Source organism: Syntrophomonas curvata (assembly GCF_052976825.1).
In genome coordinates this window covers 230,687-288,357 of sequence record NZ_CM129641.1, presented here as the reverse complement: position 1 = coordinate 288,357, position 57,671 = coordinate 230,687, and the positions used below count along the sequence as shown (strand labels likewise).

Annotated in this window: 44 protein-coding genes and 3 pseudogenes (2 of these 47 running past the window's edge); 1 reads left to right on the top strand and 46 read right to left on the bottom strand. The window is 46.3% G+C overall.

Annotated features, from left to right (window positions below):
* From ACU70B_RS01400 to ACU70B_RS01365, 8 genes and pseudogenes are all read right to left on the bottom strand, one after another.
* Window positions 1-647: the 5' portion of an N-acetyl sugar amidotransferase gene (locus tag ACU70B_RS01400; protein ID WP_447184581.1), read on the bottom strand. It extends 484 nt beyond the left edge of the window; only the first 647 of its 1,131 coding nucleotides appear in the window; the start codon lies at window positions 645-647; its stop codon lies beyond the left edge, outside the window.
* Between the two features lie 52 nt (window positions 648-699).
* Window positions 700-1,326 carry a pseudaminic acid biosynthesis-associated methylase gene (locus tag ACU70B_RS01395; protein ID WP_447184580.1) on the bottom strand — a complete coding sequence of 209 codons (627 nt, stop codon included), beginning with the start codon at window positions 1,324-1,326 and terminating at the stop codon, window positions 700-702.
* 16 nt (window positions 1,327-1,342) lie between these two features.
* Window positions 1,343-2,074 (bottom strand): cytidylyltransferase domain-containing protein, encoded by a 732-nt coding sequence (locus ACU70B_RS01390; protein WP_447184579.1) that lies wholly within the window; start codon window positions 2,072-2,074, stop codon window positions 1,343-1,345.
* Between the two features lie 61 nt (window positions 2,075-2,135).
* Window positions 2,136-3,290, bottom strand: a complete 1,155-nt coding sequence (locus tag ACU70B_RS01385; RefSeq protein WP_447184578.1) for a DUF2920 family protein — start codon at window positions 3,288-3,290, stop codon at window positions 2,136-2,138.
* Window positions 3,291-3,331: 41 nt separating this feature from the next.
* Complete coding sequence (locus tag ACU70B_RS01380) at window positions 3,332-5,278, bottom strand: motility associated factor glycosyltransferase family protein (RefSeq protein ID WP_447184577.1); 1,947 nt, start codon at window positions 5,276-5,278, stop codon at window positions 3,332-3,334.
* Entirely contained in the window at window positions 5,275-5,544 is a 270-nt protein-coding gene (locus tag ACU70B_RS01375; RefSeq protein ID WP_447184576.1) for a DUF8042 domain-containing protein, read from the bottom strand. The genes ACU70B_RS01380 and ACU70B_RS01375 overlap by 4 nt, the downstream gene beginning before the upstream one ends.
* A gap of 95 nt (window positions 5,545-5,639) precedes the next feature.
* A pseudogene (locus ACU70B_RS01370) lies at window positions 5,640-5,930 on the bottom strand (flagellin); the annotation flags it as partial.
* Window positions 5,931-7,297: 1,367 nt separating this feature from the next.
* A pseudogene (locus ACU70B_RS01365) lies at window positions 7,298-7,715 on the bottom strand (flagellin N-terminal helical domain-containing protein); the annotation flags it as partial.
* A 587-nt stretch (window positions 7,716-8,302) separates the two neighbouring features.
* Between ACU70B_RS01365 and ACU70B_RS01360 the strand changes: the two are divergent.
* On the top strand, window positions 8,303-12,649 hold the full coding sequence (locus tag ACU70B_RS01360) for an RCC1 domain-containing protein (RefSeq protein ID WP_447184575.1): 4,347 nt from the start codon (window positions 8,303-8,305) through the stop codon (window positions 12,647-12,649).
* Window positions 12,650-13,205: 556 nt separating this feature from the next.
* Here ACU70B_RS01360 and fliD read toward each other — a convergent pair.
* The 38 genes and pseudogenes from fliD to ACU70B_RS01170 form a co-directional block, all read right to left on the bottom strand.
* Window positions 13,206-15,149: a flagellar filament capping protein FliD gene (gene fliD, locus ACU70B_RS01355; protein ID WP_447184574.1), complete on the bottom strand. Its 1,944-nt coding sequence runs from the start codon at window positions 15,147-15,149 to the stop codon at window positions 13,206-13,208.
* Window positions 15,150-15,163: 14 nt separating this feature from the next.
* Window positions 15,164-15,406, bottom strand: coding sequence for a carbon storage regulator CsrA (gene csrA / locus ACU70B_RS01350; RefSeq protein ID WP_447184573.1), 243 nt, complete (start codon window positions 15,404-15,406; stop codon window positions 15,164-15,166).
* A 2-nt stretch (window positions 15,407-15,408) separates the two neighbouring features.
* A complete protein-coding gene (gene fliW, locus ACU70B_RS01345; RefSeq protein ID WP_447184572.1) occupies window positions 15,409-15,873 on the bottom strand; it encodes a flagellar assembly protein FliW in 465 nt (154 codons plus the stop codon).
* 78 nt (window positions 15,874-15,951) lie between these two features.
* Window positions 15,952-16,509 carry a DUF6470 family protein gene (locus tag ACU70B_RS01340; protein ID WP_447184571.1) on the bottom strand — a complete coding sequence of 186 codons (558 nt, stop codon included), beginning with the start codon at window positions 16,507-16,509 and terminating at the stop codon, window positions 15,952-15,954.
* Window positions 16,510-16,549: 40 nt separating this feature from the next.
* A complete protein-coding gene (gene flgL, locus ACU70B_RS01335; protein WP_447184570.1) occupies window positions 16,550-18,556 on the bottom strand; it encodes a flagellar hook-associated protein FlgL in 2,007 nt (668 codons plus the stop codon).
* Window positions 18,557-18,572: 16 nt separating this feature from the next.
* Entirely contained in the window at window positions 18,573-21,110 is a 2,538-nt protein-coding gene (gene flgK, locus ACU70B_RS01330) for a flagellar hook-associated protein FlgK (RefSeq protein WP_447184569.1), read from the bottom strand.
* A gap of 97 nt (window positions 21,111-21,207) precedes the next feature.
* Entirely contained in the window at window positions 21,208-21,717 is a 510-nt protein-coding gene (locus tag ACU70B_RS01325; RefSeq protein WP_447184568.1) for a flagellar protein FlgN, read from the bottom strand.
* A 15-nt stretch (window positions 21,718-21,732) separates the two neighbouring features.
* Window positions 21,733-22,029: a flagellar biosynthesis anti-sigma factor FlgM gene (flgM, locus tag ACU70B_RS01320; protein WP_447184567.1), complete on the bottom strand. Its 297-nt coding sequence runs from the start codon at window positions 22,027-22,029 to the stop codon at window positions 21,733-21,735.
* Between the two features lie 223 nt (window positions 22,030-22,252).
* Window positions 22,253-22,669, bottom strand: coding sequence for a TIGR03826 family flagellar region protein (locus ACU70B_RS01315; protein WP_447184566.1), 417 nt, complete (start codon window positions 22,667-22,669; stop codon window positions 22,253-22,255).
* Between the two features lie 30 nt (window positions 22,670-22,699).
* Window positions 22,700-23,419, bottom strand: a complete 720-nt coding sequence (locus tag ACU70B_RS01310; protein WP_447184565.1) for a ComFC family protein — start codon at window positions 23,417-23,419, stop codon at window positions 22,700-22,702.
* 232 nt (window positions 23,420-23,651) lie between these two features.
* Complete coding sequence (locus ACU70B_RS01305; protein ID WP_447184564.1) at window positions 23,652-23,951, bottom strand: hypothetical protein; 300 nt, start codon at window positions 23,949-23,951, stop codon at window positions 23,652-23,654.
* Window positions 23,952-24,038: 87 nt separating this feature from the next.
* Window positions 24,039-24,683, bottom strand: a complete 645-nt coding sequence (locus ACU70B_RS01300; protein ID WP_447184563.1) for a response regulator — start codon at window positions 24,681-24,683, stop codon at window positions 24,039-24,041.
* Window positions 24,676-25,851 (bottom strand): sensor histidine kinase, encoded by a 1,176-nt coding sequence (locus ACU70B_RS01295; RefSeq protein ID WP_447184562.1) that lies wholly within the window; start codon window positions 25,849-25,851, stop codon window positions 24,676-24,678. The genes ACU70B_RS01300 and ACU70B_RS01295 overlap by 8 nt, the downstream gene beginning before the upstream one ends.
* Window positions 25,852-25,873: 22 nt before the next feature.
* Window positions 25,874-27,301 carry a phosphoglucomutase/phosphomannomutase family protein gene (locus tag ACU70B_RS01290; RefSeq protein WP_447184561.1) on the bottom strand — a complete coding sequence of 476 codons (1,428 nt, stop codon included), beginning with the start codon at window positions 27,299-27,301 and terminating at the stop codon, window positions 25,874-25,876.
* A 177-nt stretch (window positions 27,302-27,478) separates the two neighbouring features.
* Window positions 27,479-28,597 carry a non-hydrolyzing UDP-N-acetylglucosamine 2-epimerase gene (wecB, locus tag ACU70B_RS01285; protein WP_447185679.1) on the bottom strand — a complete coding sequence of 373 codons (1,119 nt, stop codon included), beginning with the start codon at window positions 28,595-28,597 and terminating at the stop codon, window positions 27,479-27,481.
* A gap of 140 nt (window positions 28,598-28,737) precedes the next feature.
* A complete protein-coding gene (locus ACU70B_RS01280; protein WP_447184560.1) occupies window positions 28,738-29,148 on the bottom strand; it encodes a hypothetical protein in 411 nt (136 codons plus the stop codon).
* A 141-nt stretch (window positions 29,149-29,289) separates the two neighbouring features.
* The gene (locus ACU70B_RS01275) at window positions 29,290-32,484 is read right to left on the bottom strand and encodes a S8 family serine peptidase (RefSeq protein WP_447184559.1); all 3,195 of its coding nucleotides are present in this window, start codon (window positions 32,482-32,484) and stop codon (window positions 29,290-29,292) included.
* Between the two features lie 43 nt (window positions 32,485-32,527).
* Window positions 32,528-33,118 (bottom strand): TetR/AcrR family transcriptional regulator, encoded by a 591-nt coding sequence (locus ACU70B_RS01270; protein ID WP_447184558.1) that lies wholly within the window; start codon window positions 33,116-33,118, stop codon window positions 32,528-32,530.
* 53 nt (window positions 33,119-33,171) lie between these two features.
* The gene (locus ACU70B_RS01265) at window positions 33,172-36,309 is read right to left on the bottom strand and encodes an efflux RND transporter permease subunit (RefSeq protein ID WP_447184557.1); all 3,138 of its coding nucleotides are present in this window, start codon (window positions 36,307-36,309) and stop codon (window positions 33,172-33,174) included.
* Window positions 36,309-37,439, bottom strand: a complete 1,131-nt coding sequence (locus ACU70B_RS01260) for an efflux RND transporter periplasmic adaptor subunit (RefSeq protein ID WP_447184556.1) — start codon at window positions 37,437-37,439, stop codon at window positions 36,309-36,311. Before ACU70B_RS01260 ends, ACU70B_RS01265 begins: the two co-directional genes overlap by 1 nt.
* Window positions 37,440-37,591: 152 nt before the next feature.
* Window positions 37,592-39,184, bottom strand: coding sequence for a S41 family peptidase (locus ACU70B_RS01255; protein WP_447184555.1), 1,593 nt, complete (start codon window positions 39,182-39,184; stop codon window positions 37,592-37,594).
* 239 nt (window positions 39,185-39,423) lie between these two features.
* Window positions 39,424-40,560 carry a TolC family protein gene (locus ACU70B_RS01250; protein WP_447184554.1) on the bottom strand — a complete coding sequence of 379 codons (1,137 nt, stop codon included), beginning with the start codon at window positions 40,558-40,560 and terminating at the stop codon, window positions 39,424-39,426.
* A gap of 140 nt (window positions 40,561-40,700) precedes the next feature.
* On the bottom strand, window positions 40,701-41,258 hold the full coding sequence (locus tag ACU70B_RS01245) for a copper amine oxidase N-terminal domain-containing protein (RefSeq protein WP_447184553.1): 558 nt from the start codon (window positions 41,256-41,258) through the stop codon (window positions 40,701-40,703).
* A gap of 114 nt (window positions 41,259-41,372) precedes the next feature.
* Window positions 41,373-43,778, bottom strand: coding sequence for a copper amine oxidase N-terminal domain-containing protein (locus ACU70B_RS01240; RefSeq protein ID WP_447184552.1), 2,406 nt, complete (start codon window positions 43,776-43,778; stop codon window positions 41,373-41,375).
* A gap of 304 nt (window positions 43,779-44,082) precedes the next feature.
* Window positions 44,083-45,555: an S-layer homology domain-containing protein gene (locus ACU70B_RS01235; RefSeq protein WP_447184551.1), complete on the bottom strand. Its 1,473-nt coding sequence runs from the start codon at window positions 45,553-45,555 to the stop codon at window positions 44,083-44,085.
* A gap of 572 nt (window positions 45,556-46,127) precedes the next feature.
* Window positions 46,128-46,748 (bottom strand): hypothetical protein, encoded by a 621-nt coding sequence (locus tag ACU70B_RS01230; RefSeq protein ID WP_447184550.1) that lies wholly within the window; start codon window positions 46,746-46,748, stop codon window positions 46,128-46,130.
* Between the two features lie 45 nt (window positions 46,749-46,793).
* Window positions 46,794-47,342, bottom strand: coding sequence for a hypothetical protein (locus tag ACU70B_RS01225; protein ID WP_447184549.1), 549 nt, complete (start codon window positions 47,340-47,342; stop codon window positions 46,794-46,796).
* A 358-nt stretch (window positions 47,343-47,700) separates the two neighbouring features.
* The gene (locus ACU70B_RS01220) at window positions 47,701-48,210 is read right to left on the bottom strand and encodes a hypothetical protein (protein ID WP_447184548.1); all 510 of its coding nucleotides are present in this window, start codon (window positions 48,208-48,210) and stop codon (window positions 47,701-47,703) included.
* A 306-nt stretch (window positions 48,211-48,516) separates the two neighbouring features.
* Window positions 48,517-48,672, bottom strand: coding sequence for a hypothetical protein (locus ACU70B_RS01215; protein WP_447184547.1), 156 nt, complete (start codon window positions 48,670-48,672; stop codon window positions 48,517-48,519).
* A 231-nt stretch (window positions 48,673-48,903) separates the two neighbouring features.
* Complete coding sequence (locus tag ACU70B_RS01210) at window positions 48,904-49,347, bottom strand: FAD-dependent oxidoreductase (protein WP_447185678.1); 444 nt, start codon at window positions 49,345-49,347, stop codon at window positions 48,904-48,906.
* A 42-nt stretch (window positions 49,348-49,389) separates the two neighbouring features.
* Window positions 49,390-50,489, bottom strand: a pseudogene (locus ACU70B_RS01205) (IS3 family transposase).
* A gap of 105 nt (window positions 50,490-50,594) precedes the next feature.
* A complete protein-coding gene (locus tag ACU70B_RS01200; protein ID WP_447184546.1) occupies window positions 50,595-51,749 on the bottom strand; it encodes a DegT/DnrJ/EryC1/StrS family aminotransferase in 1,155 nt (384 codons plus the stop codon).
* Window positions 51,750-51,757: 8 nt separating this feature from the next.
* Window positions 51,758-52,420, bottom strand: a complete 663-nt coding sequence (locus ACU70B_RS01195; RefSeq protein WP_447184545.1) for an acetyltransferase — start codon at window positions 52,418-52,420, stop codon at window positions 51,758-51,760.
* Between the two features lie 83 nt (window positions 52,421-52,503).
* Window positions 52,504-53,175 carry a sugar transferase gene (locus ACU70B_RS01190; RefSeq protein ID WP_447184544.1) on the bottom strand — a complete coding sequence of 224 codons (672 nt, stop codon included), beginning with the start codon at window positions 53,173-53,175 and terminating at the stop codon, window positions 52,504-52,506.
* Window positions 53,160-54,308, bottom strand: coding sequence for a glycosyltransferase (locus tag ACU70B_RS01185; RefSeq protein WP_447185677.1), 1,149 nt, complete (start codon window positions 54,306-54,308; stop codon window positions 53,160-53,162). Before ACU70B_RS01185 ends, ACU70B_RS01190 begins: the two co-directional genes overlap by 16 nt.
* 95 nt (window positions 54,309-54,403) lie before the next feature.
* Window positions 54,404-55,306, bottom strand: a complete 903-nt coding sequence (locus tag ACU70B_RS01180; protein ID WP_447184543.1) for an NAD-dependent epimerase/dehydratase family protein — start codon at window positions 55,304-55,306, stop codon at window positions 54,404-54,406.
* Between the two features lie 58 nt (window positions 55,307-55,364).
* Window positions 55,365-56,663 (bottom strand): hypothetical protein, encoded by a 1,299-nt coding sequence (locus tag ACU70B_RS01175; protein WP_447184542.1) that lies wholly within the window; start codon window positions 56,661-56,663, stop codon window positions 55,365-55,367.
* Window positions 56,664-56,680: 17 nt separating this feature from the next.
* On the bottom strand, window positions 56,681-57,671 hold the 3' portion of the coding sequence (locus ACU70B_RS01170) for a glycosyltransferase (protein WP_447184541.1). It continues 155 nt past the right edge of the window; only the last 991 of its 1,146 coding nucleotides appear in the window; the start codon falls outside the window, past its right edge; the stop codon is at window positions 56,681-56,683.

Here is a 57,671-nt window from a genome sequence, read left to right as displayed (position 1 = left end):
AATTGATACATAAATACATCTTCCGGTTTTATGTCGTCGTCAAGCCAATCACTGGCGTTGCCTCCCGCCAATGTATTGCCTTCATTTACATTTAAAGCGTTACCGTCTGCTCCCAGGCCATTTACCACTCCAAGCGTAAGGGCCGCGTTTTCGCCCTGGATAATAAGAGGAATATCGAATTTATCCGCAATTATATAAGCTGACGCATACAATGGATACTCGGACGGCTTAATAGGGTTTCCGAATTCATAAAAAGCGCGCCTGGTAAGTTTTTTCATTATTCTGGGATCAGGCCTCAGGCTAATCATATCAAAACCCCATTGGACAAGGTTTTCAAGATTGTTACGCCCTACCTCGGTAATATTGTCGGGTGCACAGTTGACCAATAAGGGGTTTAAGCCTAACTTCTCTTTGGCATAAATAGCTTGAAACGTACTATCCTTGCCCCCGCTTACCCCTACAACGCAGTCGTATGTCTTGGCATTAGCTTTAGCCCAGGCGGCAATTGCATGCAGATCCTTTTCTCTTTTTTCCCAATCAATCTGTTTCTTGAAATCTTCATATAAACATGCATTGCAAATACCGTCTTCATTAAATTTAATATCGGGTCTTGTATCAGGTTGTAGACATCTTCTGCAGTATTTCACCTAAACCCTCCCCTTTGTAATAGCATTTAGACCCCGGTTGATTTTTCCTTATTTATTGATTTTGTTTTTTCAATAAAAACCAATTCAAGTCGTCCTGCGGAAAGTTTATATCCCTGCGGTAGATAAATCCATAATCCACCAATTCCAGATCCGGATAACCATCCAGCATTTCACCAGCAAAATCCCGCTTATATAATTTTCCTTTATTCCCCCGATAATCAACTTCAACCGGTTGGGGATTATAATATTCAGCCAGACAAATATAACGGCTGCTGCTTGCATGCAAAACCCTATAGGCCTGAGGCAGCATTTCCGGAGCAATATGTATCAGCAAGCCCTTGGACAATACCAGTTCCCGTTGATAGTCTACCGAAAAATCCAGCATGGATTGCCGGTATATTTTAAGGTTCTCAATAGTCTCCAATTCCTTTACCGCTTTTGGGTTAATCTCTACCGCCGACAATTCAACCGCAGGCAGCAGATTTCTTAACGCCAGCAGATTTAAGCCCCGGTTGGCGCCAAATTCCAAAATGCTTTTCACCTTATGGGTTCTGGCCATAACCGATGCAAATAGAGCTGTGTTGCCGGCAATAAGCTGAGAACCTCTATTTCTTTCGGTATAATCGTCACCGAATTGACCTGCCCAGAACTCCTCCTGTTCAGTTTTATATCCGCTCATTTCTACACCTCGCCATTTATACTTCTTTTTGATGTACCGCAGCATTGATCTCTGCCCATTCCGGATGTTCATTCAAAAGATTAAGAACGTCCAACCAGGTAAACCTGCTGTTAACCGGATAAAGTTCCTGCAGGATAAGCTCAATAAGCTCGAAATCCTCCTTGGTGTCCACCGTCCACCGGTGTTGGCTGTAATCTTCGGCACTACCGGAATTCGCCAAGCAAAACCTTTCTGGATGCCTGTACATATAAAGAGTAACATGCTCTCTTTCCGGCCGTTCTTTAGCCTCTTTATATGCCTTTTCCAGGGCTGACCATGAAAAAACCTCGGTATCCAGTCCCCGCGGATAAGTTCGTTTCAGAGTATTGGATACATAATCATATCTTTTGAAGTTGCTTAAATATAACGAAATTACTTCATCCATTACCTCAGGATCGATGAGCGGACAGTCTGAGGTAATACGGACTATATTGTCTGCTTTGCTCTCTTGCGCGGCAAAATAATACCTTGCTAAAACATCCTCTTCCGGCCCTCTAAAACAGTTTATTTTCAGCCTTTCACACAATTGGACAACGGGCAGGTCACTGTCGTTTGCAGTCGTTGCAATAACAATATCATCTGCCTGCCTGACCTGACCCAGCCTTTCTATCTGATATTCCAGCAGGGGCCTGTTCAGTACCTCATATAGTATCTTGCCGGGTAAACGGGTGGAGGTCATACGCGCCTGTACAATGATGACGGTCTTCATCTGTAAAATTCTCCTAATCATAATCTAAGAACTATACCGATGTTCTTATAATGTAATAATTTTAAATACACCTGACCTGAATATTGCCCCCGCTGTCAAATCTAAATTCATAGCTTTTGGCGCCACAGTCAAACATGTAATTACTGCCCCGGCTGAAATCAGTATCGGCGCTGTTCTTTTGCATATTCCCCCCATGATTTGTAAGCATCCGGTCAAACAACTCGATATCCGTTTGCGATGCCTCCTTGTCTCCTGCTGCCATACGATTATAGAACACGGTATTGTACTGCTGTAATATCTCCACACAACGGTCTTTATCATATATGGATGCAACCCCGTTGTCCTCGGAATGGAAAATATGATAGCAGCTCTCTGAATGGACCCGGTGTTTTTCACATAAAAGGCTGCGAATCATGCGGTGGCTGTCGGAAAAATATTGCGGTGATGATTCATTTTCAATAGTCCAGGGGTTGTTGCAGGCAGAAGCAATATAAAATTTCATATCGTTATTCAGGTCGAAGCTAAACAGGTAGTCAGGTTCCATAATCTCTCCGCTTACCACATGTTTCAGTTCAACCCGCGAATAAGCTTCCCGGTCTATGATGGCTGAAAAAGTATGGGGGGCATATTTGCCCATTAGCAAGGCTATGTAAGCCCCGTAGCGTTTGCCGAAGGCTAATATCTTCCGCGTATTAAGCTTATACCGCTGCAGCACCTCGCCTAAAACCTGAAGGCAGTCAATGGCCGGTAAGAATCCCCATGATTGATACTCGTCCTTACCGGTTATTAAATGGGGTTGACATCTAATATCCAGGCTGGTGATCCCCTTGGAGATAACCGCTTCAGCAATTATTCTATATAGGTCAACCGCGCTTTGAACTCCGGTGAAGCTTTCCAGAGTTAAGTTCATATTATATATTCGATTGATATTGTGGAGGAAACTGGGCCGAAGTTGGATTTGACTGTTGCGATAAACCCCAAAATAATTGACTCCAACCGCAATGCAGTTCAGCTTGTCGGCTAGATAAGGTCTAAGTTCGTTTTGCTGATAATCACTGTCAGCCAGTTCACCCAGTTCATTTATAACCATAATCACACCCGTATCAGAATTTATCCCGGTATCCGGCAGAGTGAAAAATGCCTCTATTTCTTCCCGTTCCATACCCAGCTCTATATCGGGATGTGGGTTTAGCTTGATTATCGTATTCCCGGTCATCAAAGAATCCTCCATTTATAAATTCCTGTTTTTGTTTCCATTTAGCTAAAAGGTATCGTCAAAATGCCCTCTTGCTCCTGATCAAGCTTTGGCGACTTAACGGACGCGGCTGCTTTCCCGGCCAATCCCTGGCTATTGACGGCAACCGTGAAATTTGCTCCCTCGAATTGTTTTTCTCCGCTATTGCCCCTGAGTTCCCGCTCGGTTATATTTTTGATTATCTTTAAGTACCGACTGCTAAGGTTGTATAAATTAGTCTCATAAAAGAACCCTGCTTCCGGATCCTCTATTTTACCATCGAAATTATAGAATATACCAACCTGATAAAATATTAAAAAGCGATTCAACATAGGTATGACAACCTGTTGATAAAAAGCATTCTCCTGCAACTGCCGGTTAATTTCCTGAACAGCAAGCATATTGTCCTGCAGACGGGCATCTTTGGCATCTGTTTCTAATAACCGGTGCAAATGGTTGAGCTGGTCACGCTTATTGTCGTTAATATTCTCCAGCTTATCTATCTCATCCAGAACATGCTGGTAAAAAGCATTGATATCAACGTCTCCGTAAATATCCTCTTTACTGCCTTGGTTAAGGGCCTCTTCAATTATCTTTTGAACATTACAATCTGCGGTTGCAATATAGCGGTCAATCACATCTCTAAAATCGCGGTTTTCTATTCCGGGCATACCCAGGCCAGCTTGAGTGGCATTAATAATGGTATGGCTATTCCGGTACTTCAGGTTCAAAAGCTCCATGTCCCGCCTTACGGCTAAGTAACCGGGAATAGTATATACCCTTTCCCCATTGATGTCAGTAGCCTCCTGCAGTATTTTACGGGTTGATTCAGGCAAAGAGTCCTTTTGTTTTCCCGCATGTGACTTATTATCGTAATAGCATAAGTCCTGACCGACCAGAATAATGGGATTGCAGCCCAATCTAACAGCAAAATCCACTGCTGTTGAAGATACGGAAGCATGGTCGCTTACGGTATCCACCGGTAAATTAAGATAATGCTGATAGTACTGGGCAATAAAATCGTTGCTGATCGTCACTCTGAGCAAACGGTTGGGGAATACTCTATCCACTTCGGGATGCAGGCGGTATGAACCCACCAGCGTTTCTACAGAACTATCCCTGAATATGTCAGCCTCCGCCTTTTGGGAATCCATAGCTATTGCAACATGAGCTTTTATCCCTTTCTGTTTGCATATACGAGCCCCAGTCCCCGGAGCTATGATCAGGGCTTTATCCTGTATTTCTTTTAGCTCGTCAATTCTGTTTTCCAAAGACGGGCCCGCCGATACGATAACAGCCGGTATGTTTTCAAATTTATTATTTAAAACAGCAGCATCAGGCTGCTTTTTAGCTATGGACATCAACTGGTTTTCCGTCCATTCATTTAAAAAATAATTGATGGTATTGGTGCTGGACAGGAATGCCATTTTCTCATCGCTGAATATCCGGCTTATCTCCTGATAGACCTCGCTGTATATACTGCGGTAGGACATATGATAGACAAACTTTACCTTACGCGAGGTCATTACCTGCCCCATTATCTGGGGCATAATCTGCCGGACATCGTTAAATATGCTGAGAGATACAGCCCTCTTCTTTAAGAGCAGTTCCAGATCACGCCATTTCAGCATTTCTCTGAATATATTATTAAAAGGCTCCAGTACTAGGACCTTACGATATCGAATTTTCTGCTTCTGTATATAATCCAGGCAATACCCCATGCCCAGGCCAAATATAATGAGAATCTGTTCCGGATCGTCCGCCTCCCGGAACAGCTCCTGCATTTCCCGGTCCACATTATAAGTGCTGTGTAAAAAACAACTGCATGACGGTGACTGTAAAAAAAATTTCTCATCGTTTAAACTGGAAATCTTCAGGCTACTGTAGGTATAATCTACGTAAACAGCTTTTTTGTAGAAATCGGGGAAATGCCTTTTTAATAATTCGGAGTTTTTAATCCACATTTTCATGTATTATCTTCCTTGTCAGACAAATCCAGCAATTGTTCGAGTTCATATTCCATAATATCAGCCACCAGTAAATAATCCTGCTTCTGCAAAGCTTGCAGACTGGCCTGCATAATTTGATTAAACCTTTGCACCCTGCTGACATCATTCAGGTCAAAAGCCGGCGTCTCAATAATGGTTGTCAGTAATTCACTGAGCTTTGCAGGAACTACCGCTATATTATAATCAAAAATATCTTTTTGTAATTGCCGGATTTTTTCCTGCAGCAAATTAATTACCTTCTTTACTTATCCCATCAGGACTTACTTTATAAAAAACTGTAGCGGAAAATAGCATTCCGCTACAGTTAAATAGATTAAAATAACTATCTGAGTAATTGCAGCACGGTCTGCGGCATCTGATTGGCCTGGGCCAGCATGGCAGTCGCTGCTTGCTGCAGGATGTTGTACTTGGTGAAGTTCATCATCTCTTTAGCCATGTCGACGTCGCGGATACGGGATTCGGACGCGCTCAGATTTTCTGAAGTTACCGACAGGTTGTTGATGGTGTGCTCCAACCTGTTCTGCAAGGCGCCAAGCTTGGCTCTCTCTGAGGATACCCGGTTGATAGCCAGGTCAAGCTTACCAATAGCTATATTGGCCTGCTCGTTGCTGGTCACCAGGATGTTATTCACACCCAGCGCCCGGGTACTCATGTCCCCGATACCTACACCGATGTCCTGCTTCTGATTGGCCCCGATATGGAAAACGGTAGTATTGTCGGAGATATGGATAAACGTGGATTCCTGGTTGGCAGCTCCTCCGGTCATTATGAACTTTTTATTGGTGTCATCCCAGGTTACCTTTACCCCGGCATTGGATGAGAACTGTACGTCCACATCCCTGTGAACTACACCAATAAGGTTATTACCGGATATATTTACGCCTTTGGCCAGAACCGTTTGGGAATGGGCTTCTTTGACATCAACCGAGAACTGAGTCTCAGTGGCTTTCTGAATACTCTGCAGGCTCAGAGCTCTTAGTATCGGGTCGTCGCCGATAAAGGTAATCTTACCGTCGTTACCAGATATCGCTGACCGGATAATATAAGTGCCCGGAACCACCTGCAACCCTTCGGTTCCAACTCCCCAGGGGTCATAGCTGACAAAAGCATCACGCCCGACCGAAGAATCAACTACATACTTCTGCCCCAAGCCATTATAAATGGCTTCGTTCAGTTTATCCTTGACATCCTTAATGGTATCGGTATCGAAAAGGGTGACATAGGACTTCTGCCCATCGCCCTGTACCAACTGGAGAGTCTGGGGATTGGCCAGGATAAAGTTACCGGAACTGTCCCAGAATTCCTGGATATCATATAGCTTGGTGCTCTCCAGGGCAATTTCTCCTACCCGCTCAATCTTGGTAGCCTGGAAAGAAGCCCGAGCAACGCTCAGGTTTGCACCTGATGCTGTACCTGCGAGACTTTGAGATGCATTCTCAATCCTCATATCCAGGAAGTAGCTGACATTTACTCCGGTCATACTGCTTCCGGCTGACCCCAATTTCAATGCCATCACCGCATCATAGACATCCTGAACCGTAGTATGCATGGCGCCTGAATCGGCTTGACCTGTTTTCCCAATCTCCAGGGTTATATTGATTACAGCAGTTCCACCGCTCATATGACCGGCTACTGCAAATGATTCACCATTTAGCCCGGATGCATAAGCGATGTTAAATGCTACACCAGTCAACAGTACTCCGTTGGGTCCAGTGAAGTCCTGCAGTACAGCTACGGATAATCCTGCAGCATTACTCGATAGCTTGGAATAAGCACCTACGCCACCACTGACGGTCACCGTCTCATGTTTAATCCTCATGATATCGGTCTTCATTACCTCGGCCTGTCCGGGTGTTGCGGTAATCTTGAGTTCATAGTTGCCGCCGCCGGGAGCCTTCTGTCCAAACTGATCCAACTGACGCAGGCCGTCGCGCATAAATACACGGGTGCTGATCTTGTCGGTAGAAGTCAGCGCGGAACTGGTGCCATCCAGCAGGTTCTTGGTGTTGAACTGGGTGGTACCGGCAATGCGGTCGATTTCAGAAGTCAACTGGTCGATTTCCTTCTGAATCTGGGTGCGATCCTGGGAAGTGTAGGTGCCATTGGCAGATTGTACCGCCAGTTCCCGCATCCTCTGCAGGATGGCGTGGGTTTCGTTCAGGGCGCCTTCAGCCGTCTGGATAAAAGAGATGCCGTCCTGGGCGTTGCGGCTGGCCTGGTCCAGACCTCTGATCTGGGAGCGCATTTTTTCGGAAATGGCCAGTCCGGCGGCATCGTCAGCAGCGCGGTTGATGCGCAGGCCGGAGGACAATTTTTCCAGAGCTTTGGACATTCCCTGATTGTTGAGTACCAGCTTGTTATAGGTGTTCAGCGCCGGTATATTGTGGTTAATAATCATTTGTTCTTACCTCCTTGTAATTCAAGCTCCCACTTCCCTGTGGGGCTATTTAACAGCTACGCCGGGGCGACCGAGTCGTTTAGTATCGACCTTTAAACCAAACACCTCCTCCCCACTATTCAAGAACAAGGCTTCTTTTTTCATTCTTCAAATGCGACGAGAGCCCACTTGGGTAGCTATTATTTTATATCGTTATTTGACTCCAGAAGTTTAATCTTTTCTGTAAATGAATTACGGGGATTTTATAGCGATTCTCTCTTGTTTTAAGCAATTACAAATAGATTTTTATTAATCAATTTAAAAAGTTTTTAAAAGGCAACTACTAAACATTAAAAACAACCAAAGCTTGCTTTTAGGTTTAAGCGGGTTTTGGCATTTTCAAAAAATAAGTTGTCTAGAAATATTTCTTCAATGAATTTGAAATATGTAATAAATAGTACATTAATTAAAAATTATAACCATTAAAGTAAAATAATGATATATTGTATTAATAGTACCCTATTGTACAGTAGGGGGTGATAGAAGGCGAACAATAAATACTAAGGTAGATTCTATCTTGAACAATACAGTTTGGGAGGATAAAAACTATGAGGAGAAATACATCAATACTTTTAGCTATTATTCTAGTATTAACGATATTGGCCCCTATAGGGGTATTCCCGACAAGTAGTATGAAAGCAACGTTTAGCACAAAACCAATGATAGCTGCTGGCAGTTACCACAGCCTGGCCCTAGCTAATAATGGCAAGATCTTAGGATGGGGATATAATAGCGATGGCCGGTTAGGCAACGGAACAACCACCCAAAAAAATACTTTACCAGTACATGCCTCCAGCTTATCCGAAGTGACTGCTATAGCCGCCGGCGATATCCACGGCATGGCAATAACCAGCGATGCCAAGGTTTGGAGTTGGGGCCTTAATACCAATGGGCAATTAGGCAACGGCACAACTACCAACAGTACTACACCGCTACAGGTATCCAACCTATCAGGAGTTATTGCTATAGCCGCCGGCTATAGTCATAGTATCGCCCTGTGCAGCGATGGCAAAGTTTGGAGTTGGGGAAAGAATACCAACGGTCAATTAGGCAACGGCACAACCACTCAAAGTACTGTAGCTGGACAGGTATACAACAGTTTATCGGCAGTTACAGCTATAACCAGCGGAGATTACCACAGCCTAGCCTTAACTAGTGATGGCAGTGTATGGAGTTGGGGAAAGAATACCAATGGTCAATTAGGAAACGGCACAACCACTGACAGTGCTATACCGGTACAGGTATCCAATCTATCAGGAGTTATTGCTATAGCCGGTGGAGACGCCCACAGTATGGCTCTAACCAGTGACGGCAATGTATGGTGTTGGGGGAAAAATACCAATGGTCAATTAGGAAACGGGACAAGTACTGACAGTACTGTACCAGTACAAGTATCGAACTTATCAGGCGTAATCGCAATAGCTGCTGGCAACGCCCACAACCTGGCATTAACCAGTGATGGCAAAGTGTGGGGCTGGGGATATAATGGATATGGCGTACTAGGAAACGGAACAACCACAGCTAGTTCTGTACCGGTACAGGTATCCAACTTATCAGGAGTTGCTGCTATATCTACGGGTAAATACCACAGCATGGCAGTGACTAATAATGGCGATGTCTGGTGTTGGGGTAATGGTGTTAGTGGTGAATTAGGCAACGGGGCAACCACCAGCAGCAATGTACCAGTGCGGACCAGAAATAGTACGGATACGGGATACCTTACTTTAGGAGCGGTAATACCACAAGTTCATGTAACCTCCGTAGAATTAGATAAAAGTACTATAACTTTGGCCGTTGAAGCAACCGATACCTTAACGGCCACGATATTGCCGGAAAATGCTCCTGTCCGAGCGGTTACTTGGTCTTCCAGTGATGAAGCTGTAGCCACGGTAGATACTACTGGCACAATAACCGCCATAGGCCCAGGTTTGGCTATCATTACGGTAACAACCGTAGATGGCAATAAAACGGCTACTTGTAATGTAACAGTTATAGGGTTTAGCACAAAACCGATGATAGCTGCTGGCAGTTACCACAGCCTGGCCCTAGCTAATAATGGCAAGATCTTAGGATGGGGATATAATAGCGATGGCCGGTTAGGCAACGGAACAACCACCCAAAACAATACTTTACCAGTACATGCCTCCAGCTTATCCGAAGTGACTGCTATAGCCGCCGGCGATATCCACGGCATGGCAATAACCAGCGATGCCAAGGTTTGGAGTTGGGGCCTTAATACCAATGGGCAATTAGGCAACGGCACAACTACCAACAGTACTACACCGCTACAGGTATCCAACCTATCAGGAGTTATTGCTATAGCCGCCGGCTATAGTCATAGTATCGCCCTGTGCAGCGATGGCAAAGTTTGGAGTTGGGGCCTTAATACCAATGGGCAATTAGGCAACGGCACAACCACTCAAAGCACTGTAGCTGGACAGGTATACAACAGTTTATCGGCAGTTACAGCTATAACCAGCGGAGATTACCACAGCCTAGCCTTAACTAGTGATGGCAGTGTATGGAGTTGGGGAAAGAATACCAATGGTCAATTAGGAAACGGCACAACCACTGACAGTGCTATACCGGTACAGGTATCCAATCTATCAGGAGTTATTGCTATAGCCGGTGGAGACGCCCACAGTATGGCTCTAACCAGTGACGGCAATGTATGGTGTTGGGGGAAAAATACCAATGGTCAATTAGGAAACGGGACAAGTACTGACAGTACTGTACCAGTACAAGTATCGAACTTATCAGGCGTAATCGCAATAGCTGCTGGCAACGCCCACAACCTGGCATTAACCAGTGATGGCAAAGTGTGGGGCTGGGGATATAATGGATATGGCGTACTAGGAAACGGAACAACCACAGCTAGTTCTGTACCGGTACAGGTATCCAACTTATCAGGAGTTGCTGCTATATCTACGGGTAAATACCACAGCATGGCAGTGACTAATAATGGCGATGTCTGGTGTTGGGGTAATGGTGTTAGTGGTGAATTAGGCAACGGGGCAACCACCAGCAGCAATGTACCAGTGCGGACCAGAAATAGTACGGATACGGGATACCTTACTTTAGGAGCGGTAATACCACAAGTTCATGTAACCTCCGTAGAATTAGATAAAAGTACTATAACTTTGGCCGTTGAAGCAACCGATACCTTAACGGCCACGATATTGCCGGAAAATGCTCCTGTCCGAGCGGTTACTTGGTCTTCCAGTGATGAAGCTGTAGCCACGGTAGATACTACTGGCACAATAACCGCCATAGGCCCAGGTTTGGCTATCATTACGGTAACAACCGTAGATGGCAATAAAACGGCTACTTGTAATGTAACAGTTATAGGGTTTAGCACAAAACCGATGATAGCTGCTGGCAGTTACCACAGCCTGGCCCTAGCTAATAATGGCAAGATCTTAGGATGGGGATATAATAGCGATGGCCGGTTAGGCAACGGAACAACCACCCAAAACAATACTTTACCAGTACATGCCTCCAGCTTATCCGAAGTGACTGCTATAGCCGCCGGCGATATCCACGGCATGGCAATAACCAGCGATGCCAAGGTTTGGAGTTGGGGCCTTAATACCAATGGGCAATTAGGCAACGGGACAAGTACTGACAGTACTGTACCAGTACAAGTATCGAACTTATCAGGCGTAATCGCAATAGCTGCTGGCAACGCCCACAACCTGGCATTAACCAGTGATGGCAAAGTGTGGGGCTGGGGATATAATGGCCATGGTGAACTAGGAAACGGAACAACCACAGCTAGTTCTGTACCGGTACAGGTATCCAACTTATCAGGAGTTGCTGCTATATCTACGGGTAAATACCACAGCATGGCAGTGACTAATAATGGCGATGTCTGGTGTTGGGGTAATGGTGTTAGTGGTGAATTAGGCAACGGGGCAACCACCAGCAGCAATGTACCAGTGCGGACCAGAAATAGTACGGATACGGGATACCTTACTTTAGGAGCGGTAATACCACAAGTTCATGTAACCTCCGTAGAATTAGATAAAAGTACTATAACTTTGGCCGTTGAAGCAACCGATACCTTAACGGCCACGATATTGCCGGAAAATGCTCCTGTCCGAGCGGTTACTTGGTCTTCCAGTGATGAAGCTGTAGCCACGGTAGATACTACTGGCACAATAACCGCCATAGGCCCAGGTTCGGCTATCATTACGGTAACAACCGTAGATGGTAATAAAACGGCTACTTGTAATGTAACAGTTACAAAGTTTAACATAAAACCGATGATAGCTGCTGGCAGTTACCACAGCCTGGCCTTAGCTAATACTGGCAAGGTCTGGGGATGGGGATATAATAGCGACGGCCGGTTAGGCAACGGAACAACCACCCAGGACGTTACTTTACCAGCACATGCCTCCAGCTTATCCGAAGTTATTGCTATAGCCGCCGGCAATACTCACGGTATGGCAATAACCAGCGATGGTAAGGTTTGGAGTTGGGGAAAGAACGACCATGGACAACTAGGCATAGGAACGACCACCAATAGTTTTGTACCGGTACAAGTACAAAACTTACCTGAAATTACTGCTGTCGCTACCAGCGAGGATTTCTGTTTAGCCCTAACCAAAGATGGTAAGGTATGGAGCTGGGGAAATAACGATTATGGTCAACTAGGTATCGGAACAACCACCAATAGTTCTGTACCAGTTCAGGTTCCTAATTTATCAGATGTTACTGCTATTGATGTTGGTGCCATGCACAGCATAGCCTTAACCAAAGATGGTAAGGTGTGGAGTTGGGGATTTAATAATTCTGGTCAACTTGGCAATGGAACAATCATCAACAGCAATGTACCAGTACAAGTCAATGACAGTGCTGGTACAGGATATATTAACTTAGGTGCAACGCAATAGCCTAATATTGCTATAGGTTAAATACGAGTTCAAATAATACTTCTGTATAACAATAGATACTACCGAAAAAGTAACCGTTGTAATACTGAGGGACTAAAAACTATTGAGATCATCTCTTCTGGTGAGCCGGGATGTAACCCTCTGTCCGGCCTGCAAAAGATGTAAATTAGAGGGTTAAAACTAAATAGATTTCTAACAAGCCCCTGATTTGGGAGAGGGGAGGGATGCTCAAAATGAGGTATTTTAAAGCCCATTATGTAAGGTAAGGGCGAAGCTATATGCTTTTTACCTTTAAAGGGAGGAACGAAAAGATTAAAAGATCCCATAGTCTTCCACACACGATTTCCTTCTTCTAGGGCAATCGGAAATTTTGCGCGGGTTACACTTACAACTGTTAGCTAACGTTTGAGCCTTATTTACGCGCAAAACTTCCGATTGAACCCTTTGAGAACCGTCCCCATTCGCACATTCAGAGAATCTGCGGCTTCATTCAGGATTGAAGATATAGGGAAACACCAACTAAAAATCAACATTAATAATTCTAATACCTTATCTTTTAAGAGGTTTGCTGTGAATCCAGGCCGAGTTTCTGCATCAGCCACTGACCCTGCATATTGGCCCTCTGCACGGCTTTTTCCAGGGCGGTAAACTGCCGCCAGTAGCGCTCCTCCAGCTTTTCCATTCTTTCTTCCAGGATATCGATACGTTCATCTATACGGGTAATATCTTTGGTGAGAAAACTGTTGTCATATACGGCGTCACTGGCGCCGGCCTTGGAGTTTATGCTGGTTACCGCATTGCTCAGGGTATTAAAAAGCTTCGAAGCGATGCCCACGTCATAAGTCTTGTACTTCCCGTCTTCCTCCAGTACGGTCTGGGTGCGATTAAACAGATTCATGACTTCGACCGGATTATCCTGCAGCGCCTGGCGCAATTTGTCTTCGTCTTCAATAGTCAATTTTCCGTTATCCTTACTGCCGGTAACGTAGGCCGAGCTGCTTATGCCTATGGCGCTCAGGCTCTGATACTTCAGATACCTGACATCCTGGGTAGGGCTGATAAGATTGGATTTGGGGGTGTAGGTACCGGTACCAATACCTAATCTCAGCGTATCTTTCAGGAACAGGTTTCCATCGGCAACCACTTGTAAAGATGCAGCCGGACCTTTATCAACCGTAGCCAGAGTAAACCGGTTATCGGAGTAGCCGGCCACGATTCCGGTTGCGGCAGTATCGGCATTTATCCCATTCAATACATCCTTCATATCATCCGTACTGCTGTCGAAACTGTAGGTATGATCTACACCGTCCTTGCCCTTCAGGGTAAAAGAAACTGTTCCGGTAATCCCAAACTGTTCGGCTAAAGTAGGGGCATAGGAATTTATATCCGATTTACTGGCCAGGGTAACCCCGGGTTCCAGAATTTTGACTGCTTCACAGTTTGTCAGCATGCCGTTGGCGGTCATTCTGATATCGGATGCTATCGAGCCCAACAGGGATTCACGGTTCATGATGCCCTTTTTGGCCATCTCTTCCCATTTTTTTATCTGGTCTTCGCTCATCTCTTTTTTCTGGTCATCGGTTAAGGGCAGGTATTTGAAACTATGGCTGGCCTTATCATATTCACGCCGTTCATTGAGCTTTAGGTTAATATTCTCCATTATCGCGTTGTAAGCTTCGACAAAAGCTTTAATCTTTTCTACGGCCGTGTCAATATCCTGGCTGACAGTCACGGTAACTGTTTCTCCGGCTTTTTTAAGGTCAAAGTTAATGTCGTTAAGGGTAAACTGGTTGGATTTGAATTCGATTCCGGCGGCTCCATCATAATCAATTGAAGCATTTGTCCCCCGGTATTCGCCCACATCCAGGCCCAGTTTCAACGTAGTTTTCAAAAAAGCGCCAGCATCGGCTTCGACTTGTATGACCTCATCCGCCCCCTTATCAACCGTAGCCAGTACAAATCGGTTGCCCGCAGCAGAATATCCGGCGCTGATTCCGCTGGTGGAGGCATTGGCATTGATGGCATTAACCACGTCATTTATGTTTTTGGTAGCGGTGTCGAAGCTGTATTCATGAGATACGCCATCTTTACCCTTCAGGGTAAAACTAATTGTGCCGGTAAGCCCAAATTGTTCACCCAGATTATCCTTATACTCCGCAATTTCAGAGGTGCTGATGCGGGTAACCCCGGCCATCAGGCTGTTGACCTTGATAACATGGGTACCGCTCAGAGCGTTGGCAGTGGCAGTGGCGGTGAGCACGGAATCGTTACTGCTTTCAACCTTCTTGCCGGTAAAGGTTGAGGGCAGCTTCAAGTCAGCTAGACTATTACGGAAAGACAAAAGTTTGAGATTGGTCTCCCGATAGCTGTCCCGCCGCCATTCCAGAATCTGTTTCTGCTGCTTCTGGCGGTCGATCTTGCTTGCTTCAGCTTTGAGCATATCCTTGATTATGCTTTCGGTGTCCATTCCGCTCAATAATCCGCCTATACGTATACTCACGGAAAACTCCCTCCCTATTCGGTATTCTTTTTATATTCCTTAAGCATTAGCAACTGGTCTTTCATTTTCTCCAGATTTTCTATGGCTTTGCGGTTCTCCGCCTGTATCTCTTCGTAAATCTCCTTGCGGTATATGCTTACCTCCCGCGGCGCGTTGATCCCTATCCTTACTGCATCACCCTGTATATCAATTACACTTATCTCAATGTTGTCAGCAATTACTATGGTTTCGCCTTTTTTCCTGCTCAATACCAGCATAGCTAACGACCTTCCGCCGCACTGGCCGCCTGGACCGGCTGTTCCTGCGGGAAAATACGGTGACGGGTGGTGTATTTGGTGCTGACAGCAATATACTGCATAGCTTTCCTGTTTTCAGGATTGATGATAATCGGCGCCAGGAGATTGGCAGTAGTTAATTTAAAATCATCCGGTACGGTAAGAACAACGTAGACCAGCATGGAATTATCGTGGTCAATTCCCAGTTTGCGCAGTTCCTCATCTGCAACTTCGATTTCATAACGCGGAAAAAACACAAACGGTTCCGCCAAAAGGAGGCACAGGTCCCGGCTGCAGACAGATTGCAAATAATAAAACGGTCCTTTTTCCTCCATGGGTATTAGCACAAACTGCTTTTCTTCTTCAAAAGCCGGGATACCCTCGGTAAAATCGAGTATATAGTTTTCATCAATTTCCAGCTCCCCCAGTAAAGCTGTCTGAATCTTCATTTTAATCTCCCTTCCGCTGGTTTCTTAGAGGTTGGGTTACAAAGTTTCGTAGTTAGGGAATAGGATTTCCTATTATATTTAGGCCACCGTGTTATAATTCTCACCGGCATATCTGATTTCTACATAGTTTTTTTGTCTGAGGTAAACCTCAACCTTACCCCGTTCCAGATTGGACTCTACCCTGCCCTGACGAAGCCTGACATCTGCATCAGCAGGCTGGTAGTCGATTTTTACCGGATAAATATCGAATCGGATATCAGGCCGCTGCTGGGGTATAGCCTTGGCATCGAAGACGTAATTGGTATCCAAGCAAGTAGCGGCAATATCCGCTATGGATGTTCCGGTGATTTGCGCCAGGGCATCTCCCTCGGAAACAACCTCGCCTACTCCTTCCATAAAGTCGGATAAAGCCTGGGAGGCTATATAATCCCTTAGAATCTCGGGAGATCTCAGCCCGGCATCGGCAAAGCATTTGCTCTGGTCGATATGCAAATCCGGCCTTGGCGATTCCATCGTAAGCTGTCCCGGTCTGGTCTTCATCTCCAGGCGAGGATGTGATGTATGCAGACGAATAGCCGGATCTTTAATGTTCAGACCTATCCGGGCATACTGCTGGTGGATCTGTAAATGTACCATCAGAGATTTCACCCCCCGTTATTTAGTGGGGCATTGGGGACTAGCGCAGGAAGTCCACCAGGGTAGGTGTTATTATTCTGGCTCCGGCAGCAAGTGCGGCTCGATATATGTTCTCCTGCATTTTCAGCTCCATAATAACCTGCGCCATATCGGCATCCTCATTCTGGGATAGTAAGTCGGTCAAAGACTCCTGGGTTGATGTCAGCCGGCTCTCCTGCAGCTCCAGACGGTTGATGCGGGCTCCAAGCGTGGAACGGTGGTACAGAAGCTCCTGCATCCTGGTATCTGCTCCGGCCAACTGGTCACCTACCTGGGGGAGTATGCCTGCCTGTATTTTGTTAACCAGGTCGTCCATGTAGCCCAATATGCCTGCCTGGTAGTTAAATTCCGCTGCTGCGGCAGCAGTACCCAGGGTATTGGCCTGCAGGCTGAAGCTTCCATCCTGAATCAGACCGGTTTCCTGATCCATGGTAAAAAATCTGAGATCGCTTATTCTATTATCCAGGGTAAGCGGGTTAAAAGCAAAGCTATGCGAACCATGCCCGTTCTGCTGACCGTCCAGGTTCTTAAAGCTATATTCGGCGGTTACCTTTTGCGCATCCGGACCTGCGGCTGCAGCTGAAAAAGATATTATCGTCTTGTCCCCGGCTACCAGTTGCGGGTTGCGGGCATCTGTCCCCCCCAGGGCGCCGGTACCGGCGTTCCATATGACCAGGTCATCGGGAAAGCCTATATCAGCAGCATTAATTGTAAAGATTGCATCGCCAGCTCCTGCCTCCATATTAAGCTCTATATCGTTCAGGCTGATCTCCTTATGCTGTCCGTCCAGGGTATATATATGTCCCTTGATATCTGCAGTTATCTTTGATACTCCGTGGTACTCCCATTCTCCGCTGGTCCCGTTAAAGGTCGCCTGGGCGGGAATATATTCATTACCCTGGGCGTCATAGAGCCTGCCCAGACCATTATCCAGGATAAGGGTGTCTCCGCCTGCCGCAGGGGAACTGCCGGTATTGATAGTAATACTTGTTCCACCGGTTGAACTGCAGTTATAGGTAACGGAGTCTATGGCTCCGGTTCCGGTATAAGTGAAGTTCCCCGTAAGGTCGTCACCATCACTCAGGGGTATCAGATTGCCAGCGGCATCTTTACGATACAAGGGCTGATCCACCGTAAAGGTCAGGCCGTTCTGGTCACTGCCGGGACGTACAAAAAAGTGGGGGGCATGGTCAACCTGTTTTACTTCAACCGCGAGTGAACCGCTATAGCTGGCATCGGTGGCGCCAGCCGCACTCCCCGCCCCTAACGCGGCAGCGGTTTGGGCGTTTTCATAGAAAAAACTTCGGTTCTTGGCCACAGCATGCAGATAGCTCTGTGATTCAATAGCGGAGGAGTTGAGGAAAGTACCTATTTCCGTGCCCAGCTTGTACTGCCCTTCTCTCAGATTATAAGCCGTGAGCTTGCTGATGCCTGAAGCGGCAGCTATCCCTTTGTTGAATTCCATACGCCCCATGAAAAATTCTTCCATCTGCGGTATATTAATGGCGGTTTTTACGCCAATGCCTACCTCCACCTCCAGGAAGTCCTGGTTTCCGCGCCAGCGGCCATTGTAGAAAGGGGCTTCCGTTACATTGGTGCCGGCAAAAATATGCTTGCTGCCATAAGTAGTATTGGCAATAATTTTCAGCTGCTCGTTTAACTCTTTGAGCTCTTTGGCTACGGCGCTATGGGCATCAGGGTCATTGGTTCCGGTTGCGGCCTTTACTACCAGTTCCCTGGCTTTCTGCATAATCTGATTCACATTATAAAGGGCGGCATCGGTAGTCTCCAGGAAGCTTACCGCTTCGTTAATATTGGACAGGTATTGCTCGCCCTCATTCAAGGTGGTGCGTAAGCGCAGGGCCTTCACCAGCCCGGCCGGGTTGTCCGAAGGGCGGTTCAATTTTTTTCCCGTTGATAATTGGCGCTCGAATTCATCCAGCCGCATCATATTGGTATTAAGATTTCTTCTCAATTCATTGGTGAGCATCTTATTGGTTATACGCATTTTTCAGCCCTCCGTATTACCGCCCCACTACACCCATGCGGTTGACAATTACATCAATAGCCTCGTCTATGCTGGTTATATAGCGGGCGGCAGCGTTATAAGCATGTTGGAACTTTATCATGTTAGTCATTTCCTCATCCAGCGAAACACCGGATATCGACTCTTTTTTATTCTCCAATTCACTTAAGAGCAGTACCTGATTTCTAACCATTCGCTGTGCTTCCTGACTTAATACGCCGGTGTCGGCAGCTACCGAACGCCAGAAATCATCAGTGGTGACGTGCTGAACCATAAAGGTCTCAATATCCTGAGTTTGACCGGCGTAAGGGTAATACGATGAAAGGAAAACTGCCGGTGATTTGGCGCCCAGCGCTCCCGAAGCGCTTATGCCTATGGTGCCGTTATAACTATCACCATAATTCTGGCTCAGGGAATTAGTGTTCAATGTATAAAACTTAATATCAATATCGACCCCGTCCAGTACATTTTCATTGAATACGAAACGGTGGCTGCAGTCCCCGGGTTCGTTATAGTTATAGTTGTAAGAAATATCCAATCCCTGGTAAGATATGCCGCTGTTAGCGGCAGTTACGTTAAACACTGCTTTATCCCCTACGGTAAGCTCACCGGTATTTAGCTTGATCAAATCCAGGTTGTCGGTGCTGAAGGTTACCGAACCTATAGTGAAGCTGGTGTCGTTTCCCCCGTAGGTAAGAGTAAAGCTTCCCGGTATCACCGCCGTATAATTGCCATCCCGATCATATTCGTGGGAATAATATTTATAAGTAACCTGACGGGTAATAGTGTTGACACTGGTAACCTCCAGCATTATGGAGGCATTGACCGGGCAGCTGGTATCCACGTTTACAGAAGCGCCATCAAATATATTCCTTGCGCTGCCCTGCAGGTATTGCTGCATTAGCCGTACCATGCCGTCATCAACTCCGGGATTCCCAGCCTCGGTATTAACAGCATACTCTCCCTGCTGGAGTCCTTCCGACCTTACGTCACTGATACCGGTATCCGGGAAAATTACCTCCAGGGAGCGGGAGCTGTTGGAACAAAAGACCAGTTCATTACCGCTGCCATTTTTGCCTTCGCAGCGAACCGTGATCGGCAATCCCGCATTATCCAATTTGGCCTGCAAATCATCCACCAGGCCTTTCATATCTCGATAGTTGGCGGGCGGCTCCAGAGTTATATCTACGGGCAGCCCGCCTGCGCCTATACGCAAGGTAAGCGGCTGATGGTACGAAGGATTGCTTTCATCGAAGATGATATTCAGCCCTTCGGTACGTACTGCATAATTGTAACTATTCAGATTATGCTTCAGCTCCGCCATCTTTAAGGCATTGGAGCCGTCGCCAAAATTCACCTTTTTATCCTGTCCTTCGCTGTCCTTATCCCAGGTCCGGTGGGTGGCAGCGGCTATATTTTTTACGTCATTCTGAATGTCTTGATTTACGTTCATAAATTCAGCCCAGTTTTTGAAGGTCAGCGGGTCTTGGTCGGGCATATCGAAAAAGTCTCTGCCGTCTGGTACTGCGGTCTTGTTGTTCAGACTGAATCCTCCCCGGTGGATTTCATTGATCTTAACCACCAGGGTTTTGGCCAGCGCATTCAAATCAGCGATCATATTGGGAATAACTTCACGGTATTCGGAAGGGTCGGCTTCTTGAGGATTGTTGGTCCGGCCCCGGGCGTCAAGCAATCCCCGCAGTTCACCGCCGGAAATTTTGGCTCTGGTTCCGGTATCGCTCCATACCACCATGTGCATGCCTTCATTATCTTTAACCGTACTCAGGGTATTATACTGTACCCCCTCTACCAGGATGCGGTCGCCCAGCTGTACAGCTACCATGTTATTCTTATCATCATATATTTTTACATCGGCCATTTGACTCAGCTCATCCAGCAGCAGATCCCTCTTGTCCAGCAGGTCGTTAGGCTGCTTTCCGGCTACACTGATGGCAAGTATTTGCTGGTTGAGGTCGGCTATGTTAACTGCAATATCATTGATTTCTTTAACCTTTATGGCTACAGACGCATTAACGTCCTGCCTCAGCTCTACCAGTTGGCGATAGGTATGGCGAAAGGCTTCGGCCATAGCCATGCCCCTTTGAACCACAACCGAACGTACCGCCTGACTCTCAGGGTTTACCGATAAGTCCTGCCAGGCTTCCCAGAACACATCCATAACCGATCTTAAGCCGTCTTTGGAAGGTTCATTTAATATGACTTCAAGTTTTGCCATGGTTGACTGCATTTCAGTCCAATAGCCTGCTGTTTTGAATTCGTTCCTGATTTGAGTATCCAAAAAGGCGTCTCGTATCCTCTGGATACTCTGAATATCCACTCCCGTCCCCAGTTGCCCCGCCTTGCCCGATTGTACCAGAGCCGGCGCGTGCCAGGGGCTGGTGGTGACAATATCCGGCACCTGCCGGGTATAGCCGGGCGTATTGGCATTGGCCATATTATGCCCGGTAATGCTTAATGCCATCTGATGCATCAGCACGGAACGCTTGCCGATTTCCAAATTGAAAAAATTTGACATCTCAGTTACCCCTTTTTTGACGCGAAAACCGCGGATTTTTTAGGGAATTTGCTTATCAAAGGTAAACTATCTCTGGGGATAGCAGTTTTTCGTCACTTTAAATTTTTTTATCCAGCAGATTCTTGATAACATAGTTGGCTTCGCTGGCTTGGATGCCTTCGCTGGAATAGGTTCCGGCTACATCGCCGCCAAGCACTGCTTCTATTACCTTTATATAATCAAGGGATTGCTCAATCAGTTCATTATTATGGACATTTATCGCCCGGAGGCGGGCCAGATTATATTCCAGACGGTTAATAGCCTCTTCCAGTCCAGGGTAACAGGAGGGATAGCTTTCCTTGACCTTTTGCAGAATTTCCCGGGCGGATAGCTTATCTGCATTGACTCCCCAGCCCTGGCCAATTTGCTCCTGCAATTTAAAGCGGGCACCTTCGACTCTTTCCAGATTGGATGTAATGATGCCCTCTTGATGAATCAGACTATCCAGTTCCTTCACTTTGCCCGCAATTATCAGTTGTTGTTTCTCCTGCCCCAGTTCAGCCAGTTGGTCCAGTACCTGGTTCATAGCTGCAACCGCGCGGGTAAAATCCAATAGCAGGGATTCCATCAACATCACCGCTTTCTATACCAGCCGGTCAACTATGGCTCTGGCAATCATCTTTTCCGCCACTTCGTCATCAGCCACCGTATAGGTCCCGCTCGATATCTCTTCCTGCAACTGGCTCACCTTCTCCGGACGGATATCTTCGGCCTGCTTTACGGCCTGCATGGCCCGCTGCTTGATACGGCTTTCGCTGGAAATCGCCAGTTCATCATTTTTCCCGGCTACCTTGCTGAACTGCTTTTTATCCACTTTATTGGCATTATCATTACCATAGATTTTCAGCAGATTCTGTACCTGAGTTCTGGAAATAATCATTAGACTTCCCACCTTACTAGTCCTCATTCTATGAAGTATTGTCGCAGAAAAAACGAAGGGGCTTAATGCCCCTGATAGCTAATTATATTTAAAATACTAAGTTTTCCTTCACCTGGCTTACGTATTCGCTATAGTTTACTTGATATTGTCCGGTCAATCAAACTACTATCCTGCTTAGCTTATAACCGCTCATCCCCACCAGTTGTTTTGAAACAACCGCCTTTTAAAAATCTTCATCCTTGATATGCATCCTCTCTTTCACCTTGCCCCGGGGTTTTACTTCCTCCTGCACCTGACGGCTGGAGGGGATGATACCCTTGATCTCCGCCCCCAACTGTTTCAAGCAGGTTTCACAGAATTTACCGCTGGAAATGGTTTTACCGCAGCGCTCACACATGGTAGTATAGGATAGCCCTTTGGTAATCAATCTACCATCACGGAGAAACTGCAGGATCTTATCTTCATCTATCCCTGTCGCCTCGGCCACTTCGGACACACTGGCACCGGGATGGTCGCGGACATAGCGACGGACAACAGCGTAATCGTCGTCTTCTTTTTCCAGGCATTTATTGCAAATATCCCTTCCCTGATGAGCAAAAACTCTCCCGCAGATGGGGCAATTCCTGAGATTAGGTCCCATGTTATCAACCTCCCTGCTTAGAACAGATAATTAAAAGCCAATACCGGTAGCCCATGTGATTACGCACACCCGGGCAGCTTCTGCATCCAGCAGAGTGCGAGTACACTCTTTACTTGTGGAACCGGTAGTATATACATCATCTACCAGTAATACATTCTTTCTATATATTTTACCATTATCCTGTATCTTGAAGGCATAAAGTAAATTTTTCTCCCGCTCCTCTTTGCTCAATTCCCTTTGGGAGGGGGTTTCTTTTACCCTTTTCAAAATACCGGTATCCATTTTTAGCCGAAGCTCCTTGCCAATCCGGCGTCCCAGCTCCTCGGTCTGGTTAAACCCCCTCTGTTTCAGGTGGGCATATGAAGCAGGCACCGGTACTATCAGGTCAATAGGCCAGAAACGCGGCTCCTCTCTTATCACCTGAGCCATCATATGCCCCATCCTGACCGCCAGATGGCGCCGCCCCATAAACTTAAGCACCTTAATCGCGATACGATAAGGTTCGTCATAAGGCCCTACCGCTCTGGCGATATCAAACATCGGCGGTGTGCTGCGGCACTCTGCACATAATCCCACGCCTGCTTCGAGATACTTGCCGCACTTGTCGCAAATCGGCAGGCTTTCCCGCATCAACCGCAGATTACCTTCACATTTCTCGCACCAGGGGTACCTGGTGCTGTATTTGCCCGGCTCCCTGCAAATGCAGCAGGCCTGCTGAGGAAAAATAATATCCATGATCAAATTCTGCATATGAGCACCTCTGATTAAAGTATAAATTGCCTTTAAACATGGTAGTTTATTATAATTAACAATTTGCAAGCAAATAAAAATAATCGTATGAACGCTTTGGCATCATCATCCATACGACTAATCAGTGGCAGTGTTTCTGTAAATAATAATAACATAAGTTTTCAAAATTTACATAAAATTCGGCTAACCCACCTGCTTTTTGTAGCAGGTGAATAAACGTGCGCTCGAATCTTCAAGCAAAATTGCGTCCCAGATTATAATATATTATGGAAGGGTTTTTTCGGATCAGGCTTTTCATAAAGACCCAATGCAGCTGCTCATTATTGGGAGCAATATCATGGATGATCAACCTGTCCCGGGAATGAATATGGCTTAATATCTTCCGTATGGTCATTTCAATATCATCTTCATCCCTCAGGTAAATATTAACATCGGTGTAATTGGAGGTACTCCCGTACCTGCTGGCCGCTATCATGACCAGCATAATACCCGCCCATATGGCAAAACTCAAAACCTTAAGTAAAATGACCACAAAAAAACCTCCTTTTAGCCGCTTAATGTATAATATGCAGGCCGGAGGTCACTTGAGTACTGTTTAAGGTTGTCAGGCACAATACGTTTATGGTTCATCACCGACGATATTGTTCTTTAAGGAATATACTGCCGCCTGGGTGCGGTCTTTTACTCCCAGTTTGCGAAAAATGCTGGTCAGGTGGTTTTTAACGGTTTTTTCGCTGATAAACATGGCTTCCGCCATCTCTTTATTAGTATGACCCTTGACCAATAACACCAGCACGTCTCTCTCTCTCTTGGTCAGGCGTACATCGTTCTTCTTCTTGTCATTGCGAGCCAATTCCCGTACCAGGCGATTGGCCACCCGGGGATGGATGACTACTTCACCCTGCATCACCCGGTTTATGGTGTCTATTAGCTCGCTGCCGGCGACATCCTTAAGCACATAAGCGGAAACCCCGGCTCTAACCATGTCCACCACTTCTTCATCCTCGTAAATGGTCAGGGCAATCACATGGATCGCAGGGAATTCCTTTTTTATTACCCGGGTAGCCACAATTCCATCTGTACCGGGCATGTTGACATCCATCAAAATAACGTCCGGTTTTTCCTTGCGGGCGATATTAATGGCGCCCTGCCCGTCACCTACTTCTGTAACTATTTCTATATTCTCGCTTAATTCCAGCAGTTTTCTTAAACCTTCTCTAACCAGTACATGGTCATCAGCTATTAAGACCCTTATTTTATCCATTTTCGGCCTCCCCTTCCAACGGCACCATTATAATTACCTGGGTACCTGCTCCCGGTGTTGATATAATATCAAGCTTTCCTCTGAAAAGACTCACCCTTTCCTTCATGCCCAGAATCCCATAACTCTCCTTGTTTTTGCAGGTATTCAGGTCAAAACCGCTTCCTTCATCCCTGATTACCAAGGTAAGTACCTTGCCATTATCTTCGAGTTTAACCATGGCGCTCTTAACCCCCGCATGTTTGCGGATGTTAGTTATAGCTTCCTGCACCAGCCTGAATAACGCAATCTCCAGGGATAGCTCGTACTGCCGTTCCTGGCCCATTTGCAGAAATTCGATGGTAAAATTATACTTGGCCTCATAATCATTGAAATAATCCACTAAGGTCGTGCTAAAACTGTTTTGATGCAGCAAAGACGGCTTCAGGTCAAACATAATGCGCCGTAAATCGGCCAGAGTTTCCTTCCCCATATCCTTGACATTGTCGATTTCCGTATAAATACCCTTAACATCCAGGTTCCATAACCTTTTCATCAGATCCAGCCGGATTAACATACTGGCCATACTCTGAGCCGGGCCATCATGCAGCTCCCGGGCTATTTTTCTGCGCTCGGCTTCCTGGGATTCGATTATCCAGGTAACCATCTGCTGCTGCCGATATGACTCCTCAATGGTATCATTTATTCTTTCGACATTTCCACGTAAAATCTTTAGTGCCATACCGGTGGTTTGCAAAAAATTATTAGCCTTCAGGCCTATTTCTTTAAACTTCTTAATCTGGCGATTTAATTCATCGCGGCGGCGGCGTAAATAAACCTCCTGTTGCCTGAGGTCGATTAATTTTATCTGCAGTTCCCGGGCTTTTTCATATGCTTCCTGTATATGCTCCTGGGAATAAGAAAGGAAATCGCGGCTTACATCCATAAGCCGCAAGCGGGCATAGCGTTCCAATTTTTCATACTGATCCACTTCCATGATAACCTGTCGGGTTTGCATCTCAACTTCCTCCAGGTCTAGTTGGAGAGAGATATAAATATCATTACATTCCTCGGCGATATCAAAAATATCATCCCGACCGTGCTCCAGGGTTTCCATCACTTGCGATAAAATCTTATCCAGTTGCGCAAACTGCTCCGGCTGGACTTCCTCGTTTACGTACCTATCATCCATACCCATACAATCTCTTCCCCAATCAGTCCGCAAGCCCCAGGTTCCGGCTGACTTCTTCCTGAATAGCCTCCATCACGCCCTTGTCGCCGGCTTCCACATAGACCCTGAAAAGAGGTTCGGTCCCCGAAGGGCGAACCAGCACCCAGCTGCCGTCTTCCAATATTATCTTGCTGCCCTCCGCCCGGCTCAGGGAGTCAACCTTAAGCCCGGCTACCGCCTTGGGACAATAATGGGCTATTTTTTCCAGTATCAAATCCTTATCTTCGCTGCGAACTTCTATATCTGTACGGCGGCTCTGCACCATACCATATTCACCGGTTAAATCACCGCTTAATTCCTCCAGGCTTTTGCCGTTATAAGCTACCATCTCAGCCGCCAGCAGACAGGCCAAAATACCGTCCTTTTCAGGAATATGCCCAAAGATACTGAGTCCGCCGCTTTCCTCCCCCCCCAGCATACAGGCCTTATCCCGCAAAGCCTCACCGATATACTTAAAACCTACCGGGGTTTCTATGACGCTCAGGCTGTTTTTCCTGGCAATCCGGTCCAGCATATGGGTGGTTGCCAGGCTTCTGCATACCGGTCCGCGGAAGTTGCGGGTCTTTATCAGGTGATCCAGCAATAGGCTCATAAAACGGTTGGCGTTAATAAATTCTCCATTCTTGTCAATTATGCCGAAACGATCCGCATCGCCGTCCAGGGCCAAACCCAGATCGGCTTCGTAAGCCAGTACGACCCGGCGTAGATCGCTAAGATTACTCTCGGTGGGCTCGGGCAAATTACCGCCAAAAAAAGCATCCCGGTAATTGTTGATAGCCCTTACTTCACATCCCAGATCGGCAAGAACTTGATCAAGCCAGCCAATTCCGGCGCCGAACATGGGGTTTACCACCACTTTTAAAGGCTTTCGGCTGAAAAACTCACCCTTTATCACCTTCAGCAGATGGCTGCGATACTCGCGCTCCATCTCGCATTCCTCGTATAAACCCAGTTTAGCCGCTTCGGACAGGTCAAGCTCATAGATTTTACCGTCGCTTAAAACCCGGTTGACTTCCTTTTCAATAACATCCGTGATATCGGGCAGGGCAGGGCCGGCGTATTCGGGTATAAACTTGATTCCCGAATAATAATGAGGATTATGACTGGCCGTTATCATTATGGCCCCGCCCGTCTCTTTTTCCCAAACGGCAAAGGCTGTGACCGGAGTCGGACTAGCCTTTTTAAGCAGAATTACCTTGATTCCGTTTCCCGCCATTACCCGGGCACACTCCCGCGCAAATTCCTCGGACATAAAACGGTTGTCGAAACCTATTACGATACCCTTTTTCCCTAAATTACTGCAGTTTATATAACTGGCGATTCCCTGTGTTACCGCCCGGCAATTGGCAAAAGTAAAATCCCTGGCAATAATTGCCCGCCAACCATCAGTTCCAAACTTTATGGGCGCCATCAAGATCCTCCTTAAAGAACTGTATTAAGGTTCTGCACTTGCTACCGTCACAATCATAATAAGTTATCCCGTTAATACTTGTCAAAGCATGTTACAGACTGATACAGGGCAAACATGGGGCCTTCTTTTTGTCTGCAAATAATTGCAGACAAAAAGAACGTCTCCATATTTTGCATATCAATTCAACTGGGCTCCTATACGTACATAGAGGAAATCAGTGACCACTCTCGCTATCCTGCGGGCGGCCTTGCCATCTCCGTAAGGGTTTATAGCCCGGGCCATTTTTTCATATTCGGCCGGGTCGCTGAGAAGGGTATGGGCAGTCTCATAAATACGCTGCCGGTTGGTTCCGGTCAGTTTTACCGTGCCTGCTTTTACCGCTTCCGGCCTTTCCGTAGTATCCCTTAAAACCAGCACCGGTTTACCCAGTGACGGCGCCTCTTCCTGCAAGCCGCCGGAATCGGTCAACACCAGATAGCAGCGATCCATCAGATTGGCAAAGGGCTCATAGTCCAGTGGTTCTACGAGGTGGAAGCGTTCCCGCCCGCCCAGCATCTCCATCGCTACGTCCCTGACCACCGGGTTTTTGTGCACCGGAAACACCACTTCCACGTCCGGAAATTCATTGACCAGGTCAATTAAGGCCTGGTAGATTTGCCGCATAGGTTCGCCCCAGTTTTCCCGCCGGTGGGTAGTAACCAGGAGGATTCGCTTATTTAAATCAATCTCTGCCAGTTCCGGCGCGAATCTATAATCTTTTCGAACCGTATCCAGCAAAGCATCGATTACCGTATTACCTGTTACCCATATTTTAAACTGGGCGGTGGATTCGGCCAGCAAATTCTCCCGTGCGGTATCGGTAGGTGCAAAGTGCAACTCCGCCAGTCTTCCGGTCAAAGTACGATTGAGTTCTTCCGGGAAAGGCGAATACTTATTGCGGGTACGCAGCCCGGCTTCCACGTGACCTACCGGTATCCGCAAATAAAAAGCCGCCAGGGCAGCAGCAAAGGTAGTGGTGGTATCACCGTGAACCAGTACCAGATCAGGCTGCTCCTTTTTCAGTATGGTTTGCATCCCTTCCAGAACCCCTGCGGTTATAGTGAAAAGATCCTGCTCCTCCTTCATCAGGTCCATATCATAATCCGGTTTTATCTTGAACAGGGTTAATACCTGATCCAGCATTTCCCGGTGCTGAGCGGTTACACAGACTATAGTATTGACGTCCTCTACCTTTTTTAATTCTTTGATAACCGGAGCCATCTTAATCGCCTCCGGCCTGGTTCCGAATACTACCATCACTTTTCCCAGATGCACAATATTACCTCCGTTTTGTTCGATTCCCGGCTGCAGACCATATTCCCCTGGTTATCGGATAATATCCCTGCTAGGAGCAGGTAGCTCAAGAGAGCGCCCTTCTCCCCTTGCTGCCGCCTGTATTATTCTTTCTTTAGCATGGATACCGGCAGGATATCAGTTATTCTAAATACCAGGCAGTTTTTTAAGGGAAAAGCGGCATAACGGGTATCTTCCAGGCGTTTTCTGATCCGTTCATAATATTCGCCTTCCGCCTGGTCTTCCTTAAGTTCCACATACACCCTTATGCCGTCCTTGGTCTTTTCATTATCAGTCAGCAGAACCATAAATACACCCTTACCGGTCTCCTTCAGATTGGCATAAGTCCGATCCGCCCCGAAGCGGGCGCAGATTATGGTTTCATCATCAATCATCTCCAGTACGGAAATCACAGCAATATTAACATTGTATCCTTTATCCGCCGTACTCAGGGTGGTAGATATGTAATTGGCATTTAATAAAGTCCGGGCCTTTTCCCGCAGCAATCCGTCCATCCCAATATCCCTCCTGAATGATCACATCTTGAGCCCATAGTAATATATCAGATTAGTTAAGTCAAAAATATCAGGGGGACGGGGTCTATTACCGCTTCCTTCAAAGTCGTCAAACCCCGTCCCCCCTGAATAGGCAAATACCTACCATGCTACGTTTATATTTAATCGTTCCTGCTGGGGCTCCACTTCCAGCCTGACCATGCCTTTTTTAATTTCATAGAGCCGGTCATTGATGGTTACCAGCCCTTCGGCGGGTAATTTACTGCCCGCGTACCAGAAATAAAGGGTAATAAAGGTTTTTTCTCCTGGCGTAAATTCAGGCGGTACTGCAGTAATCAGATATTTATTATCAGACGGTCTATTGGGAATCTTGCCTTTTAAATCAGTTGCAACCTGCAGGGTATATTGTGAGGTCTTTAAGTCATAGTCGCTAAGGGTGGCCGAACTGTAAACCACTATTTCCCATATACCCGGTACCGGCTGCTCATAAGGCATATTGACCGAGGCCGTCACCTGGGAATCACCCACCCCGGCATCTTGGCTTATTTCCTGCTCACCCCGGGGAGATACAACATACATCCGTACCCGTCCTTTATCTCCTGCCAGGAGCTTGAAGCTTATACTGCTCATCCCCTCCGGAATCCGGAAAAAGTAGCGTTTAAACTGCCCGGCAGGAAGCTCATTTTTCTCCTCAAAATCCTTTTCCCCGGTCTTCCCCAGCTCGTAGGGCAGAATCACCGTCTGCAGCATCGCCACGTCCCATTCCGGGGTATTATATTTATCGGCCAGCAGGAAAGTACTATGGAGACCCGGTTCCTGCAGTTCATCATATCTTATATCAACCGACCTTTCACTATGGGCCGGAACCTGCAGCATATACTGCTGCGGTTTTATCCACGCGGCCAGCCCTCCGACGGAAACTTGTTCGTTCGCATCACCGTTATTGGTTATTTTCAAGCTCAACTCTCCCGGATTAATGCCGCGCGAGTAAAAACCACGGCTCTCTCCCAGACCCGGACTATACTGCCGTCCGGATAAATTGCCGGCTTTCTCCTTCATACCCTGCAGTTCATCCCAGGCGCGCAGGAGATTCACCGCACCAAAACCCTGTTCCACCGCCTGATAACCAGCCAGGGGCTGAGCTCCGGCAAGCAGAGCCCGGCCAATGGAGCGCCCGTCATGGATATACAGCTTGTGGGTACTGGCATCCAGCAATAGCGCTGCCGCCCCGGCTAAATGGGGAGCAGCGATACTGCTCCCTTCATCCAGGCGATAAGGCTGCCCCGTCCACAGGGGATAGGCTGACACGGCATTCCCGGGAGCAAGCAAGAGCGGCGCCGCCGAACCATCAGCAGCAGGGCCGATGGAGCTAAAATACCATAGAGTGGGGCTTTCCACCCACCAGCCATAATCTGTATTCCACATCTCGGGAGTGGCATAAGCGCCCACACTGATAATATTATCCATAGAAGCCGTTCCGGTTACCGTCCCCAAACCCGGACCGCTATTGCCTGCCGCCATGCATATCAGCATACCGGAGACCTTCCGCAGATTGGACAGCAGTATCTCAAAAGACTCCATTTCCGATTTTTTAACCTGATATTGCCCCATACTTACCACGGCAACCTTGGCTCCCCGCTCAGCTGCCAGGCTTAGAGCACTCTCAATCTTTTTCAAACTGGTAGTGCCGCTGCGATCCATTACCTTAATAGGCAGAAGCTGGGCATCAGGAGCCAAGCCCTGAATCTTTCCCCGGGCTGCAACTATACCCGCCACTTCCGTACCATGTCCCAACAGGTCAAAGCCCAGTTTAACATAATCCCCGTGAGGGGGAATCTCCGCCAGCAGCAGGCTAAACACCCGTTTGTCCTCACCGCTTACTGCAGCTGCCTGCCCCTGCCTGCCGTACTCCTCCAACCTGACTTCATCGCTTATTTGGCCATCAGAATCAGTATCCAGATAAACGGCATCGAAAACGTTACGGTTCTTGCTGGAAGCTGCTACTATAAGCAGCTGTTGTTCTCTTAAACCAAAGTTGCTCGGAAGAAAGTCAAGGTTTAAATAGCCGTACTTATATATATCCGAAACATTCCTGATATTGCTGACATCAATTTTCTTGTCGCCTATGCTCAAATATCCGTTAACGGCCTGAGCAGCAGTCAGCTTAACCAGTCCCTCATCGGAGAGGTCGATAAAATCAACTATCTTGCGGTAACCTTCACCGGTAGTCTGCAAATCCGGGTGCCCAGGATCAATCCCACTGTCAATAATGGCCACCAGTTGGCCTCGCCCGCTGGCGCCCGTTTTGGCTTTAAACTGCGGTACCCGCATAGCCTCGCCGGTAGTATTCAGGCTGATTTCCGGTCGGTTTAAAACTGCATTTGATTTCTTCTCCTCCGCTTCCATAGATAAATTAACGATATTGCCTTCTCCAACCGGAATAATTTCCGAATCAGGCAGAGCCCGGGTGTGCAGATTCAGTTTTTCTTCATGAGATTCACCGCTAATATAGAGGTAAGCCAGCTTACCTTCCCCATTAAGACTAAAATAGGCATCGGTCGGCAGGTCGATCTGGTTGAAGGGCTGGTTCTGGCCTTCCTTGTAGCCTACCACATTAGCGGACAATTCAAATACTTCCTTGCGGTTATCAATCGATACCGTAGCTCTTTTAAGGGGCAGATCAATCTGTTCCAGGGTGCCATAGAAATGAAATTTCTGGCCCTGCAGGGCCAGAAATTGCTCCAGCATAACCGCCACCTCGGACCGGGTCAAATACTGATCCGGCTTAAAGCTGTTATCCGGGTAACCGTGTACCAGCCCCTTGTAGACGGCGTAGTCTATAGATTTTTGGGCCCAGGACGATATGTCTGTGCTGTCGCTGAAATCTGCCGGGGGAACATCGTTTGGCGCTGCCCCCAAACCTAAACTGCTGATCAGCATAACAACCGCTTCTTCGCGGCTGACCGGGATCAGCGGATTAAAATACCCCCTGCCATCTCCGTGAGCAATGTTGAGTTCCCGTGCTATTTCGATATAGCCCATAGCCCAGTGACCCGAGACGTCAGTAAAGCGGGACTGGCCCTTCAATAATTGCTTAGCCTCTTCGCTTTTGTTCAGAGCGTTAATAACCAGGGTGACGAACTCAGCTCGGCTTATATTTTTATTCGGACCATAGGTGTCATCCGGGTAGCCATTAATTAAGCCCCGATTCTGCAGGTGGTCAATCTGAGGACGCGCCCAGTGCTGGCGGGTATCAGAAAAAGCATACGCCGCCGACGGGTTGCATATTATAAAGAATACGATTAACAACCCGGCAAGATATGTATTTTTTCTCATATAAATCCTGCCTTTTATGTATTTGACGCGGAGCTCGCACCCGCTATTTTTTTATCCCGCTCATTATAATGTCCGTAAGCTGGGCAGCCAGGACTGACGGGCTTATATCCCAGTCTTCCAGGGTTATCGGTACCCAAAGGGAGCCCAGGCAGCCAATTATTAAGAGCGTCAATAATTTGGCATGCACATCGCGAATCTCACCGCGTTTTATGCTATCACGAATAATAGCAGTTAATTTCTCTTCTTTTTCATTACGTAAATTAAAGGTCCAGTCTTTCAGTTCCTCATCCCAAATTTCGGTATCCCAAAAAATGATACGGGTCAATTCCTTATGCTCCCGGCAAAATGTTATGTGCGCCTCGAATAGAACCGACATCCTTTCAATAAAGGTAAGGGTTTCCATCCTGGGCATGTCCATACGCATATAATAAGCCTGCAGGCTGCTTTCCATCATAGCCTGGAATAGCTGCAGCTTGCTGTCGAAATACTCGTATATGGTACCTTTGCCTATACCGGCAACCATGGCGATTTCTTCCATGCGGGTATTATGGTAACCCTTGCCGGAGAAGACCTGCGCGGCGGCATCCAGTATGATTTCCCGCTTATTCTGCCCCCGCTTGCCGGATTCCTTCATAATCAGCCCCCCTATTCAGCAAGTGTAAGTTTAAATCACAGATTACATGTTTTTCAAGCTTCGATGATTTCCTTGGCAACAGCTTCCTTGCGGGAACCCCGGCGGCTGAGCTTCCGGCCCCAGTCATCGAAAATGCTGTAGACTACCGGTACCAGTACCAGGGTAACCAGGGTGGATACCAGGAGCCCGCCGATAATCACTACAGCCAGAGGGGCATCCATTTCACCGCCTTCACCGATCCCCAGGGCCAGGGGAATCATAGCCAGAATGGTGGCCAGGGCAGTCATAAGAATAGGTCTCAGCCTTACCCGGCCGGCTTCCACTATAGCCGCGTTGCGCTCCATTCCCCGCTCCCGCAGTTGCTTAAGATAGTCCACCAGCACGATGGCATTGGCAACTACGATGCCGACCAGCATGATTACCCCGACAAAGGCTACCACGCTGAAATGCTTCCCGGTAATCAGGAGCGAAACGACAATACCGATAATCGCGGTCGGAACCGAGAACATGATGACAAAGGGGTTAAAGAAGGATTCATACTGCACCGCCATTACCGCATAGACCAAAATTATGGCCAGCAGCAGAGCAATGGCCAGAGTGCCGAAGCTCTCCATCATTTCTTTATTCTCCCCGCCGTATTCAATAGCATAACCAGCGGGAAGTTTAATCTTGTTCACTTCGGTTTGGATATCTTTCGTAACCGCGTTCAGATCCCGGTTTAACAGGTAACCGTTAATCTCCGCCTTACGCACCCGATCCACCCGGGTAATCTGTATGGGGCCCGGAGCCATTTCAAAGCTTGCTATCTGTGACAACTTAACTACTGCTCCAGTCTGGGTCAGAATATTCAAATTCTGCAGATAAGATAGTTCATCATAGCCCTGGGGCGAGTAGCGCACCCTTACGTCAACCTCGTCACCCTCGACTTTGTAGCGGGTAGCTACGCTGCCCTGGCGGGCATTCTTGATTTCCGCCGCTACCTGGCCCGGGGTGAGGCCAAAACTGGCAGCTCGCTGACGGTCAATCCGGACCTGTACCTCCGGATTGCCATCACTCAAGGAATTGGTTACCTCTCGGGTACCCGGTACTTTGCGAACGATATCGGCTACCTGGTCAGATATTTCACGCAAAACCTTCAGGTCGTCACCCCGGACCTGAACATTTATCGGCCCGCCGGTTGAACCCATGCCCGACGACATATCCATAACGCTGACCTTAATCTTGGCCCCGGCAATATCACTTATACGCTGGCGGATTTCCTCACTGACTATATCCACACCCCGTTTACGGTCTGCCCGGGGTATCAGTTTTACATAAAGCGTGGCTTTATCTCCCTGCACGCCGCTGTCCATAAACATGTTGGAGGAACTGCCAACACTGCTGAATATGGTTTCTACTTCCGGGATTTCATGCAGCTCACTCTCCACTCTTTTGACAATATCATCGGTATCCTGAAGCGGACTGCCTTTGTCCCCGTCAATGCTTATGGAAACTTCACCGGAGTCCATAGCCGGCATAAATTCCGCCCCCACCAGGGGGATTAAGGCCAGAGATCCCACCATCAAGACCGTTACCGTTAAAATAACCCGGCGGCGGTGAGACAGGGCCCATTCCAGCAAAGCCTTGTACCGATCCCCCAGGCTATCTATCCAGCGTCCGAAGCCCGAAGTTACGCGAGTCAGCCGACCAGTCCCGGTCAGGCGGCCTTCCATGGATTTATCGGTTAACATGCGCGATGCCATTAACGGCACTATGGTCAGAGCTACCATCAGGGAACAGAAAATAGCAAACATAACTGTAATGGCCAGCGGCTTAAACAGCACTGCAGCCAGCCCTTCGGTAAACATAATGGGAAAGAACACGGCAATCAGGGTCAGGGTGGAGGCTATAACCGCCTGGCCCACTTCGGAAGCACCGGTCACGGCAGCGTCCATGGCAGACAGCCCCAGACTGCGGTGGCGATATATATTTTCAAACACCACGATGGAGTCGTCTACCATTCGACCCAGGCCCAGGGCCAGGCCTCCCAGGGTTATCAGGTTGAGGGTGTCATGGTTAAAATACATCAGTATAAAGGTAGCTATGATAGACAGAGGGATGGCAGTAAAAATAATCAGGGTGCTGCGGGCATTGCGCAGGAACAGGAACAAGACCACCATAGCCAGCAGGGCGCCCTCCACCATCATCCGCTTGGTGGTATCCAGGGACTGGTTGATGTAGGTGGACTGATCCATTACTACCTTGATGTCCAGATCCAGATCCAACTCGTCTTCGATATTCTTTAACTCTTCCCGTACCGCTTCGCAGGTCTTGACCGTGTTGGCATCGCTCTGTTTAAGACAGTGGACTCCAACCGCCGCCTTGCCATCCACCCGGGTCATCTGGCTCTCATCCTTATAGCCATCGGTAACAGCGGCAATATCCTTCAAGTAAACAGTATTGCCGGTCGAAGTTAGTATGGCGACATCCTGGATATCCTCCACCGATTCAAACTGCTGCAGGCTGCGCAGAAAATATTTCCTGCCTCCGTCTTTTACCTCACCGGCCGACATATTAAAATTCTCCGTCTGCAGCACCTGGTTTACCTGTGCCAGGGTAAGGTTATAGTTAGCCAGCTTGACCGGGTCTACCTCAACCTTGACTTCCCGCTGCAATCCCCCGGTCATTACTACCGATGCTACCTCGGTGATCCGGCTCAGCCGCGGCTCAATGACATCTTCCGCCACCTCCTGCAACTGCCCCAGAGTCATGGTATCGCTATTAATCCCGATTTGTATAACCGGCATCAGGGTGGGGTCCATTCTTAAGACCACCGGTTTCTGGCTGCCGGTAGGTAGGTATTTTTCTATCAGGCCAATCTTTTCTCTGATCTCATTCACCGAGCTGTCCATGTTGGTTCCCCATTTAAAATAAATCAGAATCATGGATGAACCCGATGTTGAAATAGATTGAATTTCTTTAATATTGCTCAAGGTATTGAGTGAGCCTTCCAGGGGCTTGCTGACCTGGGACTCCACTTCCTCCGGCCCTACCCCCGGGTACTCAGTCATAACTGCGGCTATCGGCAGTTTCATATCAGGAATGAGGTCTACCGCCATTTTCGACAGGGTGAAAAACCCCAGGATTATGACCACCGATACCAGAATAATCACAGCTACCGGCCTCTTAACAGCAAAATTTACGATTTTCATTATTTAGCCCCCCCGGCAATTACCCTTACCAGGGTGCCATTGTTCACCAGGGTATTGCCTTTGGTTATAACCTGGTCGCCGACCTTAAGGCCAGAGCTGATTTCCACATAACGATTATCCCGCAGTTCCGTTTCGACCTCTACTTCACGCGCCCGATTCTTGCTGTCCACGGTGTAAACTATTTGTCGTCCGCTGCGGGGTATAACCGCGGCCAGAGGCACACAGAGCACATCCTGTTTGCTTAAGGTGCTGATTACCACTTCGGCAAACATGCCTGATTTAATCCTGCTGTCCTGGTTCTCCAAAACCACCTTGGCCGTATATTGCCGCTTCATGGGATCGGGGACGCTGGATACACTGTCCACCCTGCCCTTAAAAGGCTTCTCCCCGGCGGCCTTAACCATAACGTCGACCATATCGCCAGTCTTTATATAGCTGACTTCCGATTCACTGACCAGGGTCTCTATTTCCAAACGGGAGGTATCACTGACCACTGCCGCAGGGGATGTGGGGCTGGCGGTGTCGCCCAGGGAAAGGTTGATACTCCCCGCCACTCCGTTGATGGGGGAGGTAATAGTGCAATGGCCAAGCTGGGTTTGAGCTTCCAACAGACCGGCCCGGGCTTGTTCCACAGCCGCTTCAGTGCTTCCGGTGGATAGAAGCTCGTAAGCGCTCTTTGCTCCTTCCAGCTGTTGCTGGGAAGCTGCGCCGGCATCAAAAAGCTTCTGGATTCTCTCATAATTAAGGCGGGCATTTTCCAGTTGAATGGTATTGGCTTTCTGACCGGCTTCTGCCAGGGCCACCGCCGCTTCTCCCCGCTTAATGGCTGCTTCAAAGTCGCTGCCATCCAGGGTCAGCAAAGTCTGCCCCGCGCTTACCCGGTCGCCGGGTTTAACTAATATAGCCGTTACCCGGGCAGGGACCTTGGGCATTATGTATACTTCGTTAACTCCCCGAACTGTCCCCGGATACTTCACTGCCTGGGCGATGTCCCTCTTCTCCGCCTTGACCGTGGCAACACTTAACTCCGTCTCCTTAGCCGCTTCTTTCTTCTTATCGCAGCCACTCAATAACGATAGGGCTAATACCAGCATCAATAAAACAGATAGTGATTTCTTAATCTTTTTCACTACTTTCCCTCCCATTTTCTATGCAGCATAAACTGACCGACCAGTTGGTCGGTTTATAATTAGAATTATAACTGCAAATGGAAATAAGGGTCAAGACAGAAATGAAAAACGGATGGGGAGGGGTTGTACGGCTTACAACCCCTCCCCGCAGCCTACGGGATTCGGACTACGGCCAGCTGCCCCTGCGGCAAGCGCTGACCGTCGGCAAACCTTATGGTGTCATGAATTACCAGCCAGTATTCGCCTGCCGTCAGAGGCTCAAGCGGACGGCAGTTTAATATTTTTTCATTCATTACTTGAAGGTCAGACTTAATCCTCTTCCCATCACCAGCATTAATCAACTCGATATTAAAGTCATTCACATATCTCTCATTAAGCACCGACTTCATATTAATTTCAATACCGTCCTGCTCTGAAATCTCCCCCATATACTCATATCCCGGATAAAAGAAAGACCATTTATGCCCGCGCTCCGTATCGCTGAGTTCAGTCCATCCCGATTCATTCCCGTAGCATACCGGAGATTCACCAATGCCGTCCACAATATCGGCCCAGGCCTTCCAGTAACGAGCTTGGCGCAGCACCCGGCCATCTACCGCCACCTTGTAACGTTCCAAATCCAAACCAATCATGCTGCCGCAGGCAACGTCGCGGTTATCGCTGAGCAGTAAGCTGGCCGCCGCTAAACAGTTTTCATCCTCCACTTCAATATCCGGCATAATCCCCACCTTATTGATCTCTTCACCTGCGGGCGAGTAGAAACGGGCTATGGTTAGCTTCAACTTATCGCCATTGGAAAGGGGAAAAATCTGCTGCACGGTACCCTTGCCATAAGTTTTCTTTCCTATCAGCAAAGCCCGCTGGTTATCCCGCAGGGCTGCTGCCAGCATCTCCGCTGCGCTGGCGCTGTATTCGTCCTGCAGCAGGACCAGCGGCCCTTCTATCACTACGCTGGCGGGGGATGCCATATAGCCGTCAACGGTACTTCTTTCCTCCACCAGCACTGCCGGCTGTTCTCCCATAAAGACCCCGGCCGCATCGATAGCCGTTTCCAAATAACCTCCCGGATTACCCCGCAAATCCACAATCCATTTGGAGGCCTTTTCCTTCTTCAGGCTTTCGGCCGCTGCCTCCAGTTCCTCCAGGGTACGCTGACCGAAGTCATCTATTCCCAGATAGGCCGTCTCTTTATCAAGCATCTGCAGGTGAACCGTCGGCACTTCCACGTTATCACGGGTAACATCAACAGTCAGCAACTGTTCTCCCCGCTTAACCTCAAGCGTTACCGTACTCCCACCGGATCCGCGCAATATTTCCATAGCCCGGTCAGAATCCAGACCTGCCAGTGAAGCCTCACCTGCCGCAACTATCACATCATCCTTCCTAAGACCCGCCTTCTCTGCCGGCGACCCCTTTATCACCGACAGTATCCGAACCCCTTCGCTGCTGCCGGTTATGTATATACCGACCCCGGTAAAATTCCCATCCAGGGAATCCAACTGCTCCTGATACTCCTCCTGGGTAAGGTAACGGGCATAGGGATCGCCCAGGCGTTTCAGCATCTCTTTTACTGTCGGCGCAGTCAGTACGTCCTGAGACACAGGCTCAACATAATTGTCCTCTATAATCTCGGCTGCCTCATTGCATACACTCTTATCATCCGCTGCCGCTGCCGGGCATAAAGACCCCAAGATAAAAAAAAGGCCCAGCAGCAGAACGCCTGCCCTTTGGTATTTATTAAGCATTACCTTCCTCCATTCCCCGCTATCAATTTGCGGTCACGCCTCGAATTGGCACGCTGGGCTACAATACTGACTCTCATCCCTAACCCGGTACGGATAAATTGACTCCAGTCTACGGCAACACGGGCAGGATTATAAATTGTATTGACATATTTAATATATTCCATGAGTTCGAATATATCCCTTTAAAGAGGCTGAAAAAACATAGCCCGGCGTTTAGCCGGGCAATTTCAGTAAGTACTCTATTTTAATTTAGCTGTCTGGCCGGTCTTTGCCTCACTCCAATCAGCGGTATCATATACCTGTTGTCCGGTCAGGAGTGCATATTGGGCTTTGTACTGGGCCAGGCTTGCCCTGGCGTTTTCCAGGCTGATGCGCGCATTCATTTCTGTTACCTGGGCTGAAGACAGGGTAGATTTTGCAATCATACCTAGTTGATATTTAAGCTCTGTGATTTTCATATCTTTGGCAGCTGTGTCATAAGCTTTTTCCGCTGCAGCAATCTGGCCCTCCATAGTGTCTAACATATAATAGAGCTGCTCTATAGAAGCCCGAGTATCCCTTTTACTCTTCTCATAGTCCACCTGAGCTATTTCCAGATTTACATTCTGCATCTTAGAGGAAACCCCGGGTATAGCCCATGACTGTTGGCTTTCCTCTATTTTTAATTCAGCCTCTTTAGTCCAAACATCTGTTGATTCGGATAAGCCCCGGCTTACTTCCATATTCAGATCATTCCTTTTATACTGAGCCAGAGTAGGTCTGCTGCTCAAATCAGGCTGCCAATCCTCTCCCTCACCCAGCAAAGACCTTAACTTGGCTATTGAGCCATCATACTGGGCTTTGCTGAATTTATATATTTCATCTAATTGAGTAGTTCCGGTTTTTGCTTTTTCATAATCAAAATCAGCCAGTGTTCCCACTGCCCGGGCTACACTACTCATAGTTAACTGCAATTTAGCATCTTCCAACTTTGCCTGGTTCAGTTCCATGTTATTGTAATTGGCAATTGCAGTACAATAGGCGTTGACAACACTATAGGTAATACCATCCTGTGCTGTCCTTTCCGCCTTTTTAGCTGTTTGATAGCCAATTTCAGCCTGCTGATAGCCGTTCATTACTTTTTGATAAGCCGGCAGCACCAATCCACCCGAAGGTATCCAGGTGACCATTTCAGCCGCATCATTTCTGGTAAGCTCCGCCTTTTCCACCGCTAGAGTAGCCTTACGCAGGTCGGGATTATTTTTATATGCCATGTCCAGAGCTTGTTGAATCGTGATAGAATTAGTCGTCGATTCTGCAGCATAAGAGTAACCAGCACTGGTAAATACCAGGGACAGACACAGTAAGCCTGCTAATATGTATTTCTTGAGACTCATTAAACAACACCTCTCTCATTATTCCGACTCACCGGTCAGGTTAAACTTATTATATAAAGACCCAAGTATAGTGTCAATAAACTCATATTGAAGATTTCTTGACTTGATTTCCCTATATCACTCGTGAAAGCACCAACCGTTTATTTTCCTGGATCTTTAAAAGTAAGATTACCGTTTTTTTCATCCCAGGTATAATTGATTATTCCAGCCTTTTTCAATTCATCTATGGCTACAACATGAAAATCACCTTTTTGCTGGGCTGATAGGTCAATGGTCTTGTTGTTAAATACAAATGTATTACTGCTCTTGAAGAAATTAGGTACATAACTCGGATGGGGATAATATTCTCTTACAAGTTGAAGCATATTCCGGTACTCCAAATATAACTTGCCGTTCTCGTACCAGTAAGGCCAGGTAGTAGCTTCATCCGCGAGCTTCATGAGCTTAAGCTCAGGTTCAGTGGTAATAATCACTCGTTTGTGGAATTCGTTCCATTCCACCCTGCCGCCGAGAGCTTCCGTAACAAAGCGTACCGGCACCATAACCCGGTCATTAATTATCTGGCCAGGAATGTCGGCATCAATTTCCTGACCATTAACAAAAATCCCTACTCTTTCGTCTGCCTGGACGGAGAAGGTTATAGCCCCTGATAATAATACTGCTGCCAACATAATAACAATTAAAACCCTATTTTTCACAACGCTCACTCCTATTTGGATATTCTTTACTTCATTGTACAGGACTATCCAGCAGCAGTCCATTAGAAAAGGCGGGCTCTTAAGCAGAACCCGCCTTTATACTTGCTCTAGTTGCTATTTAGAAGAGAGTAGAACGGTTTGGCTGCCGGGATCCCAGCCAACCTCATAACCAAGACCTTCTGCTACATAGCGAGCAGGCAGCATGGTGTAGTCGTTAGCGATTTCTGGTGCTACTTCCATGGTCTGAGCTTCGCCGTTTACAGTGATAGTAGTACTGCCAATGGTCAGTTCTACTACATTGTCACCCTTGGTCAGGGTAACTTTCTGGGAAGCTTCATCCCATACTACGTCGGCTTCGGCAACACCCAGGGCATATCCCAGGTAACGAACCGGGACAAAAGTACGGCCATCCTTGATATAGGGAGCAGTGCCCGCAATCTTGGATACACCGTTAACCTGATAGATGTTAGAGCCAATCTTAAACTGACCAGCAGCTGCACCAGGAGTTCCTTCGTTTGGAGCCGGAGTTACGCATGTGGCTACAACCACTTTATTGGCTTCAAATTGCGGGAATGCAAGATTTGCACCTCCGGTTTCATTAATAGCATCACCTGCAACTGTCAGTTTAAATTCACCCTCAGGTACGGTACGGTCAAGCGTCACCTTCATTCCTGAAATCTTAATGGTACTTGGTTTTGTACTTTCAGATTTTACAGGAATGGACAATGTCTGCCCAACCTTTGCCATTGAGTCGGTCTTTAAAACTAAATCGCCGTCAGTAACTTCCACGGTCGGGAAACCTGCCCCCCAAGTAGCACCGTTAGGCAGGGTTATGTTGATCTCACCCGGGGAGGTCGCAACATCGATGGCTGCTGCACTTGGCCAAGTGTCTATGTTAGCAGAGTTCAGAGCAGCATTTTCCTTCTTGGTTTCCTTCAAAATAAGAGTTCCCAATTCCTGTCCCTGTTGCCCTATTCTAACCTTTTTAGTATCCTCACCGCTAAGTTCCAAAGCAGGTTTTACTGTAGCTACAATTACTTCTCCGGTAATTCCGGCATCGCCTGCAACATTAATTTTAAGGTCGCCTGAGAAATCAGGAGCTATATCAACTTTGAAATCTTTAAACTCCCATTTGCTCTTGGTAGTGCCTGCGGTAACAGTAGCCTTTAGAGTATCATAAGGTGAAGCACATGAAAAGGCTCCAATAGCAGCATTTCCTTCTTTCAACGTTGCAGCCGGCAGACCGGCAGAAGAGTATGAGCCGGACCATTTTACGTTAGAAGGTAATATAAACTTGATATTGCGGTTATTTAACAAGCTGGTGGCTACATTTTCTGAAACATAGAAAGTACCCAGTTTCTGGTCATGTTTGCCAGCAATAAGTTCAGGTGTAGTACCTTGTTCCACCTTAGCACCATAAGATACATACTTTCCTACATCTATATCTGCTTCGGTAGCACGACCACCTGTATCGGATAGATGTGCTACAACCACTCCTTCTTTGGCCAAAGTATCATCAACGGTTATTCCCCATTGTAAGCGAATCTGGCCGGATCCAGTGGCTGAGGTAGTACAATAAGCATTGGCGGTTCCTGCCACAAGTTTTCTCGGGATTGTTATTTCCAGAACTCTTGGGTCTGAACCACTCCGGGCAATGGCTGGAGCTGCAGGCCATCCAGAAGCAGGATTAGCCGCTATGCTGGCAAAGCCCCAAGCCCAGCTGCCGTTTCCGCCGGCACCTGCCTGCCAATTAAAGCCGTTTGGAAGCTTTAACTTAATTATGTTATCAGATGTATCAGTAGCTTTAAGTAATCCACCTGGAGCAACTTCGGAAATAATTATCGTATCAGTTCCGGTTTGCGGAGGTACAGCCAGTAAATTGTAGGGCAGTCCACCTGTACCGAATGATTTTGCGCTCTTAACAGTAGCTACACAACCGCCTGCACTAGAAACTCTCCCCACAACAAGATTGTACTGGGGAAATGCCCCACTCGCAGGTCCAAGAATCTGGCAAGTTATATCATTATCAAAGGTACCTACAGTAACACCGGTAAAATAGATTAATAAGCGACCGGGATTAGATGCTCCCGCAGCAGAGAAGGTTCCATTAAACGTAATATCCAATGTAGTTCTAGTAGCACTTACTACAGCTGATGTAAAGCTAGTAGCAGGACTCAGCGCATTCGCACTGCCACCTGCCAGTACCGGAACTACTATTTCTGTGGCTGCGGCAGTCCTAGCTGCACTCACGGATATCGGGCCAAAATTACTTAAGGTAAGTTCACTAGGAAAACTAAGGGTTAACACGTCACCATTTTTGATAGCTGCACAGTTATCAATATCAACTTGGATAATACCCAGGTCCTGGGCAGCAGTATTAGACTGTAATGTCGGAACTGATAACGCCTGATATGTTGTTGCTGCCTGAACTGCCGGCGGAGCTACGAATACCGGCGCTAAAAGAGCAAGACACAAGCATAGGGTCATTACTATGGAAAGAGATTTATGAGTCCTTAGCATTATTTTGCCTCCTTTTCGTTAATTAAACAGATAGGTAATCGATTCTAATCAACCTGTGTTACATAATTCCCCCTCCCATTGAAATCCTTTTCAGGTCATCAGCAGAATTTCTGCCAGCTAATGCCTATAAATTTTATTAATCTCTTGTTTCGACGGATAAAAGTTTATTATGGTTCCGTTTTCCTTGGTTTTTTTTTGATAATAAGAAAGACCCTTCCGGAAAAGTACCGGAAGGGTCTTAGAATTACTAAATGATATTTAGTTAATCAGAGCTTTAATGATAAGGTAATTATTGTGGCAGGTATTACATACCACCCTTGCCTTCTGCGGCAGGGGTTATTGCCTTCACAATTACGGTTACGGCTTCAGCTCTGGTAGCACTGCCCTGGGGCTTGAAGCTGCCGTCAGGATAGCCGTTGATGACTCCTGCCGCACTGGCAGTGGAGACCGCACCCTTGGCCCAAGCAGCGATCTTAGCGCTATCGGCAAAGGTCTTGCCATTATCGCCAGTCAGTTTGGCGGCCTTGACAATCATCACAGCCATTTGTTCTCTGGTAATGAGATCATCCGGACCAAACTTATTGTCACCGTAGCCATTTACAATACCAGCCGCCGCTGCGGTGGCTATGTATTTCTTGGCCCAGTGATTGGCGGTGTCGGCAAATACCTTGCCATTGGCAGAATCAAGTTCGAATGCTTTTACCACAACCGTAGCAAATTCAGCTCTGGTTATGGTCTTATCAGGTTTGAAGGTTCCATCCGGGTAGCCTGCAATAGCGCCAGAGTCAACCAGTTGTTTGATATTGGCTTCAGCCCAGTGCTTGGCAATATCACTCAGGACTACCGGCTTAGTACCAGGTTTATCAGCTTCCTTCGGGAAAGCTATTACCGCAAACTTGGTAAAGTGGGTGGTATCACCACTGACTTTGCCACTAGCGGTATCGACCTTGATGTTATCCAATGGAACCCACTTGTCATTAGCTTCATCATAGTAGCATAATTTCAGATCAAACTTATCGGTGTCAACCTTGCTCTTATCGAAGGACAGAGTAATGGTAACAGCCTTACTGAAGTTACCTGTCTTATCCTTAACGATTTCAAGTACGTCACTGACCAGTTTGGAAGCGGCATCAAGCTTCAGACCGGCTGTATCGGCTACTTTGCTGACGGTAACTTTAACGTCTGCCGCCAGAGCTCCGGCCGGTATTGCAATAGTTACACCGGTTGCACTGATAGTAGCGCCAGTGGTTGCCGTTACGCTTACCGGGTTACCTAAAGTAGCACTCAGGTTCGGAGGAGTCGGAGTTGCAGGAGTAGACCCGCCGCCGCTTCCGCTACCACTGCCGCCGCCTGTCAGCATGAACGACGGAGAGGTATAGGAGTTAAAGGCGCCAAAATTAATGGTTTGGGGACTATTTCCCGAGTAAACCTTCAAGGCTACAGTGTAATTCTGTCCAATCATTAAATTAGAAAAGCTAGACAGGGGAACAGAAAAGTTGACCGGACTACTGCCCGTACCATATATGGACTGGGATACGGTATTTACAGGGGTGTTATAAGTCTGTCCATAAATAGAGGCATACACAACAGCGTATACATTTCCGCCAACTTGATCTTCATATACAGTACCGGTAATACTGGAACCGGTGCTGTAATAGTTTAACCAGGTTCCCCAGTTTACACCCTGAGTTGCCATAGCAACACCTGAGAAAGACATCAGGAATACTGCTATTAGTAACATAACCAGCATTGTTCTGGGTTTGCGTGATAACTTCACAAATTTCCCTCCTTTTTTGACTTGCGCTTAGGTTTTTTGTTTCTCCACGTATGCTAGATACGTTAGAGGGAAACAAGAGATCAGGGTTACCCCCAATCAAACAACATTGGGCCTTTTCTTTGCAAAGAAAAAGTTTTTAAGGAACCTTGCCACTACCCTCCTTTCGCAGGTATCTGTCTATCGCACCGCCTGGTACCAGAGCGGCGGTAAAGACCAAAGCCCAATAAAAAAGTACAAAAAGCCCTTACCCTCAGCTTTCTTAATTACTTCGGTTCCGGGCAGGTCTTATCTGATTATTGCCGATTTATTCTTTGCTTCTCATCTGTTCATTACCATATTCCGTCTGTTTCGCAAGCCTTATTATTTTGACGAAGTCTATTACTTCGAGGTTCCACATCTAACCATACCTAAATACAGCCAAATACACAAGGTCTAATTTGCAGATGTCCAGATAAAACTCGGGAGAAACCGCTCCGGCTTTAGCTAGTGTATTCTATCTTCTTTTATCAATTCCTGCTAAATCGACTTATATTTTGTTCACTAAACCGCTGTTTAGCACAAACCTCAGATGTTTATCTTATTCCGCGGCGGCTCATTTCCTCCTGGACATAACTTATGCCCTGCTCAATCCGATCCATCTGTTCCATAATCCCGCTTAGGGTTTGGCCTAATTTGAGACTCAATTCCACCAGTCGCCGGGAATGCTCATTCTCCCCGTGCCGCCTTTTATCATTCAATATTTTTTTCAGCTTATTACCACTATCCTGAGCCTTAAGAACGGTGGCCTTACTGCTCAGTACGTCCAGACAGGCACCGTTTGACAGCAGCAGCAGGCAATTGTTCTTGCCTTCTGACGGTATCTCCTTTAAACTGCCGACATCAAGATAACCGTATACATGATCCCCGGGCACGGCTGCTTTTCTCATTTTGAGGGGAATAAACACCCGTTCCTCCGACAGAAAACAAGGCATTACCGATTTGCGCTGCAGCCTCTCTTTTATGAGCTGGTGCTGGTACTTGATATCCAGGCCATAGCTGTGCAGCAGCCCCTTCAGAACTGACCGGATCTGGCGCCGGTCTGTCAAAACCTCCCCGCTCCGGGTAATTACCTCGCTAACATCCCCTTCATCTGAATATACCGGTCGAATAGCTATAACATCATCCCGAATATGTTCCACCCTTATGTAATCCACACTACCCCTCCCCCTTCAGATGTAAGATTATAATTTCCCGAAGGATCAGCTCTCACCCTTAACCGGATTCAACTCCTGGGCAAAACTTTTACTCAGGCCGTACATGCCCCTTTTGTTTCCCCGGACCACACGTTTATCGGTAGAAATATGGGCTATAAGGTTTAATCCCGGATCCTTCCCCCCTACCTGGTAGCCCATATCCTTCAGGCATTGCAGTATCTCCCGGTAATACAGCATCCCGGGATAGGCCTGCCGCAAAAGCGAAACTACCTCGTTACGCAATGGATCCCCCTTCAATTCGGTCAAATGCTTACTATCGTCCGTTTCTTCTTCCAATACTTCAGCTTCATCTACCGGCTCCGGAACCGGTTCGGCCAGAGAGGCCCTTAATTCGTCCACTATCCCCTGTCCCTCCATCTGCACCAGCCACTTCTCCATGGGGTCCATCTCCAGACGAATCATCTTACATTCTTCTGCCAGCTGCTTTATCTTCTTCTCCCGCTCCTTCAGTTCCCTATATTTTTGCTCCAACCACTGGCGGTTAATGCTTATAAGTTCATTTTTATCCACATTCTGTTGGTTATTATCTGCCATCCCCCGCCCTCCTCCTAAACAATTACAGCCAATCTAAATACATATTAGCATCGGTTCCACTTTATGTAAATGCTTTTTGTCAATATTTTCTTAATTATTTGTTGTTATTGTATTCTATTTAGACAATTAACCCACGCAACTCCGACTATATTTTATTGGTTTCCCGCCACAAAAAAACGCCGGAAATTCCGACGTATCGAAACTAAATCTTTACCATCTCCGGGGTCGTTCAGCCATCCTCCTGTTTATATCCTTGTATCCCAAATGCTTGGCTATTAACAAAATAATATTATCCTTGCTATTACTGGACGGTATCTGTAAATGCAATCGGCGTGATATCTCAAAAATGTCCGATTTATTAAATCCTCTTAAGAAATCGACGATTTGCTCCTGCGCCATGTCTGCTACCTGCTGCTGCCGCTCCCAAGCGGCCAGTAGCTTGGCCCGCCTGTTTGCCGCCTCCGCCTGATTCTGCCGCTATATGCGCAGCTGTAGTTGTATATGCCGGGGTACCTGCCAGGTCGGCGATTTTTTTGATTACCTCCGGCTTGTTCATACGAGACTTAATTTTGATATTCAAGTCGGCAGCAATTCGTTTTAACTCGACTACAGTATATACATTAAGGAAATCAATTCTTTCCTCCCGGTTCATTTTCTTCATCAATGTACCTGCATCCTGTAATCTCGGCTTTTCCTTATCCGCCTTTCTCACTCTTCCCGGGGTCGGGAAAAGAGAATCAGATACCTGGTCATTCACACAACATTTGCCGTAAATATCATCCAGCATTTCGCTTAGGGACCTATCCCGGTAATACTTTAGGATAGGCACCAGTTTTATTATGATATCCAGTATGTTTCCTACTTTCATAACTACCTGCAAATCCTTTCCAGCATTTCACACAAACTGCTAGCATAGCATCTGCCTGTTTGCGGGCAACGCTACTGGAGTTTGCCACCGCATAAACCGGATAACCCAGCTGCGAGGCATTGGTTATCCCATCGCCCTCAGTCACATAGTTTTGAAAAACCATGTCCCCGAAGGAATCATAAAGTCGGTTTAAGACATTAAACTGACTGCTCTTGGGCTCCTGATTATATTCTTTAACCCGGTTGGCAATAATGCCAATCAATTCCGTGGGCTTATATCCCTCCACTCTGCCGCTGAACATCGCATTTAAGGCAGGTATAAATCGCTGATCGTTCCCATCTTCTTGACAAAAATTAAATCTTCGTATTCCTTTTCCCCCAGGCAGGAAACCGATAAACCGCACTGAGCATCATTATCTATCAAAAGCACCCGTGGCAACTCTGTCGTTCCTAGGTACTTCATCCTCTCCTCATCGTTTAAATGACAGACAGGGATGGTATTATCATTTACCAGCGAGCTCATACACAATAACCAATGATGAGTCAAAAAGGGCCATCCCTGTCGGTTAAACTGGTCAGTTAAGTCTGACCCAGTATATGATGATAACTGGGTTCTTCTTCGGCAATCTGGGCTTCGATATTTTGCAAACACTTACGTATTTCTTTCAGGCTGCGATAAATAAACAATTGGAAATTAATTATCCGGCTTAAACTGTGCCGCTACCTTCTCCGCCATGCTGAGGCAGGTAGTTAGCTTACCCCCGTAGACGTTAATAAGACGGGACTGGTCCCGGTCTATCACCTCTATCTTATAATCCCGGCTCATGCTGGTAGCATCTGTCTCATGCTTCCCCTTTATCAAAGGCCGAATGCCCAAAAAAGCCTGGCACACATCCTCCCGCCGCAGCGGTTCCTGCAAATAACTATTGGCACAGTCTAAAAGGTAATCAATATCTGCTTCATTAATTTTCACCTCATCACAACTGCAGCTCTCCAACCTCTCCGTAGTACCAATAATAGTTTGCCGCCCCTGCCAGGGAATCATGAAGAAAATACGGCGGCTGCCGGTCTGCAAGAACATACAGTCCGGCACCAGCAAACGGTCAATCACGATATGTATGCCGCTTACCTTACTTATCCTGACCTGCCCCCAGGTACTGTACCACTGTAAATGTTAGTTTTATGAAGCCTTTTCCCGATTTAGGTTGGTACAAAACTCAGTTGGAGTCATATTATTCAGAGCACTATGTGGTCGATAATGATTGTAAGACATTCGCCATGACTCTATCAGCCGTCTGGCTTCACCAACAGACCTGAACCAGTGCTCGTTTAGGCATTCATCGCGAAGTTTGCCATTAAAGCTTTCGACATAGCCATTTTGCATAGGTTTACCGGGTTGAATGAACAGCTGAGCCACACGATGGGAGTAAGCCCACTGATTCAGTACTAATCCAGTAAATTCGGGTCCATTATCAGACAGGATTTCTTTAGGATAAACACGATCATTTGCCAAGCGATCTAAAACCCTGGCGACTCTTTCACCAGTCAAGGAGGTATCTACTTCACAGGCTAGACATTCACGGGTACCTTCATCAAGGACTACCAGGATACGAAAACGCTGTCCCGATGAGGTGGTATCAGTAACAAAATCCATAGACCATCGCTGATTAGGAATGGCCAGGACGACCTCAGGTTTCCCTCGATCAAGATATACTCTTTTTCTCTTACGGCGGCGCACAGATAACCCTGCATTGCGGTACAGACGGTAAATACGCTTATGATTGACTTGCCAGCCTTCCCGCTGCATCAGGACGTGTAAGCGACGATAACCGAAACGGCGCCATGTTAATGCTAACTCAGTTAAACGGTTTTTAATCTCTTCGTTCTCAGTTGAGGCCTGACTTTGATAACGATATGTAGAACGTCCTATGCCAACCAACCTGCACGCTCTGCGTTCACTAAGCCCCAATGTGTCTTGGAGGCCCTGAACCAGATGGCGTCCGCGTGCAGGTTCTATCGGTTTTTTTCTATTATGTACTTCAGCGCCTGGTTGTCTAGTGAGAGTTCTCCAACTAGCTGCTTGAGGCGGCGGTTTTCATCTTCAAGCTGTTTAAGGCGTTTGGCATCGCTGACTTCCATGCCGCCATACTTTGATTTCCAGCGGTAAAAAGTCTGTTCGCTGATGCCATACTGGCGGATGATATCAGTAACCTTGACACCATTTTAATGCAGTTTCAAAATGCCAATAATCTGTTCCTCGGTAAAACGTCCCTTCTTCATCTCAATCACTCCTGTGTGTTAATTTTACTTCAAACTAACATTACAGGTGGATCAGTTTTTGGGGAGCAGGTCATAAGGGTACAAGCAACCGAAATAATAAACCGCCTAACCCTTTACCCCTAATACTTTACCCCTCACCACTTCTATCACCCGCTGCTGCTTTTCTTCCGTCATGCCAGAACCAGAAGGTAAACATAGACCTGAAGCAAATAATCTATCCGCAATACTCTCCCCATCACCATGAGTAAAATATTTACAACCGGCAAACAACGGCTGCAGATGCATAGGCTTCCATACCGGACGGGATTCAATATCGTCCGAAACCAGAGCATTGATAACTTCCATAGGCGCTACCTTACATATTTCCGCATCCAGGGCCATAACTGTAAGCCAGCGATTAGACCGGCTGTAGTCAGGCTCAGGCATAAAATCCGCCCCCAGTATATTCCCCAGGGCCTCGTTATAGCGTTCAAAAATAAGCCGGTGGGCATTTACCCTATCATCCAGTACCTGTAATTGCCCCCGGCCAATAGCCGCCGCAATATTACTCATCCGGTAATTGTATCCCATCTCCGAATGCTGATACCAGGGAGCTGGGTCCCGAGCCTGCGTAGCCCAGAAGAGAGCCTTTTTTAAAGCCCCTTCATCATCGGAAACCAGCATACCACCACCAGAAGTAGTTATGATTTTATTGCCATTAAAAGAGAATACCCCAAAGCGGCCCAAGGTTCCACAAGCTTTACCATTATAGGAAGCTCCCAGGGCTTCGGCAGCGTCCTCTACAACTGGCACACCATACTCATTACATATATTAAGTAATGGCTCAAAATCCGCACTCTGCCCATACAAATCTACAATAATAACCGCTTTCGGCATCCGTCCTGTACTCTTAGCCCAGGTAAAGGCTTTTTTCAAAGCAACCGGCGACATGTTCCAGCTCTCCGGCTCTGAATCAATAAAAACCGGCTCTGCCCCTAAATACAGAACCGGGTTTACACTGCCAATAAAGGTTAATGACGAACAAAAAACCATATCCCTCTGCTCTACTCCCAGCAACCTTAAGGCCAGATGAAGAGCTGCTGTCCCCGAGCTCACCGCCAGCGCCCGGCAGTTTATGTATTGTGCCATTTCATTTTCAAAAGCATCCACCTGCGGACCCAGCGGAGCTATCCAGTTAGTATCAAAAGCTTCCTTTATGTACCCCATCTCGTATCCGCTCATGTGCGGGGGACAGAGGTAAATTCTATTAGTTGTTTCCATGATAATCGTTATTCTCCTAATCTGTTTATCTTTTTTATTACCCGCGCCGGCACCCCTACTGCCAGTGAGTAAGCAGGAATATCATCTGCCACCGTAGCCCCGGCTCCTATTACACTCCATTCTCCAATAGTAGTACGGTTGATCACGCAGGAATTAAGCCCGAAATAACAGCCCTCGCCTACCCTGACCTCCCCGGCCAGATTGGCAGCCGGCATCAGGCTGACATAATCGTGCAGTTCAGTATCATGGCCGATAAAACATCCGAGGTTAATTATTGTAGATTGTCCCAAACTTACATTAGTAGTTATGACTGCCCCCGAACATATAATTGAACCGGAACCTATTTTTACATAGTCCGACATGCTGACTAAGGGGTGCACCAGAGTAGCCAGTTTTCTCCCCTGATCCTGAATTTGTCGGACAAATTTCATCCTGACTCGGGAATCGGCTATAGCTACCGCCGTCCATATATCTGCCGACATATTAAAAAGATGCTCCACCGGGCCAAGGCTCGGATATCCTTCCACCGTATTCCCCTGCACTCCATCATCAACAAATCCCATGAAATTCCACTCTGGTTTTTGGCCATTAATATCCGCTACCAGCCAGGCCACCTCTCGACCCAGGCCTCCCGCGCCAACTATTACTAAAGGTTTTAAATCACTAACCATTGTCTTTGTTTCTCCCTGCCCAATATTCCTGCTGTAAACCGTTCCGCCCCATTTAATACCACCCAACTTGAGTTGAGTCCGACCTAGCAATTATTATCTTTCACCGCTGCAGCTTGTAAAGCACTCTGATGAACTTCATTATATGTTTCCTGTTTATAAACCCCCATAAACTCCGGCATAGTTGCTTCCCCCCGGGCTGAAATCCCTTCTCGCTGAAATACCTTCCCTATAGTAACAGCCAATATTTTAATATCCAGCCAAAACGACCGATTATCAACATACCAGATATCCAGGGCAAACTTCTCTTCCCAGCTAATGGCATTACGTCCATTTATCTGGGCCCAGCCGGTAATCCCCGGCTTTACCTCGTGCCGCCGGGCCTGCTCCAGGGTATAGCGCTCCAGGTACTGCATCAACAAGGGGCGCGGTCCTACCAGGCTCATATCACCCTTAAGTACATTAAATAATTCAGGAAGTTCGTCCAAGCTGGTCTTACGTAGGAATTTGCCCAGGGAGGTAAGCCTTTGCTCATCAGGTAGGAGATTACCCTGCTCATCCTGTTTATTACTCATAGTGCGAAACTTATACATACAGAAAGGCTGACCATTTAGCTCCGGTCGCATCTGCTGAAACATCACCGGCCATCCCATCTGCATCCAAACAGCAACCGCCACAATCGCCAATAGAGGAGATAGCACAATCAGCCCCAGTCCGGCTACTACTATATCTATACATCGTTTTATAACCGGGTACATGCTCTCCCCTCCCCAACCATTGGCTTGCTATAATAACCAAGGGCTCTAACATATAACTCTTCATGCATTTGAATGATTTTTCCTAATTCATATTGGTCTAACACTTGTTTTCTGCCGGCCTTACCCATTTCTTGTGCCACTTCTGGGTTATCGATAATATACTGCATAGCATTCCGCAGCTCTCCAATATTCCCAACCTGATAGAAAATCCCTGCACCATCTGCTAATAACTCTCTCGTACCTCTTATATTTGTAGCAATAATAGGTACTTCCAAACTCATTGCTTCTAATATGCATCGGGGAAGGCCTTCTCGCCTTGACGTCAACAGCAAGGCTATGGAACCCTTTATTAAGCGAGGGATATCATTCCTATGACCTAAAAAATAAACCTTCTCCCAGACTCCAAGATACTCAGATAAATCTTTAACCGCTACCATAGTAGAGCCATCACCTGCAAAAACTAAATTGATACCAGGCTTATTCAACTTATATAGAGCCTTTACCGCCTCAGTTTGACATTTATTGTTATTAAATTCTCCCACCATTAAAAAATATTTATCGTTCTCATCCAACCCTATTTCATTTCTAACTTCATGTAAATCGTCTTCCGAAATAATATTAGGATTATAATATGCACTATCTATTCCAATTCCAGGTATATATACCAAATTAGTTTCTTTAACAATACGATACTTTAAGGCAGCCTCCTGGTCATCTTTATTAATAACAACCAAATAATCCGTCCAATTTCCTGCCAACTTTTCGAGAATAATGAATAAAAGGTTTTTATAAAAAGGAGTTCCTTTAATAAAATGGAATCCATGCGCAGTATAAATCACCTTAAGTTTATTATTCCTTCTCTCCTTACGCAAAGCCCAGCGGGTCATAAATGCTGCTATAGGTGTATGAACGTGTACTATTTCATAACCTTCTTGTCTTACAATTTCCCGTATTGATTTGGGAGCATTAAAAAAATTATTAAAATCCAGCGGAGTTCGTGACCACTGCATTTCCCAAACCTTATCAAATGCTTCAACACATTCATCAAAACTACTTATCCCTGCAGATGCCGCATCAACAGTCCATCCCATGTTTCGAAAATAGCTAGCAAAGGGTAAGAGGAAGGCTCTTATAGTATTCGGTACAGTTGTTACAAATAAAACTTTCCTGGAAACTGTTAATACCCCCTCCTACTTATAGCGATTATGCAAAACACGTTTTATCAAGCCTATAACTCCAACATTTCATAAAGCCCTTCTTCCAAAGTGTAAACGGGCTCCCAATGCAGTTCTTTTTTGGCGCGGTTATTACACAAGATACTGTCGCGTATGTCTCCTGTTCGTACAGGTTCATGCTTAATTGAACTGGAGAAATTACCTATTTTATTCACAATATTCGCCAGTTGATTAACGGAAGTGGCTTTTTCCGTACTTATATTTACAGTAATAGCGGAGCTACATGGTAATGCAGCCAGATTTGCCCTAACTATATCCTTAACATATATAAAATCACGGGTTTGCTCCCCATCGCCGTAAATCTTTAGCGGCAGTCTATTTCGCATTGCCTGAGCAAATATTGATACTACTCCGCCCTCTCCATCTGCATCCTGCCTGGGGCCAAATACATTGGCATATCGTAGAATAACATACTCCAGACCGTATAGGCGATTATATAGCTGTAAGTATTTTTCCGCTGTTACTTTACTAGTTCCATAAGTGGAAATCGTAATTAGAGGATGTTCTTCATCTACTGGCAAATACTGCGGCATACCATATACCGCCGCCGATGATGAAAAAATAACCCTCTTCACTCCCGCCTGTACACAGGCTTCCAGTAGGTTTACTGTTCCCAGGACATTTACCCTGGTATCCTCATACGGATTATCCATCGAGCGTGGTACACTGACCTGAGCAGCTAGATGAAATACTACTTCCGGCTGAATACTGTATGTTAATTCACTCAACCCCGGATCACAAATGTCTAATTTATGCAAAGACGCAGCGGGGTTTAGATTCCCCTGTCTGCCAGTAGATAAATCATCCACTACATGAACTTCTTCTCCTTTATCCAGTAAGGCATCTACCAGATGAGAACCGATAAAACCTGCTCCGCCAGTAACTATTGTTTTCATTCTTACTCCTAATAATTATTGTTAATAATATAACCTAACTAGCATACGAAACATCTAACTAGTAGCTTAATGAAAAATACGTTGCTGCTGTTCCCAATGCGAAAACAGCAAAAGCACAAATTATATAGGCTAACTGAATATTATGAGTTTTACTAACTTTTGGCTGATAGTAAGCATATGTTAGCCCCCATAAAAGCATACTAACGATATATAAGACAGCACGAAATCTGGTTTCTACAGAGCCTTGATAGACATATATGTAAATAAAAACATATGTTAAAAATGGGGTAACTATAATAATTTCTTTAGGAATTATCTTTATTAACTCCTTAATTCTTAATACCATCAGCGGAATAACAAGCCACCACATTAGGGCTCCTAAAAATATTAAAATATTGCCTATATTAGTCGTTACTAAAAATGTATCATTACCCATCATCGCCCTAATGGGACCAGGTCCAATAACGAATCTTAACAGACCTACGATTATTCCGTTAATCAAACTATGACCTGTTTTCTCCCCTAAGCCTATTGTGCTAGCATATGTTTCAAAACTACTAATAACATCAGTACCAATAACAGTAGGAATAATTATTGGTAATAACAATATAACGCTGGCACCTAATATAGGTATACCTCGATTAATTGACCTATTATCCATTAGTATCCTTACTAATAAGCTTATCATTATCAACCAAGGAATAATGTAAGCCCATTGTCGAATATCCCTAAACCAGCTTGATAGAATAATAGAAAGTAAAATTAAAAAAAAGGAAAATATGATTATACTCTTTATCGCCTTCCGTTTGTAGAAACTATAGAAGTTAACCGCAATGAAACAATTGAATACTAAGAAAAAAAGGAACAAGGTATCCTTTAGATTTCTTATACACATCCAGGTTACAATGCCATTCAATCCTGCAAATAAGCAAATAAAAGCCGTTATTTGTCTAGGTACTCCTGCTCTATAAAGCATTATATATATCATGCTAATAATATAAAGTAACAACACAATGTTACCGATCTTTACCCATATAATACTAAAAAAGGGCGAGGTCTTACATATAATTATTCCGAGCCAAATGTATAACTGATTATAATAAGACGAAATAGCCTGGGTTGGATTGTCCGCAATATAACCGATATACATGGCATTATAATAGTAAGTAGCATCGCCTCCGTAGGTACCTGTTGTTGAACCAGCTATTATTAATTCATATTGTAATAATAATAACCATGTTGCAGACCAAATACCTGTAATAAGCAAAATCCATAATAGAGACTTAAACTGTTTACGCGGTAGAGCCACTAGAAGCCAAAATATTAACACCGCTATTAATATAATTATTACTAGCAAAACAGTCCTCCATATTATCAGTCAGAAACAATATCTGCTATCTTATTATAAATACCTAAAAGCCTTTCTTTTGCAAGATTAGCAGAATATTTTATATCATATAAATATTTTGCTCGTTTGCCTTTTTGCTCAACTTCTATAGGATTGTTTACTATGTGTAAGAGTGTTTTACCTAACAATTCCTCATCGCCAAAAGGTACGACATAACCAATATCCTCCGATTTAACTATATCTGCAAGTAATGTACCCTCTGATGTAATCAATGGCTTTCCCAACATTAATGCCTCAAATAATTTGTTAGGTGCTGCAAAAAGATTATTTCCACCCAAACTAGAATCGTAAAAAGCAACTATCGCTAACGCACCGGCTTCAAGTCTTAACGCAGTATCATAATCTACCCGCCCCATAAATTCAATATTCGTAACATTTGATGATAGCAGTGCTAGTTCATTCTCTAATGGTCCATATCCTGCATATATGAACCTTACTGTTGGGATTTGCTTGGTAACTTTGATAATATGGTCTATTCCTCTATCGGGATGCAAAACTCCCACATAACAAAAATAATCCGGTTGACTATCAATATTATTGAGTTTTATTTCTTCGGGGGTATTATATATTACTTCCATCTTATTACAAAGATTATCTGAAATCGATCCAAGCTGTTCAATCCGCTTTTCATGAACTATTATAATGCTGTCACACTTTTGGCATGCCCATCTTTCTAGATTCTTAATTGTTTCTTTTAGCTTACCTACTTGGCGCGATTCAGAATAGAAATCAAAAATATCATAAACAATTTTTTTTCTATTAAATTTACAATATAAAAGGGCTGGAAGTAATGTATCTAAATCACAGGCATGAACAATTTCCGGTTTGGAGTGAAATAATCTTATCAATATATGTATATTAAACTGTACTAGACCAAATAAATTTCCCAGCCCACCTCCGTATTTTCCTTTATACCGACTTCTTTCAATTGTTATTCCATTAAGACCGTCTCTAATA

Excerpts from the sequence above, each read along its gene's own strand:
- ACU70B_RS01395 (WP_447184580.1), bottom strand. The coding sequence starts at position 1,326 with ATGAGCGGATATAAAACTGAACAGGAGGAGTTCTGGGCAGGTCAATTC.
- ACU70B_RS01390 (WP_447184579.1), bottom strand. The coding sequence starts at position 2,074 with ATGAAGACCGTCATCATTGTACAGGCGCGTATGACCTCCACCCGTTTA.
- ACU70B_RS01385 (WP_447184578.1), bottom strand. The coding sequence starts at position 3,290 with ATGACCGGGAATACGATAATCAAGCTAAACCCACATCCCGATATAGAG.
- ACU70B_RS01380 (WP_447184577.1), bottom strand. The coding sequence starts at position 5,278 with ATGAAAATGTGGATTAAAAACTCCGAATTATTAAAAAGGCATTTCCCC.
- ACU70B_RS01360 (WP_447184575.1), top strand. The coding sequence starts at position 8,303 with ATGAGGAGAAATACATCAATACTTTTAGCTATTATTCTAGTATTAACG.
- csrA (WP_447184573.1), bottom strand. The coding sequence starts at position 15,406 with ATGCTGGTATTGAGCAGGAAAAAAGGCGAAACCATAGTAATTGCTGAC.
- fliW (WP_447184572.1), bottom strand. The coding sequence starts at position 15,873 with ATGAAGATTCAGACAGCTTTACTGGGGGAGCTGGAAATTGATGAAAAC.
- ACU70B_RS01340 (WP_447184571.1), bottom strand. The coding sequence starts at position 16,509 with ATGGTACATTTACAGATCCACCAGCAGTATGCCCGGATAGGTCTGAAC.
- flgL (WP_447184570.1), bottom strand. The coding sequence starts at position 18,556 with ATGCGTATAACCAATAAGATGCTCACCAATGAATTGAGAAGAAATCTT.
- flgK (WP_447184569.1), bottom strand. The coding sequence starts at position 21,110 with ATGTCAAATTTTTTCAATTTGGAAATCGGCAAGCGTTCCGTGCTGATG.
- ACU70B_RS01325 (WP_447184568.1), bottom strand. The coding sequence starts at position 21,717 with ATGGAATCCCTGCTATTGGATTTTACCCGCGCGGTTGCAGCTATGAAC.
- flgM (WP_447184567.1), bottom strand. The coding sequence starts at position 22,029 with ATGATTATTTCCAGAACTCAGGTACAGAATCTGCTGAAAATCTATGGT.
- ACU70B_RS01315 (WP_447184566.1), bottom strand. The coding sequence starts at position 22,669 with ATGGGACCTAATCTCAGGAATTGCCCCATCTGCGGGAGAGTTTTTGCT.
- ACU70B_RS01310 (WP_447184565.1), bottom strand. The coding sequence starts at position 23,419 with ATGCAGAATTTGATCATGGATATTATTTTTCCTCAGCAGGCCTGCTGC.
- ACU70B_RS01300 (WP_447184563.1), bottom strand. The coding sequence starts at position 24,683 with ATGGATAAAATAAGGGTCTTAATAGCTGATGACCATGTACTGGTTAGA.
- ACU70B_RS01295 (WP_447184562.1), bottom strand. The coding sequence starts at position 25,851 with ATGGATGATAGGTACGTAAACGAGGAAGTCCAGCCGGAGCAGTTTGCG.
- ACU70B_RS01290 (WP_447184561.1), bottom strand. The coding sequence starts at position 27,301 with ATGGCGCCCATAAAGTTTGGAACTGATGGTTGGCGGGCAATTATTGCC.
- wecB (WP_447185679.1), bottom strand. The coding sequence starts at position 28,597 with ATGGTAGTATTCGGAACCAGGCCGGAGGCGATTAAGATGGCTCCGGTT.
- ACU70B_RS01280 (WP_447184560.1), bottom strand. The coding sequence starts at position 29,148 with ATGGACGGATTGCTGCGGGAAAAGGCCCGGACTTTATTAAATGCCAAT.
- ACU70B_RS01275 (WP_447184559.1), bottom strand. The coding sequence starts at position 32,484 with ATGAGAAAAAATACATATCTTGCCGGGTTGTTAATCGTATTCTTTATA.
- ACU70B_RS01270 (WP_447184558.1), bottom strand. The coding sequence starts at position 33,118 with ATGAAGGAATCCGGCAAGCGGGGGCAGAATAAGCGGGAAATCATACTG.
- ACU70B_RS01265 (WP_447184557.1), bottom strand. The coding sequence starts at position 36,309 with ATGAAAATCGTAAATTTTGCTGTTAAGAGGCCGGTAGCTGTGATTATT.
- ACU70B_RS01255 (WP_447184555.1), bottom strand. The coding sequence starts at position 39,184 with ATGCTTAATAAATACCAAAGGGCAGGCGTTCTGCTGCTGGGCCTTTTT.
- ACU70B_RS01250 (WP_447184554.1), bottom strand. The coding sequence starts at position 40,560 with ATGAGTCTCAAGAAATACATATTAGCAGGCTTACTGTGTCTGTCCCTG.
- ACU70B_RS01240 (WP_447184552.1), bottom strand. The coding sequence starts at position 43,778 with ATGCTAAGGACTCATAAATCTCTTTCCATAGTAATGACCCTATGCTTG.
- ACU70B_RS01225 (WP_447184549.1), bottom strand. The coding sequence starts at position 47,342 with ATGGCAGATAATAACCAACAGAATGTGGATAAAAATGAACTTATAAGC.
- ACU70B_RS01220 (WP_447184548.1), bottom strand. The coding sequence starts at position 48,210 with ATGAAAGTAGGAAACATACTGGATATCATAATAAAACTGGTGCCTATC.
- ACU70B_RS01215 (WP_447184547.1), bottom strand. The coding sequence starts at position 48,672 with ATGAAGTACCTAGGAACGACAGAGTTGCCACGGGTGCTTTTGATAGAT.
- ACU70B_RS01200 (WP_447184546.1), bottom strand. The coding sequence starts at position 51,749 with ATGGAAACAACTAATAGAATTTACCTCTGTCCCCCGCACATGAGCGGA.
- ACU70B_RS01195 (WP_447184545.1), bottom strand. The coding sequence starts at position 52,420 with ATGGTTAGTGATTTAAAACCTTTAGTAATAGTTGGCGCGGGAGGCCTG.
- ACU70B_RS01190 (WP_447184544.1), bottom strand. The coding sequence starts at position 53,175 with ATGTACCCGGTTATAAAACGATGTATAGATATAGTAGTAGCCGGACTG.
- ACU70B_RS01180 (WP_447184543.1), bottom strand. The coding sequence starts at position 55,306 with ATGAAAACAATAGTTACTGGCGGAGCAGGTTTTATCGGTTCTCATCTG.